The following is a 57,540-nucleotide window of genomic DNA, read 5'->3' on the forward strand; positions in this document are numbered from 1 at the left end:
GAGCCGGTTCGAGCTCAAAGATCGGTGTCAGCGGATACGGACTGGCCTCAACCAATGGAGTGAGCGGAGCGGTTTCAGGAAGCACCATTACCACCCAGTTGCGCGGTGTTACCGGCCAGACCCAGACCGTCGGGGATGTCAAGATGACCCTCAACTTCTCGAACACGACAGAGTCCGGTGCCCATGCAGGATCGTTCACGATTACCGCACAGACCATCTAACACCTATGACCGTAAACGCTCCGGATCCATTATGAGAATCGGGGCAGTAAAAAGGGGAGGCTAATGAAGTATCAGCCTTCCCTTTTTTGATTTGGACAAAAGTTCAGGAGAGCATTTGCTTAAGCAGTCAATACGCTCAGAACTCCTCGATGTAGAGCTCCCCCGGATCATTCGGATGGTGCCGCCTGTAACCGTAGCCCTCCAGCCACTCTGAAACGTGAGCAACCATATCCGGCTTGCCGCTGACAAAAAAGTGTGTGCGGTCAGGATCGGGAGAGATGTTGTATTCGTTCTGCAGAATATCCTGTTTCAGCAACTCCTCAATCCATAACCGGTAACCATCCCAGCGCTCATCGGCATCGGTGAGTGTAGGCACATAAAAAAAGTTGGCGAAGCTCTTTTCAAGGAAGGTCAGCTCACTGTAGTAGCCCAGATCCCACCGGTGCGCCGCGCCCTGAATCACCACCATCTTGCTCTCGGGCCTTTCGATAATATGTGAACGTAGAAAGCTGATGTAGGGGGCAATGCCGGTTCCTGTCGCCACCATAACAATGTCGCTGCCGTCCGGGGTTTCGTCGAGACGGAATATTCCGGTTATGGCTGTACCGACAAAAACCCGATCCCCTGTGTTGAGATTAAACAACCTTGAGGTCAACTGGCCGGACTTGACCTGTGATATATAAAACTCAAGCTGGCTGGTCTCGGTTTTGGCAGAAGCAATGGAGTAAGGCCTCTTGATAAGTTTCTCTGCATCCGCAGGCACCACCTCTGGCTCCGAATTGGAAGAGCGCTTCTCGAAGCCGTAAAGACCGAGCAGCATATTCTGACCGGCTTCAAACTCCTTTCGCGGCTCATCGGTATCAACCCGAAGAATCATAAGGTCCGGAGTAACCATAATTTTACCCGTAACCGTCGCATTGTATTCTGAACGTTCCATGTACTCACCATCCTGATACTGATTGCAATAACTTCATTTCACACCTTCAATAAATAACATACAAGAGATAGCAACAGTTCACCCCGTTTCGCATCATATTGTTATGGGCATCACGATTAATCTGTTCCGCGATTCGATCAATTCGTCGGACGGTGCTCCAAATCCCATCCCGGCGCCGACTTCATCGTGGGCTACCAATATTGCCCCTACAGGGCTTGACCTTCACTCAATAATGATATCATACCGGTCGAGCAGACCGATAACCTGGGGGAGGAGAAAGCGGGCTTTCTTCAGACGGTTGGTCTCGGGATCAATGGAGTAGTTAAAGGCCGAACGGAGGTCGGCATGCTCAAGATTGCTCTTAAGAAAGGTCGTGCGTAAAAGATCACACGCTTCAAAAATTGCTCCGGTGAGATCGGCTTCGGTGAAATCGGCTTCCTGAAGATCACAGTTTTTGAAACGGGTATTCTTCAGCTTTAACTGGCTGAAGAGTGCCAGTTTCAGCATGCACTCCTCAAAATCAAGCTGCAACAGAAACCCCTTGCACTCCGTGAACTGCACACCGAGCAGCTTGCAGCCCCTGAACTGCACATCCTGCAGCAGGCTGCTGCGCACTGTTGCCAGACTCAGATCACAGTTTTCAAACAGGCAGTTCCTGAAGGTAATTCCCGAAAGATCACCCCTGTTTCCGTAACACTTGATGAAGCGGCACTCTTCATATACCCCTTTCAGGAGCGGGTTTTCTGTGAGGGAGACTCGCTCAAAAACTCTGTTTTCAATCAGCTCTGTATGCATGGTGGATCTCTCCCTGTTATCCGCTATCGCCATCCGCCGCCGAGCGCACGGTAGAGCTCTGACATGGCGGTAAGATGCTGACGCCTTACAGAGGCAAGGTCAAGCTCCGCCTGAAGGGCGCTGGTCTGGGCAACCATAACTTCAAGATAGCTTGCCATTCCGCTCCGAAAAAGCATCCCTGCATTGGAAACCGCTTTATGCAGCGTTGCAACTCTCTCTGTAGCCATGCTCTCCTGTAGTTTCACCTTGTCGAGCTGAACCAGCGCATCCGAGACCTCTCCGACAGCCTTGAGCAGTGAAAGCTTGAACTCAAGCTCCGCCTGCTCCCGTTTTATTCTTGTCTGCTGATAGCGTGCCTTCAATTGACCGCGCTGGAAAATCGGTTGCAACACGGCTCCCTGCACAACGCCGAAAATGGAACCCGGAACGGTAAACCACTGGCTTCTTTTGAACGCTTCAAGGCCACCGGTAGCGGTAAGCGTCAGCGAAGGGTAGAGCGAAGCTTCGGCCTCACCCATATCAGCATGGGCGGCCCTGACCGCCAGTTCAGCAGCACGAACATCCGGACGGTTCTGCAGAAGGGAGGAGGGGATTCCGGAGGGCAGCTCGTCAGCCACTTTGAGGGTAAAAAGCGCCTGATCACGCTGAATGGCTCCGGGCATCCGGCCGCAGAGGATGCTGAGCGCATTCTCCTGCGCACTGATTTTCTGCTCAATCTGGGGAAGTGATCCCGCTATCGACTGCCGTAACGCCTCCTGCTGCTGAACGGCAAGGGCCGTAACCTGACCGGCATCATACTGAAGCCCGATCATTTTCAGCGTGGTGTCGGCAATGGCAAGGTTTTTTCTGGAACTTTCAAGCTGCCGGTCAAGCATCAGCAGATTGTAATAACCTGAAGCAACGTCAGCCACCAATCGGGTACGAACGGCTTTTGCCGCCTCCCCTGTCTTCAGGTAACTGGCAAGGGCTGAGCTCTTTCTGCTGCGGATTTTTCCCCAGATATCAACCTCCCATGATGAGGTGCCGTAAGCACTGTAGTCATCAAGATTTGTCTTTACACCGTTATCGGACGGATGCGTTCTGGTATTCTGGACACCGAGGTTCAGTGTCGGCAGAATGCCGAGACGTGCCGAACTGAGGGTTTGACGGGCATAGTCAATATTTTTGAGCGCCACCTGCAGGTCAATATTGTTCACCATTGCGCTGTCAATGAGCAGACAAAGCGTTTTATCAGCAAAGAAACTCCGGTAGGGCAAGAGGGCGATAACCGAATCGGAGGCACTGCCCCCTGAACGCTCACCACTGCGATAAGCCCGGGGCATAGCCACTTCCGGCTTCCGGTAGCTTCCGGTAGTACTGCATGCCGTGATCCCGAAAGCGAGCAGCATCAGGATGCCTCTCCGTAAAATCCGTTCAACCTCTTTTCTCATAGAGAACCTGTTAATGATGCTATCATTATGCGCCTTCACAACTGCACCGAGCCCTTTTTCTCCTCTCGCTCAACCTCGTCAAGCAGCTCCCCCGCCTCCACAATGGCTGCCGCAGGGCCGGTAATCCGCTCCTGAAGGTGCTGGAAGGTGACAAAAAGGACCGGTACAACAAGAATACCGAGTACCATACCCACAAACATACCGCCGATAGCCGCCGCGCCGATGGAGTGGTTTCCCTGGGCCGCAGGGCCGGTCACAAAGAGCAGCGGGAGAAGTCCGGCCACAAAGGCAAGTGAAGTCATAAGAATCGGCCGCAGCCTCGCTTTGGCACCCTCAATTGCCGCAGCGGAGAGTGAACTGCCGGCAACCCTGCGCTGCAGGGCGAACTCGACAATCAGAATGGCGTTCTTGGCCAGAAGACCGATCAGCATGATAACCGCCACCTGCACATAGATATTGTTCTCAACCCCGGCAAGCTTGATGCCGATAAATACCCCGAGCAGACCGGTCGGAATGGAGAACATCACCGCAAGAGGCAAAAGATAGCTCTCGTAGAGCGCGGCAAGAAGAAAGTAGACAAAAACGACGGAGAGCAAAAAGATAAAGAGCAGCCCGCCGGTTGATTCAAGCTCCTCACGGCTCTGTCCCTTCCAGTCATAGGTGTAACCTGCCGGAAGAGCGGTTTTGGAGAGCTCTTCAACGGCCTTGATGGCCTGGCCGGTACTGAAACCCGGCTTGACCATGGCGTTGACCGAAACTGCATTGAACATATTGAAGTGGTCAACCGATTCGGTGCCGTAGACCCGTTTCAGGGTGATGAGTGACGAGACCGGTACCATACTGCCGCCGGAGCTCTTGACAAAAATGCCGTTCAGGGAGGCCGGTTCGGAGCGCTCCCCCGGTTCGGCCTGCATGATCACCCGGTAGTACTTGCTGAACCGGTTGAAATCCGATGCCTGTGAGCTGCCAAAATAAACCTGCATGACGGAGAGAAGCTCCTTGACATTGACCCCGAGCTGGGCAGCCTTGACGTTATCCACCACAAGCTCAAACTGGGGGTTGGTTGCCTTGAAGGTGGTGAAGGCCGCGGCAATTTCAGGCCGTTTCATCAGCTCTCCGATAAAGCCCTGCGCCACACTGCCGAGTTTATCCAGCCCGCCGCCGCGACGATCCTGCACAACAAACTCAAGACCGCTGACGGTACTGAAACCCGGAACGGTTGGCTGGGCAAGCGCAAAGAAGGAGCCCTCCCTTCCGGAAAGTTTTTTTGATATGGTGGCCAGGATTTTTTTGATGTTTCCATCCGGCCCGCGCTCCCCCGGCTCCTTGAGCTGCACAAAAAGCAGACCCGACGAGGGGGATGAACTTCTGGAAAGGATATTGATACCGGCCACCGATATCGCCTTTTCTATCGCAGGAATGGTAGCGAGGGTTGCCGATGCCCTGTCCATGACCGCCTGGGTTCGGGCAAATGATGCTCCGGGAGGAAGGGTGACGGAGACAATCACAAAACCGTTATCCTCATCCGGAATGAATCCCGTCGGCGTCACCCTGAACATCACGAAAGAGAGCAGGACCAGCAGACCGAGAAAACCGAAGGTGAATCGCTTGTTTCGGATCAGATAGACCAGTGCACCGAGATATTTGCGCTTCAGCACGTCAAATGCGGTGTTGAACGCGGTAAAAAAACGATGACCGTATGCACCGAATTTTTTCAGTTTTCCATGCCTCCCTTCTCCTTTCGCATCATGGAGATTGGTGAGAAACAGAGCGCAGAGAGCCGGGCTCAGGGTAAGGGCGTTGACCGCAGAAATCAGAATGGCAATGGCAAGCGTAAAGGCAAACTGGCGGTAGAAGACACCGGTCGAACCCTGCAGAAAGCCTACCGGCAGAAAGACCGAAGCCATCACCAGCGTAATGGTGACAATAGCAGTGGTAATTTCGCGCATGGCTGAAACCGTGGCAACCTTGGCCGGATAGTTCTTCTGCTCCATTTTGGCATGGACCGCCTCAACCACTACAATGGCATCATCAACCACAATACCGATAGCCAGTACAAGCCCGAACAGGGTCAGCACGTTGATGGAAAAACCGAAAAGGTTCATAAAGAAAAAGGTGCCGACAATGGCGACCGGAACGGCAATGGCAGGAATAATGGTGGATCGGAGATCCTGCAGAAAGAGAAAGACCACAAAAAAGACCAGCAGAAAGGCTTCAACAAGCGTATGCTCAACCTGTACAATCGACTCGTCAACCACCTTTTTGGAGCTGAAGGGAATCGAATAGCTGATGCCGGCAGGCAGAGCGCCTGCGGCCTTTTCAAGCACCTTGCGAAGCCCGGTCTCAACCTTGTTGGCGTTTGAACCCGGAGCCTGATAGACCGCCATCACCACACCCGGTTGGCCGTTGGCCTTGGTATTAACCGTATAGCGGTAGGCGCCGAACTCGATACGGGCGATATCACCGAGTTTGAGCAGCGATCCGTCGGGATTGGCGCGGATCACCATATCCTCATAATCGCCGGGATAGGCATTCTTCCCCTTGTACTTCATCACATACTGCATCGCCTCACTGCTGTTCTCGCCGAAGGAGCCCGGAGCCGCCTCAAGGTTCTGGCTCTGGATTGCGGCTGCGACCTCCTGCGGCGTCACCTTGTATGCTGCCATCTGCTGCGGGCGCAGCCAGATACGCATGGCATAATCCATGTTGCCGTAAACAGACACCTGCCCTACACCGGGCACGCGGGCCAGATCATCGACAATGTTGATCTTGGCATAGTTCTGCAGGAAGATCTGGTCATAGGCCTTTGAACTGCTTGAAAGCGTGATCAGCATGATCTGGCTGTTCTGACGCTTGACGGTCGATACGCCGATCTGGTTGACCTCTGCCGGGAGGCGGCTGGCCGCCTGGGCAACCCGGTTCTGAACATTGACCGCAGCCTGGTCGGGATTGGTGCCCTGCTTGAAAAAAACCGAAATGGAGAGCGATCCGTCATTGGCGGAGGTTGAGGTCATGTAGGTCATGTTTTCAACCCCGTTGATCGCCTCTTCAAGCGGCGGCGCAACCGAACGACCGACGGTTTCAGCACTTGCTCCGGGATAACTCGCACTCACCGAAACACTCGGAGGAGCGATATCGGGAAAGCGGGTAATGGAGAGCTGGTTGATGCCGACAAGGCCGAGAATAACCAGAATGATGGATATGACGGTAGCAAGAACCGGCCTTGATATAAAACGTTCAAACATGAATAGTCTCTGGTTAGCGCCTTCAATCCGTTACGGAACTCATTTTTCCTCTCTTCACTGTTTTGCTGCCGCTGCCGCCGGAGCTGCGCTGAGCGGCTTTATCACCGTGCCATCCGGAAGTTTTTCAGTACCGGCAGTTACAATGCTATCTCCCGCTTTCAGACCGGAACCGACGATATAGTTGTTGCCGCTCTTGCCTGTAACAGTAATCGACTGCTTTTTAACCCGGTTACCGCTGCCGACGAGAAAGACAAAAACCTTGTCCTGCAACTCAACCGTGGCCGCCTGCGGCACGAGCAGCACATTGCGATAGATCGACTCCAGAACAACCTTGCCGGTGTTTCCCGAGCGCAGCAGCCCGTCCGGATTCGGAAATACCGTCCGTATCCTGACCGAACCGGTTGCCTGGTCAAACTCGCCGCTGATGGTATCGACCGTTCCCTTTGAGCCGAAAAACGTGCCGTCCGCCATGACCAGAGAGACCGGCGCCACCTGGCGGAGCTTCTCCTGTATGGTGCTGCCCGGATAGCGGTTGCGGAACTGCATAAAATCAATTTCACTCATGCTGAAATAGGCATAAATCTCGCTGACGTCACTGAGCTGCGTCAGGGACTGGCTCTGATTTTTGGTAACCAGACTGCCCAGCCTGAAAGGAATTCTGCCAATGTAACCGCTTACCGGTGCTTTTACGGTGGAGTAATCCACATTGACCAGTGCAGAGCGGGCCGCAGCTCTTGCCTGCTCGACAGAGGCCTGGGCGGCCTGACGGTTTGCCCTGGCGGTTTTAAGCTGAATGTCCGAGACCACACTGTTCTTTACCAGCGGCACCAGTTTCTCCTCGTTGAGTTTTGCAACCACGAGTGAAGCTTCAGCGGCATGCTGGGATGCCAGTGCACTGTTGTACTGCTCACGATAGAGGCGGTCATCAATTTTAAAGAGAGGCTGACCCGCCTTCACCCATGCACCTTCATCAACATAGATCCTGCTGAGCGTGCCGTCAACCTGGGGACGGATCTCCACATTGACCTTTCCCTCAAGCAGGGAGGAGTATGAGGTGGTCACCGCGGCATCTCCGGGCGTAACCCTCATCACCGGAAGAGCCGGAGTTCCCTTCTGCTCGCCATCTTTGCCACCTTTTGACGGGCCGCATCCGGCAACGAGTAGCGGTATGGAGAAGGCGATAACGACCTGAAACCGGAAAAACCGCTGCATCACCCTGTTCTTCATAATATCCTGTTGTTAATCCACTGAAACATTAAAAAATCCTCTTGTATGCACCGCCACTCCCGGCCTGCCGGGCAAAGATGCAACAATTTACAAGGATACCACTTACCCGCAAAAATTCAACATCATTTGCTGCAATGAGCAAGAACGATAGAGAATATTTTACAAATTATGCCGCTCTCTCACGTTTCACGCCAGGATATTCAGAGCTTCAGCGCGTTTGTCTCCCGTTCAAGCTCAAGCAGATGCCTTTTGAGCGCTACCCCTCCTCGATATCCGCTGAGAGCGCCGTTACTGCCGATGACCCGGTGACAGGGAATAAAAACCGGCAGAGGATTGCGATGATTGGCCATCCCGACTGCGCGGACAGCACGCGCATTTCCTGCGGCAATGGCGACCGCTCTGTAGGTGGAGGTCGTGCCGTATGCAAGAGCACTGAGCTCCCGCCAGACACGCTGCATAAATGGCGTGCCCGACGGGGCAAGGGGAAGTGAGAAGTGGCAGAGAGAGCCCTGAAGGTAGGCGTTCAGCTGCCGGAAGGCCTCCACGGTCAGCTCCGTTTCACCGATTTCAGCATCTTCGGGAAGAGTATCCGCAGGAAAAAAAAGATTGGTGATAGCACCTTCACGCTCCGCAACGCCGATTCGGCCGATCGTGGTATTCTGAAAAGAGAGAATCATGGTACTAAAACCTTTTCTGCAAGTTATGATAAAGAATACCAACAACAGCAGAGTGCAAAAAAACTCCTGATGAACCGCTCTATTACTCCTGAACCGGCTGAACGGGGTTTCTTGCAGATTTTCCGACCGTATAACTTCCGGGATACTGGAAAATCCGCAAATCAAAGTAGGAGAGAACGGCAATGATATGATCAAGGATATCCGCCTGTACCTGCTCAAATGCCGCCCACTCCTTTTCACAGCTGAAAACAAGGATCTCGATCGGCAAGCCATTCGAGGTCGGTTCCAGATACCGGATAATCAGGCTCATCGACGCATTGACCTTCGGATGATGGTGCAGATAGGCCGACAGATAGGCCCGGAAAATTCCGATATTGGTCAGTCGCCGTTCATTGACCTCGAAACGGTCATCGATCTCATCACGGCGGTTGTATTTGTCGATTTCCGCTGTTTTTTTATCGAGATACTCCCTGAGCAGCTGAATATGCTGCAGCCGGACAAGCATGGCATCATCACAGAAGCGGATACTGGTCATATCGATATTGAGTGATCGTTTGATACGCCTTCCTCCCGACTCATTCATCCCCCGCCAGTTTCTGAACCCTTCCGAAATCAGGGCATAGGCCGGTATGGTGCTGATGGTTTTATCCCAGTTCTGAACCGATACCGTAACCAGCGAGATATCGGTTACTTCACCATCGGCCTCGTATTTCGGCATATCAATCCAGTCGCCGACCCGTACCAGATTGTTGCTTGAAAGCTGAATACCGGCAACAAAGCCGAGAATCGAGTTCTTGAAAATCAGCAGCAGTACAGCCGTGAAAGCACCAAGACCGCCGAGAAACACAAGCGGCGATTTGCCCATAAGTTTGGATACCACAACAACGAGGGCAATTGAAACCGCAAGCGTCTTGGTAACCTGGACAAAACTTTTAACCGGGACTCTCGACTCCTTAGAGAACTCGGAAAAAAATTCCAGCAAGGCATCAAGCAGAGAAAAAATCACCACCACTACCACCACAATCATGGAAAGCACCGCAAAATCCCTGACCAGCAGAAGCGTTGCAGGATAATAGACGAGAACCGGCGCCGATAAAAGATGAATGAGAACCGGCGGAATCAGGCGGAAGAGACCGGTAAACACGTTGTGCTTGAGCAGCAGGTCATCAAGTCGTGTACTGGTTCTTGCTGCAAGGTGTGTGATCACCCGAAGCAGAATACGGCTGATCAAAACAAAGACAACAATAATAACAGCAAGCGCCAGAACGCCGGCGATAATGGTTGCAACAAGAACAGTGAGATCGGGAGCTATACCATAGTTACGTAACAATCGGATCAAAGAGGTCATAAGAGAGCAAATCAGTTCATAACAGCAAGCAAAAAAAAAGGAACAACACCTTTATATAACAGCAAAAGCATCTGCATAATTGCATGGTCCGATACGGCTCTATACCCGGAGATCCACCCGGACAGGATCAGCACGCCGGAGGGAAGAAGAAAACCGGGATCATCTCGTATATTTCAGAGTGTTGTATGGCGATATCAGAACCGTGAAGGTTACCCTCGCTGTAGCACCTTATTCCACCTGGAAAACATAAACCCGGATGAAGAGTAAAGCGTTTTTTGCACTCCTCATACTAACGGTTCAGCTTGTATTCACTACTGAGCCCGCAGCTGCTCCTTCAGGAAGCAATGCAGGCGACATAATCGCTTTTGTGCGAAAGGGAAACATCTGGATCGCCCGCCTCGACGGGTCCGGTCAGCGCCAGCTGACAACTTCCGGCCAGGACACCCATCCTGCTCTCTCCCCGAACGGAAACGAAGTTGCCTTTTGCCGCCGAACCGAAAAGGCGATCTACCCGGATACCGGGTTCGGACAGCTCTTCATGGTTGAATGTTCCGGAGGAAAACCCCGGAGGGTGCGCTTTGAAGGCGTTCTTGCCGCCGAAGATCCCGCCTTCTCTCCGGACGGAAAGAGCCTCCTCTTCGTCGGACTCTCCGAACTTCGCAGAGCAGGAAAAAAGGATGAGCTTCAGGCTTTCGCCACCATGTCGATCACTATTGGAGAGATCCTGACTGGCAAATGCAGGCCGGTAGTGCAGAGAAAAAATGCCATGCTCGATGCGGGCTATATCTACTCCAACCCGGCCTTTTCGCCCGACGGAAAGTCGATACTCTGGCAGGAGAGCGGCAGTGATGTTTCGGGCGGTTTTGCAATCATTGATCTGAACGGAAAACCGCTCTTCAGCTATCCCCTGAAGGGGTCGGATTTTACGCCATACTGGCGTCCGGCTCTCTCCCCTGAAGGCCACAGAATACTCTGCTACTCGCCTGCAACGACAGAGAAGGCTGAAGACACGATCTATCTGATCAACCGGAGAACGCAGCGAAAGATTCTGGTGACCAGCGGCACCAATCCGGTCTTTATCCGGAACGGCAGGGCGATTCTTTTTGAACGGGGGGAAAACCGGTGGAGCAGCAATGCCTCTTCAAATCTCTGGATACTCGATATAGAGCCGGGTGCTGCACCGAAACAGATCATGACCGACGGCTCCGAACCGGCAGCCGCGCTGCCGGGCAATGAGCGTTTACAGCGAGTCTCAAAAGAGTGGAATTTTTCACCATAAAAAACTACGGCACCTCTATAAATTGTAATGAGCGGTTTGAGTACGAGGCGGACGGAGCGCAGAAACCGGAACGTACAAGGAGTACCTGAGGATTTCGAGCACCGCCCAACGAAGTAATCGAATCGCGGAATAGATTTATAGCGGTGCCGCCGGATAATCGGTATACCCCTTCTCCCCCGGCGTATAGAAGGTATCCATGTCGGGAGTGTTCAGAGGTGCTCCGGTTTTCCATCGTTTGACCAGATCGGGATTGGCAATAAACGCCCGACCGAAGGCAACAAGATCACATCTGCCCCTCTCCAGATCGCTTTCCGCCAGGGTTGCATCGTACCCGCCGGAGAGAATCAATGCACCCCTGAACTCCCTGCGGAAAGTCGCCTTGATGCTCTCCGGCACCACGGGCGCACCCATGGAGGAGTGATCAACAATATGCAGGTAGGCCGGAGCTGACCGGTTGAGCTCTGTGGCAAGCCATGCATACTCCTCCTCCATGTTGTCATAAAGAGGCATATCATTGAAGACGCCGAACGGCGAGAGCCGTATACCGACACGCTCCCTGCCGATAGCTTCACTCACCGCAGCAGTGACCTCAAAGAGAAAACGGGCACGGTTTTCAAGCGAACCGCCATACCGGTCGGTGCGACGGTTGGAATTCGGACGGATGAACTGTTCGAGCAGATAACCGTTTGCTGCATGAAGCTCAACACCGTCAAATCCTGCCGACACTGCATTCTCCGCCGCACGGGCATACTCTGCGACAGCATCGGTGATATCCTTCCCGCTCATCGCTTCAGGTATCGGGAAAGGCTTAAGCCCGTCAGCATCCGTATACATCTCTCCGGAAGCGGCCACAGCAGAAGGTGCAATCACGCGGGCTCCTGCGGGCAGGTTGAGCTGATGGGCAATACGGCCACAATGCATGAGCTGCAGAAACATTTTTGCTCCCCCCTCATGCACCGCTTCAGTAACGGCTTTCCATCCCTCTACCTGGGACGGGGAGAATATTCCGGGTATGCGGGGATAGCCAAGACCATTCGGTGATGAGGATGTTCCTTCGGTGATGATCAGCCCCGCCGAACTGCGTTGAGCGTAGTACTCCGCCATGAGCGCGGTGGGGATATTTCCGGTTGCGCGGCTGCGGGTCATTGGCGCCATGACCATACGGTTCTGCAGCATGATGGGGCCAAGAGAGGCCGGAGAGAAGAGTAGAGACATGGTAAACTCCCGGAGGAAAAAGGGTTCAAGTACAAGTCACAACCAACAGCGCTATAAGGGTGTTGATCTTCCCATTAACACCTGTATCAACTTTATGGTTCATGAAGGTCATCAGGAAATTCTCTTCAGAAAATCTCTTACCGCGATCAGAAAGGCTTCAGGCTGCTCTTCGTGGGGAAGATGACCGCAATCTGGAACCACCACCAGCTCAGCCTCTGCAAGCTCACCGGCAAGCCGGATGCTCTCCTCTTTTTTAACCATGACATCGTACTCTCCCGTAATCACCAAAGAGGGTTTCCTCATGGTCTTGATTTGTTCATCAAGCTTGAGATGGTGTGTCTCAAGAAATACCTCAAAAAACGCCCTCGCCCAATCACCCTGCATCTGGTCCTGGCGAAATGCAGTGAGCACATCGCCTGCAAGACGCTCCTTGTTGTACCACATGGCGCGAATCACCTTGTTGTAAAGCCGGGTAATGAGCAACTTCATCAAGCCGGAAAAGAGCGGAGTCATGGCTTTCATCAGCGGCTTCATGAGCGCGGGCACCTCGCTCGTCGCATAGCCGCTGTAAATCATGGCATCCACCAGTACCACCCCCTCAACCTGCTCCGGGTAGCGAAGCGCCGTGAGCAGCGCAAGCGTACCGCCTGTCGAGTTCCCGACCAGCACCGCTCTGCTGAAACCAAGCTGCCGGATCATCGTTATCACAAGATCACTCTGCGCCTCGGGAGAGTAACTGACCCCCTTCGCTTTTGATGCATGCGGACGTGAGGTGTAACCGAAAGCAGGCCGGTCAAAGGCTATGACCGAAGAGGTTTTCGCCAGCTCATCAAAAACAAGCCGCCAGGAGCGCATGCTTAAAAAACTGCCGTGAAGAAGTACCAGAAGCGGCTCTCCCCTGCCCGCCAGCCGGTAATGAACATTGAAGCCGTTCACAGCAACAGATTGAGTGTCAGAAAAATCCGGAGAGTGGTTGGTCGCAGGTATAGTCATAGTGTAATGAGTGACGTTCTGTTTCCCCTGTTCTGTTTGCTGCGCCCGTAAAGGGCTTACAATCAGGCATGTTAAAGCTAAACGTTATTACTGTAGAGCGCAAGTATACTCTAAAGAGAGATCAAATTATTTGCTGTTCACTCCGTTTGAAAGCTGCTCAGGCACCGGCAGCCAATAGTTCATCAACGGCACCATAGCCCTCGCCCGGTTCAGCTGGAGACACAAAAAGATTGTGAATAAAGTGGTAGTGAAAAAGGTTACCGTATCAAAAAGCAGCACCTCAGGAGGCGGCAACAGAGAGGTGAGACTATTTTGTTTGAACCTCCTCTTTTTTTCCCCCGGACTGTTTCCTAACAAGAGATACATATACACTTTATAGTTATTTTCAGCTGATTGGTGTGAGTCATAAACATAAAAAGTGTTATTTTTTTATACGTTGAACCTTTTATTCAGGGAACAAACTCAAATCGGTAGTAAACATGATAAAACTCTCTGATGTTACCGGGAAAATTGCACTCTATATTGACCCGAACACAGGTCAAAAACATCTGCGAGCCACCTGCATGCATACATCCGGATCATTGTTCCATGAGTTTTCTGCCAGCGAGGATGTAGAGGAGCCAACCTATCTTTCCATGCAGATAGACCATAATCGCCATATTCACCTCAAACCGGAATTCCTCCAGTATCTCAATCACAGTTGCGACCCCAATGTTTACGTTGATGTGAAGCGTCATGAGTTTATCTGCCTTCGTGATATCGAAGAGAATGAAGAGATCACCTTCTTTTACCCTTCGACTGAATGGGCTATGGAACAGGTTTTTGATTGCAGGTGCCGAAGTGCCAACTGTCTGGGCGAAATTAAAGGGGCGATGCATCTGGACAGGGAGCTCTTGGCCCGCTACAAATTTACGCCCCATATTCTCGAAAAACTTCACGGTCAAGCAGAGGAACAACTGCCGGTTAACGAACCTGACACAAATTGAGATCCTGCTATGAAACTCTGTGTACTCTACTCCTCCTACGAGCAATCCGACTCACCGACCAAAGATTATGACCCGATGCGGGGTATAAAATTCTGGTTGGAAGGTCATGACGTTGAAATGGCCGACATTCATAAAGCCACAGCCGTTCAACAGGTACGGTCACTCACCCAGCAGAATTTCGATCTCTTCATCAATCTGTGCGACGGCTCTTTTGATTCCGACTGTGCCGGTATAGAGGTGGTGCAGACGCTTGAATACTTCAATGCTCCCTTCACCGGGGCCTCCTCCGATTTTTACGACCCGACCCGTGAAGATATGAAGCGTGTAGCCCGCTCTTTCGGGATCGACACACCGCTTCATCGCTTTGTCGCAACAGAGGCGGATATTGAGGAGGCAGCTCTCAATCTGCGATTCCCGCTCATTGTCAAACACCCGAACAGCTATGCAAGTATCGGCATGACAAAAACTTCCCGTGTAGAAACGCCGGAGGCGTTCAAGGGGGAAGCTGAGCGAATGGTCAGGGAGTTTGGTGAGGCTTTGGTTGAAGAGTTTGTTGAAGGCAGAGAGTTTACGGTGCTGGTGGCAGAGAATGCTGCCGACCCTTCCAACCCTGTTGTTTTTCCGGCTGTAGAGTTTGTTTTTCCGGCAGGTGAGTCGTTCAAGCACTTTGACCTTAAATGGTCCGACTACGAGGACATGAACTGCATTCCGGTCGATAACCCTGAACTGGACAATCGTCTCAGAACCATATCCGCTCAGCTCTTCACCGGTTTGAATGGCTCCGGTTATGGCCGGTGCGACATTCGAATGGACGGCGATGGCCGGCTCTTCATGCTCGAAATCAATCCCAACTGCGGGGTTTTCTACAGCCCCGATGATGCGGGAAGTGCTGATTTCATCCTGCTCAACTATCCTGATGGCCATCAGGAATTTCTACGCCTGCTGCAGGAGGCTGCCACGAAACGCTGCCGGGAGAGCGTGAAAAACTGGAAGATAAAATTTGACCCGAAAGCGGCCTACGGCATGTATGCCTCGCGGGATATCGAGCCGGGTGAGCTGATTGAGGCCTTTGAAGAAAAAGAGCATGTACTGGTATCATTGAGCTATGCCGAAAAACACTGGGACAGCCGGAATCTGCGCTGGCTCCGTCAGTATGCCTACCCGATCACCGATGAGATCTGGGTAATGTGGAGCAAAAACCCCCGTGACTGGAAGCCCATCAACCACTCCTGCAATCCCAATGCCTGGCTGGAAAACATGAATCTGGTTGCCCGTCGTTCTATCGCTGCCGGAGAGGAGATTACAATGGACTATGCAACCTTCTGCCACGCCACAATGGAGGAGTTTTCCTGCGAATGCGGAGAGCCTGAGTGCCGTCACCTCATTACCGGTAATGACGCCACACTCCCCTTTATGCAGTGCTACCGGGGGCATGTTTCAGATTATGTCAAAACAAGGATTGCCGCACTCACCCCGCAACCGGTATAGTACTGTGAGAGCCAAAATAATCCTTTCTCATGGACCATGATGAGGGCACCTCTATTACTTGTCATGAGCGGTTTGAGTGCGAGCACCGCCCAACGATGCAATCGAATCGCGGAATAAATTAATAGTGGTGCCCATGAGTAATTTCAAGTTTGCAGTTGCCCTCTGGCAATACATTCGGCCCTATCGCTGGCGCGTGCTCTTCATCCTGCTCGGATTGACGGTCGAGTTCTCCTACGAGGCAGGATTACGCTACAGCCTCAAGTTCCTGGTTGACGATGTCATCCTGAAAAACAAGCCGGATATTTTTTTTCTGCTCTTCGCTCTCTTTGCTGCGGGTGGTGTGGTCTACACCTTTTTTGCGGTCATTTGTGACTACTTCTGGGCAAAATACGGCTCCAGAATTTTCAGCGACCTTTGCCATGATCTCTTTCGCCATCTGCAACTGCTGCCGATGGAATACAACGAGCGTCAAAGCACCGGAGATTTGATGTCGAGATTCTCACTTGATGCCGCAACCATCGATAACGCCCTGGTAATCGTCCTGCCTGCTGCATTCCTCAGTATAGGGGAGTTGCTGGTCTCCTCGGCCCTGCTCCTGCAGCTCAGCCCGCTCCTCTTTTCCGGCGTACTGGTCGGGATGGTTATCTGCCTCTCTTCTCCAAACACGGTGGCCAAACAAACCAACAGCAGCAACTATGAATTGAGCCGCTATAACGGGCAGTTGGGGATGTTCCTGCAGGAACATCTGAGTGCCTTTACCATGATCCATGCCTACGGACTGGAAAATCACGTCACCGGGCAATACCGTCAAAAGCTGAAGCAGTTCGTTACCGTTGCAAGCCGGGCCAATTTTTTCTCCTACATCTCGCAGCGGATGCCCAATCTGGCCTTTCTGATCCTGAATATCGTAGTCCTCTTTGCTGCAGGGCTGCTTGTGATGCAGGGTCGGATGTCCGTCGGATCGCTGGTCTCCTACCAGATCATCTTTGTGAGCATGAGTGCCGCAATCAACCACATGACCTGGATAATCCCGAACCTCCTGTCGGCCAAGGCCTCCATGCAGCGGTTGCAGGAGGTGCTTGAAGTGCCTCTTCCCCCGGAGGAGGAGCACTACGACAATGAATCGGTTCACTTTACGGGGGAAGTTGAATATCGCCATGTCGGTTTTTCCTACAACAACGGCCAGCCGGTTTTGAATGACCTCAGCTTCCGGATTGAGCCGAAAAGCTTCACCGTATTCGTCGGGCCAAGCGGATCAGGCAAAACCACACTCATCAATCTGCTGCTCCGTTTTTATGAACCCACGACCGGGCTTATCCTGATAAATGAGATAGAGAGCAGCATGATCAATCCCCGGCTGCTGCGCAGTTTCATTGGCGTTGTTGCCCAGGAGGTCAGCCTCTTCAATCTCTCCATTGCAGAAAACATCCGCATGGGCAACCTGGATGCCGATCAGGAAGCCATCGAAAAGGCGGCAAAGCAGGCAGAGATACATGAATTTATCATCTCACTGCCCGAGCAATACGAAACACTCTGCGGAGAAGCCGGCGGGCTGCTCTCGGGCGGGCAGCGCCAGCGTATCGCACTGGCTCGTGCTCTGGTGCGTGAACCGCTTTTACTGCTGCTTGATGAAGCCACCTCGGCGCTCGATCCACTCACCGAGCAGGATATCCTGAAAACCATCCTGAAACTCCGGAGCCAGTGCACCATAGTAGCAATTACCCATAAACTTAATCTGGCTGTTGAGGCGGATATGACCTTTGTTATGGACAAAGGCTCTATCGTTGAACAGGGCACCCATAATGAGCTGTTAAACAATAACGGCTTGTATGTGCGCTTCTGGAATCACACCGAAGAACTTGAAGAAACCGTGTTGACAAACTCTATCTGATGATCAATCTAACCGAACAATAATGAAAGTTTTTGGTATTGGTGTAGGCAAGGGCAAGGGATTCCTCGGAGTCTATTCGGTCAATTACTACAAGGAGGGTGAAATCGTGATGGATCTCAGCCTTGGTGACGAAAGTCCGGTCCGGGATCTCAGGACAATTGAGCTGGCTACACGCCATATTGATCACCCGTTCGGCCGCTATGTCAACCATCATTGTGATCCCAACTGCTACATCGACAAAAAAAGGGAGCTGATGATTGCCCTCAGGGATATCAACATCGGTGACGAAATCACCTTCGACTACTCGCAGAATGAAACCGCCATTGCTGCGCCATTTGAATGCAGTTGCGGAGCAGCGAACTGCAAGGGATCAATCTGATATGGCAAGCCGGTTATCATGATACGGACGAAGGCTTCAACTCTTCATGTTGTTGTCAGCGTCCGGTCTTTTGGGCGCGGAGCTTTACGCCCCCTGAGCGGCGCCGAGAGAAAACTTCTGCTGCAGGAGCAGCGCAATCTCCTCCTGAGTGACCTCCCTTTCCTGCGACCTCCCTTCGGAAACCGATTTATAGCTGCTACCGTTGAGAACCTCCTTGCCGGAGGGAGTCTGCAGAACAACCATCAACGAGCGAACGAAAATCGAATCCGGATGCGTTGAATTCAGATAGTTGGCCGGCTCAAAATCAACCCACTCCTGCCGGGAGAGATTGAACTCATAGAGATTCTTCCAGGAATCATCGGTAATGGACTGCAAGAGATAGTTTCCGTCCGGATTCAGGAAGAGCCCGAAGGTATCAAAACCCTGCCTGATATCCCGGTTGATCCAGCCGAGGTTGATCGGTTCGCGTATGCCGTAACTGCCGAACCCGAGATCACAGAGCCACTGCTCCCCCTCTATGGTGGCTACAATCGCCATATGCGTCTTCGGACGACGCACAGGATAGGTCATCGGACGCGCAGCCACAAACTGATAGGGAACTCCGAGCGAACCCAGAGCCATGGCAAAAAGGCCGTTCACCTCGTAGCAGTACCCTCCACGTCTTCTCTCCACGATTTTTTTGTAAATCTCTTCCGGCACGAGAGAGACGACCTTCCCCTCCTGAACATCCAGGTTTTCAAACGGCACCGAAAAAAGCTGGCAGAGCATCATGCGTTTCAAAGTCGCAAAATCTGCTGCAGCAACACCTTCAAAGCCGATTCTGGCAAGGTATGACTGGAAATTGAAGTTCTCTGCTTTCATATCTTGCCGCATCCGTCTATCCTGTTACTCAAGCACATACCGGTTTTTGATATTCGCATTATATCCCCGTTCCTGAGGGTGTTACGCTTCGTCGATCTGGCGGAGGATTTCACGCAGCGAACCGGCCGCACGCATCTTTTCGCTCTCATTGCCGGAATTGTAAAAACTGATAATCGCCCTGCCGCCGATACCGATCGGAGGATACTCCTTCCCGGCAAGCATCGGCATCAGCTCAAGGAACTTCAACGCACTCTCTTTATCCATCCCGTTTATCCTGCTCACAACCTCTTCCACTATCCCGGAAGCAGCCGCCTCGTCCAGCCCTGCAACATAGGCTGCACTCTGCACGGCGCCGTACTGGAACCCCAGAACAGCAAAAATAATATCCCTGTTCGTGCTGCTCTCCAACCCTGCCGGGCACTGCCCGATCGCCTCCCCGAGAAACTGCAAGGCCATTTTCCTTACCGCTTCGGGCTTCTCCCCATGTTCTTTATACATAACTACAGATTGCCTGTTTGCCTGATTTTTACTTACAGAAAATGAGCGCCAAGTTACCATACATCAAGGAAAATACACAATAACAGGAAGTGAGCCGTTGAATAACTGAAAAGTTAACGTAGTCGAGCGTATCGCGGATTGCAACGAATGGAATTATTGAAATTTGCTCATGCCTTTTACCGGCAATTGCCGTTATTTAAGAGCACACTCACAGCTCCGGATTTAAACCAATCGGCTGAAAATTTAGTAAATGAAAACCGACCCCATCTACATCTTCCGCAAAACCTGGGCCACCTACCAGAAGGTCATCAGCAACAATCTCATGTTTCACAAAGAGATCCTGACTGCTGTCAGAGAACTGCTCGAAACCCGACCTGGACCACTCAATGTCCTTGACCTGGGATGCGGAGATGCCACCCATATCGGAAAGATGCTGAACCCCGGTCAGGTGGCGGAGTACTGCGGATGCGATCTCTCTCCGTACGCTCTCGATGTTGCCCGGAAAAACCTGGAGCCGTTCGGAACCAGTGTAAAGCTGCTCTGCAGGGACATGGTCGCCGTGCTGAGGGAGGCTCCCGCAAACCATTTCGACGTAGTGTACTCCGGGTATGCCCTGCACCACCTCTCCCTTGAGGAAAAACAGACTTTTTTCACAGAGAGTCGACGTACCCTTCGTAAAAATGGTCAGATAATTTTGGTGGATGTCATGCGCGAAGAGGAACAACTCCTTCCGGCATATCACGATAGTTACAACGGAGCGGTGGCAACGCATTGGGAGGCCCTGACCCCTGATGAACAGGATCAGGTACAGGAACACATCAGGAACTGCGATTTCCCCGAAACCCCGACCGACCTCCAGAAGCTTGCCGGTAACGCCGGTCTGACGAGCAGCCGGAGGCTGGAAAAACAGACCTGGCACGAAGCATGGTGCTATCAGGCATAAAAGGGGGCGCTTCAGCCACTCAAGCGCTCACTGCTCTTTCCGCTGAATAGAGATAGTTCACTTACAAAACGACATTCCCTTATCGTTATCTGAATGTTATGATTGGATTTTATACTCTTAACCGAGGGAAGTTCTTTGCAGCTGTTATGATGTCCTGGAATTAGTCCCACTTTTCTCGGCATTTCAGTACGCTTACTGAACCTGAATTGGGAGCAATATGAGGATATAGACAAACTTCTACTCTTATTAAACAACGTCCCATAAGGGGCGCAGCCCCCTCAGAACTGTAAAGTCGTGAACGACTTCATCCCGGCACAATACGCCCTTTTTGATTGAACGTCATTGGCTTTGTTTTACCTGCCTTATGCTCGGCAAGAGCCTCGCCCGCAAGTTTATCGAGTAAATCCTGAGATTCGTCAGTGTCCAGAAGTGCATCCCATTGAGCATTATCAGCATCTATCGTTGATACTCCTTCTTCACTGACAAGCTCATCACTTAAAATCTGAGCTTCCAGAAAACGGGCAAAATCTACCAGTTGCTCTACCCGGTTGGAAGGCAAGGAGCGGACAATTTTAATCAGAGCTTTTTCGTTCTCTTTGTCTGTATGGGTGACCGTATGCATAATCTCTCCTGAATACTGATATCAGATTCGGTAATGCCAATTGCGTTATTGCTGCCTGCTCACTCACATCACAAAACAGATGCTGAACGATGCAGTACAAAAAAGCTATTAAAGAGAATAGAAAACTATAACAATATCGTCAAATCCAGTGCATTCATGCAGGATAACGCTGAATCGAGACCCTTCCGGTTATCATCCTGCACTCGCCACTTGACAGAGTTATTTCAGAGTTATTTCACTTACAACACAACAGCCAAAAGCAGCTAAACTGTTGATATTATTGGTTTTAATAAAATCAGCCAAGGAAGTTAGTTGAAGCTGTTTTGTACGTCCCGGAAGTCGGGAGTTCGCAAAAGAATCTGGATTAGGCAGGGAAAGCCTCTACAAAGCCTTACGGATCGGCGCTCACCCTCGTTTTGAAACCATCAAGGCTGTCCTGCATGCCCTTGGCGTTAAACTGACTGTTGTTTCTGAGCACAGCGTGTGATATGTCTGATTCTGCAATGGAGAGGCCACTCCCCGGAATCCGTTCATAACCCTGCTATTTCAGCTCACCCTCACATATTATGCTGACTGAATCTGTATTGTGAGCAATGTAAGAATATACACGAACTTCTTCTCTTATTACACAACGTCCCCAAGTGCCCCCCAAAGCGACAGGCAACTATAGTCGACTGTGCCACTTCATTGGATCCTGAGATGTATGAAAAATGCTGTACACTGAGATGGATTGAGTGGACTGCTCATAAAAAACAGCATACGGAAACCGCCTGACTAATGCCCGATGGTAATGTTCATGAACTACCGGATAGAGTTCAGGGCTGCGGCAAATTGTCTGAATACATGCATCAAGACAACCAAGAAACTCTTCCCTTAAACCATCACGACGATCTTCATACCACCAGTAAGCATCACTAATATCCTGCTGCGCTTCCGGTAATATTATCAGATCAGGAAGCATGACCGCTGCGGACATTTTGCTTGACCTCGGCCCATGTGAGCCCTGAAGCAGGGTTTTTCATAAGGTTACTCTTGCGACGAGCCAACTCCTTCTTTTGCCATTCATGTACGGGTACATCTTCCGGCTTAGCCGCCAGATCATCCCAGAGATCTTCAACCAATTGTAGTTTCTCTGGTGGGCTAAGGTCAAATACGGAAACAGTATGGGTTTTCATGACTATCTGTATTTGAAATTGAAAATGTCCGTTCTTAAATGTTTTTTCTGAATGGACTCTCTTGCTACGTACTGTCCGCTTACATCACAAAACAGATGCTGAACGATGCAGTACAAAAAAGCTATTAAAGAGAATACAAAACTATAACAATATCGTCAAATCCAGTGCATTCATGCAGGATAACGCTGAATCGAGACCCTTCCGGTTATCATCCTGCACTCGCCACTTGACAGAGTTATTTCAGAGTTATTTCACTTACAACACAACAGCCAAAAGCAGCTAAACTGTTGATATTATTGGTTTTAATAAAATCAGCCAAGGAAGTTAGTTGAAGCTGTTTTGTACGTCCCGGAAGTCGGGAGTTCGCAAAAGAATCTGGATTAGGCAGGGAAAGCCTCTACAAAGCCTTACGGATCGGCGCTCACCCTCGTTTTGAAACCATCAAGGCTGTCCTGCATGCCCTTGGCGTTAAACTGACTGTTGTTTCTGAGCACAGCGTGTGATATGTCTGATTCTGCAATGGAGAGGCCACTCCCCGGAATCCGTTCATAACCCTGCTATTTCAGCTCCCCCTCACATATTATGCTGACTTAATCTGTATTGTGAGCAATGTAAGAATATACACGAACTTCTTCTCTTATTAAACAACGTCCCCAAGTCCCACCACTCGTTTTGAAACCATCAAGGCTGTCCTTCATGCCCTTGGCGTTAAACTGACTGTTGTTTCTGAGCACAGCGTGTGATATGTCTGATTCTGCAATGGAGAGGCCACTCCCCGGAATCCGTTCATAACCCTGCTATTTCAGCTCCTCACCTATTATGCTGACTGAATCTGTATTGTGAGCAATGTAAGAATATACACGAACTTCTTCTCTTATTAAACAACGTCCCTAAGTCTCCCTCTGATAAACCAAAAGCACCGTACTATGTTGAGCCTGGTTTATGCCTGTGGTTTAAGACGAGGCGAGTTATTGGATTTGAAACCCGAAAATATTGATTCACAACGACATCTGTTGATTATATTGAATGCCAAAGGCAGGAAGGACAGGGTAGTTCCTATTTCGGACAAAGTAATTACCATGCTCCGCGAATACTACAAAGCCTACAAACCAAAAGTATGGTTATTTGAAGGCCAGGAACCCGGTAAGCAGTATAGTGAAAAAAGTATTCAAAGTGTATTGAAACAAGCGATTGAAAAGGCGAAAATATCAAAGCCGGTAACTTTGCATTGGTTGCGACACTCTTACGCTACACACCTTTTGGAATAAGGAACAGACCTCCGGTATATTCAGGAACTGCTGGGGCATAAGAGCTCAAAAACAACCGAGATTTACACACACGTTACCGAAACAAGTCTGCAAAAGATTAAATCACCTTTTGATGATTTGTAACAACAATGATTATTTTTGCAAAAAATATACCTGATGACAGTCAGGCCTATACGACTGGATTGGCTCTGTAAGGATGATTTCGTTAGGGGTATATACAAGTTAGTGGCTAGGCTAAAACAACACAGACTAACAATAAAATAAATGGAACAAATATTGACAATTTTAGGAACTATCGCTTCACTTGGAGGTATACCTCTATCTATTTATCTATATCTAAAATCTAAGGAAGCAAAGTTTGACAAAATCAAAAAGGAAATTGTAAGGACACTTTCTTATCAGATTGGAGAGGAAAGAGAAATCACTGCATTTGAAATCCAAACAGTAATCAACTCAAAACTTCGAGAAAATCGATTTAAGACGAACTCTGTAAACATTGATGAAATTGTAGAAGATTTGGTTTCGGAGACAATTTCAAGTCCAATGATTGACAGGAATAGGAAAAAAATAATTCTTGACAATCTTAAAAATATATATGTCAAAGGTGAAATTCTGGAAAAACTTGACAGTATTAAATTTACAGGTGAAGAGAAAGTTACTTGGGAAAATCTAGAACCCAAAATTAAAGACTTAGTTGCAAGTAGAAAAGGACTTGATGATAAAATAAGAAGTATAGAAGAAAATAGAGAAAAATCGTATGAGCGTATTTCAACTTGGTTTGCGACTATTTCGGCTGGGTTAACAATAATAGCTGGCGTTGCTGCTATCGTAGGACAAGAATCATTTCAAAAATTATTTGAACAACTAAACCAAAACAAAGAAACAACCCAAATCGTATTCGCTCTAATGACAGGAATAATTACTAGTATTCTTTCTGGGTTGCTGACTACTTTATTAAAACGAAAACAAAATGCTGATAAGTCAAAAAATAAATCAGAAAAATAGCCCAGCCACTAACAGCACCTACCCAAAAGTGGCGGTTCAGTGGTTAAATCAAGCCTTGTGCTTCTATCAAAGTTTGTGCTTGGTTGACAGTGAAGTGCTTCGAAATCGCCACCTTCGGGTAGCTGCGAGACGTTACCATCCATATTATGAAAGAACTCCAAACACCTACAAATGAGCTTGTTGACGAATATATCGACAAATTCAATAACGATGCACGATACTATCTGGCTGACCAAGCAATCATTAATCTATTTCAGAAATTCCCGGAGAATAGAAAACTTGAAGACATTCTGCTGAAAATCAGTGTCATAAACGACTTATATAGCACGAATATTTTCGGAACTTTTATTATGGCGAGACACATTCTGAGTTTACAGATCGACAATGCACTCTTGACAGCCGACCCGAAAATAGTAAACATGATTGCGACTGGACATGGAATTTCAAAACCTAAAGGAAATGGTGACAGAAACTTTTATTCATTCGCAACAAAATATTGCAATTGGCATAACAAAGACAATTATCCAATTTATGACAGTTTTGTTCACAAAATTCTTATCGCCTTCCGAGACAAAGATAGTTTTTCAGAATTTGAAGAATCGGACTTGAGAGACTTTCCTAAATTCAAACTAATAATTACAGACTTCAAAAATAAATATTCACTTTCAAGTCATACACTGAAAGAAATTGATAAATTCCTATGGATGTATGGACAGACAATATTCCCAAACAATTACGGAAAGAAAGAAATACGGATGGTAACAAACGCTATAGCAAATGCGGGTTTGCGTGCTCGTTGAAACATTTGAATTCTTTACATACATTTGTGCTGGCAGACAGTTGAACAACAATTTATTCCCGCACTTGCCATAGCGTCAACCGTTATGTGCAAGCCTAAAACCGAGAAATCGATATGAAAGAATTAGAAAATATTAGTTCAGGAGCAAAATTTGTTAGAGCAGATTTGCATATTCATTCGTTTGGAGATGAAGGTTCTTATGACGTATTTGATACGACCATGACACCTGAAAACATTGTCGCCACTGCTTTGAGTAAGGGTTTATCAATGATTGCTATCACGGATCACAATGAAACTCTAAACGTTAAAAGAGCGATTAAATATTCTGAAGGCAAACCAATAATCGTTATACCAGGGATAGAAGTTAGTACAACACAAGGCCATCTTTTAGTTTATTTTGAAACATTAAACGATTTACAAAACTTTCGAGGGAAACTAAATATTTCGGTAAACAAGGATGTATGTAGTCAAGGAATAGTTGATTGTTTGAATCTTGCTGCATTGCATAATGGATTTGGCATTTTAGCTCATATTGAACTGTCATCTGGTTTTGAAAAGACTATTGGAAGGTTTGGACCACCAATAGAAGAAATAATGAAACACCAAACATTATTAGGTCTTGAAATCAGCAACAAAACTTCTATTAATTTTTATACAGATGATGATGATAATGCTGAAAGAAAAAGACTTTTTCATTTAAGGGTTAAAGCATTAAATCTTCCAAAAGATTACGACATTCCTAAACTTATGTCGTCAGATTCCCATACTCTATCTAGCTTAGGCACGAATGCTGATGGAGAAAATAAACTTACAAGAATTAAGGTTGAGACATTAACTTTCCATTCGCTAAGAATTGCGCTATTTTCAAGTAATTCAAGAATTAGGATAGAAAATTTTATTCCAGAGAGAACTCCTAAGTTTTTAGGAATGAAATTGGAAGGAGGTCTTCTTGACAAACAATTAATTCGGTTCAGCGACAACCTTACTTGTATCATTGGAGGTCGTGGAACAGGCAAATCAACGCTTTTAGAAGCTTTAAGAGAAACCTCTGGCAATAATTCACTTTCTAAGGTTGTTGATTCAGATGTGTGGCCAGAAAAAATTACCCTATATTATGAAGACGAGGCAGGTCAAATTCATACGCTTACAAGAGAAAAAAATTCTGAAGTCATTAATCCCACTGACCCTATTAATGGTTTATTAAGAGTGCCAATCGAAAGTTATGGACAAGGAGAAACCGCTGAAACTATCCAGCATAGCGACAACAATCCGCAAGTATTGCTAAATTTTCTTGATTCTTTTATCGATATTAAATCTTTAATATCAGAGGAAAGCGAAGTAAGGGAACTTATCTTTCAAAATCAAAGTGAAATTAACAAGCTAAGATTAGAAGTTTCTAATATTCCAGAAACTGAAAGACAAAAGAAAGTTCTTGAGGCAAAACAAGAGCAACTTAAAAAAGATAAGGCTGGTGAATTAGTAAAATATCAAATGGCTTTATTAAAAGAGAGAGAAATAAGAAAGAATATAGTTAACGATTTAAATGAATTAATCAAAAGGTATGGCACTATTTTATCCGACAATTCAGTTTTTCAAAATTTTAAAAAACTTACAGATTCTGAAATTATTGTTGGGAAAGAATACTTTGCAAAAGTCAAACAATTAGTAGCGGAATTCTCTAAGATTGTTTCATCAAAATCAACAGAACTTAACGATTCACTGAAGATAAAAGTTGAAGAATTAAAAACAGAAATCTCGAATTGGTCAGAAAAGGAGAAATCTATACAAGATAAAATAGACGAGAAAAAGCTTGACTTAGAATCAAAGGGTATTCCTTTTGATTTAGGGAAAATTAATCAGATTGCACAAGAACTTCTTTATTATCAAGACAGACTTCGCAAACTTCAACTAAGCAATGCAGATTTACAACAACTTTTACTAAGCAGAAACGAACTATTAGGTAGACGTAAAGATTTGAAAAACAAAATATACTTTACGAGAAAGCATTTTGGCGACACCGTAAACTTAAATCTTAAAAATACAGTTGATGGTTTTTTTGTCAGTTTAAAATATAGTCAAGGAACATATTCCCCTCAATTTGCAGAACACATAAAATATATAATGGATTGGCGAACTGCAAAGGTTATAAAGTCAGATTATATTGAACGGAGTTTTTCCCCAATTAAATTAGCTCAATTTATAAGAAATCGTAATCTTGACCCATTAAAAAGTATAATTGATGCAGATTCTATTCGAGTTCTTAATGATGCAGATATTTCAAGTATTTATGTTAAATTGAGTCAGAATAACTGTTTTGAAGATTTGGAATCAATAAAATTTGAAGACAGGCCGTCAATTACTGTAACCAAAATTGTTAAGGACGAATTTACTGGTAATGAAAAGATCTTTACTAAAAGTTTATCACAATTATCCCTTGGTCAACAACAATCTATTTTGCTGGCAATTCTTTTGCAGTCAAAAAGTAAATATCCCCTTATAATTGACCAGCCAGAAGACAATTTAGACAGTGAATTCATTTATAAGACAATTGTTGCCAACCTCAGAAAAATAAAAGAGAACAGACAAGTTATAATTGTCACTCATAATCCAAACATTGCAGTTTTAGGTGATGCTGAATTAATTACGCCTTTGAAGAGTACAAGTATTAAATCAATTATTTACGATAGAGGTTCAATAGACAAAAGTGAAACGCGTAAATTATGCTGTGACATATTGGAAGGTGGTGTTCAAGCATTTAAAAAAAGATTAGATATTTATGGAATCAAATAGAAAGAGAAGGTCAGCACATAACAAACGCTATAGCAAATGCGGGTACCCGTGTTCGTTGAAACATTTGAAATCTTTATATACATTTGTGCTGGCTGACAGTTGAGCAACAATTTATTCCCGCACTTGCCATAGCGTCGGCCGTAACCGGCAAGGCTGAAAAATAGTGAAAAGGGCAACTTCGGGGACACCCGCGACAAACTCTACAAAATGTGGGCAGAGGGCGGGACGGTATTGATAACGATCAGTTACATCAAGCAGAGAAACGCTTGAACAGAGATGCCTCCTTTCAGTTCGGCATGACACCTTGAAGAGAGTGGACGAAGAAAAAAAGTGCTGAGTAGCGAGTGGCGGGTGCTGAGTTGAAGAGAAAAGGAAAAGGCAGATTATTAACAAGAAATGGGCGAAATGACACGAAAAAAATAAGAAGGATGTGGACAGAATGGACAAGATCAAATGAAGGCGTGAGGTGTTGGCTTCTGGTTTGCTGCCAACATTTCGCCCCCCTGAAGCTTTAATATTGAATCCGGGGGGCGAGTAGATTCAGGCCAGTTCGGTGCTCCAGGTGATTTTGCAGCCGGAGCCGCGGAGCATGGCAGCGACGCTGCAGTACTTCTCCATGGAGAGTCCTGCGGCTTTTTCGAGGTCGGCAAGGGTGCCGTCAGGGCTCTTCATGCGGTACCTGATGTGGATCGAAGTGAACACCTTCGGATGCTCCTCTGCCCTTTCAGCCTCAAGGTCGGCCTGAAGCAGGGTCAGCTCCTTTCTCATCTTTTTGATGATGGCGATAACATCCATCATGGAGCAGGCGCCAAGCGCTTCAAGCACCGTATCCATTGGCGTGGCATATTTGGCGGGGCCTGAAAAATCCATGGTGGCGTCAAAACGGGTCTTCTGGCCCTTCTCGTTGACGCCTACGAGGGGTAACTGGCCTTTGAAGGTAACGGTTGTGTGCATAAGTTAAAATCTGTTTAGTGTTTCAATTAGTGCGTTTGGCGGTACTCGAAATCCTCATGTACCGGGTGTACATTCCGGTTCCTCTGTTCCCTCCGCCTTCTCCTTGAACCCCTCACGACGATTTTGAGAAGTACAGGAAATAAAATAATACTTCTATCCGCTCAAATCCCCTGACTGCCGTTGGGGGCTACCAATATCTCGCTCCTGTAGAACTTGATAGATAATGCTGCAACGTGCAACTTTGTTGAAACTTATAGAAGAGAGGGCAAGTTACCTTCAATACAAATTGTAGATCGAAAAGAGTACATTACTGCATGTGCAGAATGGTACAGATCAAGAGAAGGAACAAGAATAACTGCTGCCCATGAATGATCTTTTAGAAAAACCGAGAAGAGTCTACGTTTCACGAAAAATAGAGTTCAATGCTGCGCATCGGCTTTTCAATCCTGACTTTACAGATGAAGAGAACGGTGAAATTTACGGAAAATGCAGCAATAAAAACGGGCACGGCCACAACTATCTGCTTGAAATCACCCTTTACGGCGTGGTTGACCCGAATACCGGCTTCCTCTTTGACCTCAAGGAGCTGAAGGGTATTCTTGAGGAGGAGATCATTGAGCGGTTCGATCACCGCAACCTCAACCTTGATGTGCCGGAGCTGAGGGAGTGCGTGCCGACAACCGAAGTGCTTGCGGTGCTGATATGGGATATACTCGAACAACGACTGCGTAACATCAATAACCGGGAGATTTCTCTCCACGAAGTAACAATATATGAAACAGGAAAAAATTCCGTCCGCTATCTCGGAGAGTAACCCGCTCCCTACAGGACGCGGAAGCTGCTGCGATGATGATGAATGTTATAGAGATACACCCGAGACCGAACCGCATGTTCTCGGAGGCCTCACCGAAGCGGTGACCGCCATGCTTGAGGGGATCGGCGAAGACCCCCATCGCGAAGGGCTGCTGAAAACTCCCGAGCGGGTTGCCCGCTCCATGCGCTTTCTGACAAGGGGATACAGCCAGAATCCGGAGGAGCTGCTAAAAAATGCAGTCTTTACCGAGTCATACGACGAGATGGTGCTGGTGAAGAATATCGACATCTTCTCCATGTGCGAACACCACATGCTCCCCTTTTTCGGCAAGGCGCATATCGCCTACATTCCCGACGGAAAGATTGTCGGACTCTCCAAACTTGCCCGTGTGGCTGAGGTCTTTGCCCGCCGCCTTCAGGTTCAGGAGCGCCTTACCCAGCAGATACGCGATGCCATACAGAGTGTGCTCAACCCGAAAGGGGTCGGAGTGGTTATTGAGGCACGCCACATGTGCATGGTTATGCGAGGTGTGGAAAAGCTTAACTCCGTGACCACAACATCGGCCATGTCGGGACAGTTTATTACTTCACAGCCGACAAGGAGTGAGTTCCTGCGTTTGATAAAACCTTAAGATTAGTGCTGAGTTTGGCAATGGGATCTCTCTCTAACGTTCGAGATGACAATCCTTGCAAAAGAATTGCTAATACTCTGTCATTTCGAACCCGAGGCACTCGGGAGAGAAATCTCTCTTATGTTGATGGCGCTATCTGCGAAGATCTCTCTCTGGCGTTCGAGATGACACAACAAATTCGTTCGGGATTAAACGTTCGAACTATTCTTCTGCTGAAAGCCAGTTGTCGATAATGGCTCGCCCCTTCTCTACGGCTTCGGGGAGAAGCCCTGCTACTTCGTTGCTCAGATTGAGCGAGAGCGAGAGCTCTCTCGGGGGAATGCCGATCAGCACCAGCTCCTTCGGCATTCTGCCGCGCAGTTTGGCTACACCGATCAACTCGCTGAAGCCCATCTGGTGGGAGCTCATCTTGCGGTGGATGAAGGCGGGAAGCTCTTCGTTTTGATAAACGTAGACGCCTCGGTCATACTCCAGGGGGATAAGAGCGTCAAAGACCATCAGAGCATCGCATGACTCGATAAAGTCAAGCAGATAGACCCCCTGGGTGCCTCCGTCAATAAAGTTGACCGATTCGGGATAGGATGATGATTCACGGAACGCGTTGACCGCCGCCACACCGAACCCCTCGTCGCCATGGAGGGTGTTGCCGAGGCCGATTATGTTGATCTTGCTGTGTTTCAATTGAACTATAATTTATTAACCCCCTCCCCCAACTGCCGTTGGGGGCTACCAATGTCACGCTCCTCTGGAGCTGAAGAAAAAATCAGAGGGTTCACATTACCCTGACCATCCAAACCTGTTGGGGGCTACCAATGTCACGCTCCTCTGGAGCTAAAAAAAGCCCCCGACGAATCGGGGGCAAAAGAGCGATGGAAACAACGTTAACTCGGTTCCTCTTCTACCTTATGCTTGAAGCCTGTTATGATCGATGAGGTGACGCTGGTGCGGTCAACCACATCGTGACGAATCACCGCATAGATGTGCATGATGAAGTAGACCGGGAAGATCCAGGCCATCACATGATGCGCAAAGTGCAGCGAGTAGCTTCCGCCGAAAAGCGGAATCATCCAGCCGAACATGGTGGAGTTAAACCCGCCGGGGTTGTTCTCTCCATACATCGCCAGCCCGGTGAAGATCATGAAGCTGGAGCCGCAGAAAATAAAGATAAAGTGCGCCAGTGCGGCAACCGGGTTGTGCCCCACATAGTTCGGCTCGTCGCTCCTCAGAAAGAGATAGGACTCAACCTGCTCCCGGAAGGGTTTTCCCCACCATGATGGTGACCAGGGCTGGAATCCGCCGAATCGTGCATATTTGTCGTTTCCGAACAGCGCCCAGTAAAGACGGAAGAGGAAGTTGGCGACAAAGATAAACGCTGCAACAAAGTGCATGTAGCGCCACCACGCCATCCCCTTGTACCAGACCGCCTCACCGAGAGGCGGATTGATCAGCGGAGCTGCAATATAGAGGCCGGTTATCATCAGAATCACAATCGAGAGTGCATTGATCCAGTGATAGAGCCTTACCGGCAACCTCCAGACGTAGATCTCTTCAATTATTCTACCCATGAGAAGCTCCTTTTAGACGATTTTAACCGAGGTTATCTCATTGCCGTTCATGTCGAACAAGTGTGAGGCACAGGCCAGACACGGATCGAATGAGTGGACGGTTCTGAGGATCTCAAGCGGCTGATCGGGATTTGCGACAGGCGTACCCTTCAGTGCCGACTCATAGGCGCCGATATTGCCGTTTGCATCACGAGGCGAAGCGTTCCAGGTCGAAGGCACAACAATCTGGTACTCCTTGATCTTCTGATTCTCAATATGTATCCAGTGACCAAGTGAACCGCGTGGAGCTTCGGTGTAGCCGAATCCCTTGCACTCTTTCGGCCAGCTCTCAGGCTCCCACCGTTCGCTGTTGAAGGTGCGGTAGTCGCCGGTTTTGATATTGGCAACAAGCTGATCGTAGTAGTGGCGCATGAAGCCTGCGGTCTGCTTGCACTCAATGCCTCTGGCTGCGGTGCGACCGAGGGTCGAGAAGAGTGCCTCAGGGCCGACTTCAAGCTTGGAGAGCACAAGACCGACTGTATCCTTGATCATCGGGTCACCCTTGGCGTATGCAATGAGCACACGGGCCAGCGGGCCGACCTCCATGGGGTTGTTCTTCCAGCGTGGCGTTTTCAGCCAGCTGTACTTCTTGTCGGTATCGAGATACTGGAACGGAGGTTTCGGGCCGGTATAGTTGGGCGTGGTCTCGCCCTTCCACGGGTGAAGCCCCTTGCCGTCACCACCCTTGTAAGTATACCAGCTATGGCTCACCTCTTCGGTTACCTGTGCGGCATCTCTCGGATCGACATCATGGATGGTGGTGAGATCCTTATTAAGAATGGCTCCTCTCGGCCAGAGCAGGGTCTTGAAGTCGGCAAGCGTGGTCTCGGGGAAATCGCCGTAGCTGAGATAGTTGCCGAGTCCGCCGCCGTGCAGCCACCCTTTGTAGTATCCGGCAATGGCAATCAGGTCGGGAATGTAGACCTGGTCAATGAAGGTCTGGGTGTCGTCGATAATCTTCTTGATCATCGAAAGGCGCTCGATGTTGATAGCCGTATCGCTGTTCGGATCAATAGCGCAGGCCATACCGCCAACAAGATAGTTCGGATGGGGGTTCTTGCCGCCGAAAATGGTGTGAATTTTGATAATCTCCTTCTGGAAATCAAGCGCCTCAAGGTAGTGCGCAACTGCAATAAGGTTAACTTCCGGCGGAAGCTTGTAGCCGGGGTGACCCCAGTAGCCGTTGGCAAAAATACCGAGCTGGCCGCTGTCCACAAAACCGATAAGGCGCTGCTGGAGATCCTTGAAGTAGCCGGGTGAGGATTTCGGCCAGGCCGAGATGCTCTGGGCAATAACGGAGGCCTGTTTGGGATCGGCTTTCAGCGCGCTTACCACATCTACCCAGTCAAGGGCGTGAAGATGGTAGAAGTGTACCAGATGATCCTGCGTCACCTGGGTTGCATTCATCAGGTTGCGGATGATGCGGGCATTGGCAGGAATATCGATGCCAAGCGCATCCTCGACGCAACGAACCGAAGCGAGAGCATGAACGGTGGTACAGACACCGCAGATACGCTCGGTAAATGCCCAGGCATCCCTCGGGTCGCGTCCCTTCAGAATTACCTCGATACCGCGCCACATCGTGCCGCTGCTGTAGGCATCTTCAATAACATTACTCTCGTTCAGCTTTGCCTCTATTCTGAGATGTCCCTCAATACGGGGAATCGGGTCAACAACTATTTTTTTTGCCATTATTCTCTACTCCTGATTAAGCTTTGTCTTTTTCTGAGCTGTCTGCTTTTGCCTTTTTGACTGCGGTTACGGCAGCATGAGCGGCTGCGCCTGCGGCGGCTGCACCGACTGCAACAATACCGATCTTGTCAGCGTTGCTGTCGCTTCCGAGGAACGAAACTTCAGCCTTCCGGGTGTAGAATGGTCCCTTGTCCCAGAAATTGGGCTCGGAGCAACCGATACAGGGGTGGCCGGAGCCGATCGGGAAGCTTGTACCTCCGTTCCACTGAATCTTGGAGCAGGAGTTGTAGGTTGTCGGTCCCTTGCATCCCATTTTGTAGAGACACCACCCCTTTCGGGTGGAGTCATCGTCAAAGCTTCTGACAAACATTCCGGCATCAAAAAATGCACGACGGTAGCACTTGTCGTGAATGCGGGTGTTGTAGAATGCTTTTGGACGTCCAAGCCGGTCAAGTTCAGGCAGGGTTCCGAAGGTATGGAAATGGGTGATAACACCGGTCATCACCTCCGAAATCGGAGGACATCCGGAAACCTTGACAATCGGCTTGTCCTTGACAATCTCTGAAACCGGAGCAGCGCCTGTCGGATTCGGGTGGGCGTTCTGCACGCATCCGAATGAGGCGCAGTTGCCCCAGGCAATAATTGCGGCGGCATCAGCGGCAGTCTCTTTCAGGGTATTGAGGAAGGAGTCGCCTCCGACCATGCAGTAGACACCGTCATCCTTTGTGGAGGCATTGCCTTCAACAGCCAGAATGTACTTGCCCTTGTAATCCTTCATGATCTTGCGGCGTACATCCTCCAGCTGCGTGCCTGCGGCTGCGCTGAGCGCATCATCGTAGTCAAGGGAGATCATGTTGAAGAGCAGGTCTTCGATTGTGGGGTGGGAGGAGCGGATAAAGGATTCGGTACAGCAGGTACATTCAAGTCCGTGAAGCCAGATAACCGGAGTTCTCGGCTTTTTCTCCATGGCCTCGACAACGCTCGGTACCATTGATGGTGAGAGGCCCAAATAGACCGAAGTCATGGTACAAAATTTCAGAAAGTCCCTGCGACTCACTCCCCTGGCCTGGAATATCTCGGCAAAGGTCTGGTTGCTTTGCATGTTTACCTCCGTATTAAGTAAAAAAGCGATTTATCGGAAAGTCATATTGTAATACCATTTAAGAGCAAGAACAGTTGAAACGGGCCTCCATTGCGGAGGATCAAAAGCACATTTTTTAAATTAACATTCACCCGCCGATTTACCATAAAAAAACCCCGTTTTCCTTGGAGAAAAACGGGGTTACGTGAATTCAATGCAGGGTAACCATCTTACTGCAGGGTTAAACCGAACATGGCTGAAGAGTATCTGGCAAAATCCGAGAGCGGAGTGAAAAAGAGTCCGAACCAGAGTGTCAGGATCATCAGGAAGGACATCAGTATGTTTGCGATAAGTCCCGGGTTGAAACTCTTCTCTTCCGGCTGTTCGGAGTCACGAAGATACATGTTGAGGGGTATCAGCATGTAGTAATAGAGCGAAATAACGCTGGTCAGCACACCGATGAGCGCAAGCCAGATATAGAGTGAACCCTTGGCAAGCAGTGCCGAGAAGATCATCAGCTTTCCGATGAATCCGATGGTCGGAGGCAGACCGACAAGGGAGATCAAAAATACGGTGAGAGCTGCACCGGCAATCGGCATCCGTCTGCCGAGCCCGCGGTAATCCTCAAGATTCTCGCTGCCGGTTTTGTTGGCAATAAGGGTGACCACATAGAAGGCACCGAAATTCATCAGGAAGTAGGAGGTCAGATAGAAGAGCGTTGCCTGTGTACCGAGCGCATCACGAAGCAGCACGCCGAGCAGAAGGTAGCCTGCATGGGCGATCGAAGAGTAGGCAAGCAGCCTCTTGACGTTCTTCTGCCAGAGTGCCACCACGTTACCATAGACCATCGAGGCAATGGAGAGCACAATAAGCAGGGCGTGCCAGTCAATACCCATAACATCTTCCGCCGGAAGAGCGGCACGGGGGACGGCAATGTAGAAGAATCGCATCAGCAGCGCGAAACCGGCCGCCTTTGAAGCAACCGAGAGATAGGCGGTAATCGGTGTAGGAGCACCTTCATAGACATCAGGACTCCAAAAATGGAAAGGCACAGCGCCGATCTTGTAGCCGAATCCGGCAAGAATCAGCAGCGTGGCAAGAATCATGATCAGCGGATCGTACCCATGTGCGGCAAGGGCGGCACTGATCTTTATAAGATTGGTCTGGGCGGTAAGACCGTAAATAAGTGAAAAACCGTAGATCATCAGGCCGGAGGAGACCGCACCGTAAACCAGATATTTCAGGGCAGCTTCCGATGAGCGGCGGTTGCGCTTGAAATAGCCGGTCAGGATATAGGCTGAAAAACTGACCAGCTCCATGGAGAGGAAGATCATCAAAAGATCGCCCGAAGAGGCCATCATGATCATGCCGATCACCATCGAGATGATCAGGGCATAATACTCACCCATGCTCTTGACCTCACGGTTGAACTGCTCATCGGCCATCGTAATGATAACGGCTATGATACCGGAGACAACAAAGAAGTATTTGAAAAAGAGTGCGTAGCGGTCAATGACATACATCCCGAAGAAGATCTCTCCGGATGGCAGAGCATGCTGCTGGAAGATAAAGTAGATGCTGCCAAGAAGCCCCAGAAGGGTTGTAATGGAGAGCACATTGTTTTTCCTCCCTTTCGTGACCAGATCGACAAGGATCACGGCCATAAAGAGCACGGACAGATAGATTTCAGGTATAAAAAACCCTGTATTTGCCTTGAGAACAGCTATGATACTCTGGATTTCAGCACCTGATGGCAGCTCGAACATAATTCTCTACGTTTATTCTTTTACCTCGTGCAAAAGCGGTTAATTCAAAGATGTCAGCACAACTGGAGAGAGCACCTGCACAAGCTTGTTGATGCTTGATGTCAGCATGCCGATCACAGGCATCGGATAGATACCGAGTGCAATGGTGATCACGGCAAGGGGAACAAGCATAACCAGCTCGCGTGCATCAAGATCGAGCTTTCCTTTCCAGTCGTGGAAGTGGATGTGCTCATGACCCTCTGCATCAACCTCAAGATCGTAGGCTGCATCCGGTTTTCTCTTGCCGAGGAACATTCTCTGCAGCGACCAGAGGAGATAGGCTGCACCGAAGACGATACCGAGCACAGAGACAATGGCAATCGGACGGGTAGTTACCGAACTGAATGCACCGACAAAAACAAATGCCTCGGAGATGAAGCCGCTCAGGCCGGGCAAACCGAGTGAGGCGAACCAGGCAATGGTCACAACTGCGGCATAGCGCGGCATGTAGGAGGAAAGACCTCCGAACTTGTCAATCTGACGGGTATGCGCACGGTCATAGATCACACCGACCAGAAGGAAGAGCATGGCGGTGATGGTGCCGTGGTTGAACATCTGGTAGAGTGCACCGAGCATTCCCTCGCTGTTGCCTGCGGCAAGACCGAGGAGCACGTAGCCCATGTGACTGATGGAGGAGTAGGCAACCATCTTTTTAAGATCCTGCTGGGCAAGGGCACAGAATGCACCATAGATAATATTGATGGCACCGAAAATGCCGATCACATACATGGATGCCTGGAACACTTCAGGGAAGAGCGGGAAGTTGATACGCATCATGCCGTAGGTTCCAAGCTTCAGCAGCACACCGGCAAGAATAACCGAAATAGGGGTCGGTGCTTCAACGTGAGCATCAGGAAGCCAGGTATGGAACGGGAACATAGGAACCTTGATGGCAAAGCCGATGAAGAGCACGATAAAGGCAATCAGACGCCATCCGTGGTTTTCAGGAGCGAATATGGCGCCCGCAACATTGAAGTTCGACTGGGTAGCCATGGCAACAAGAGAGAAGGTGTGGTTGCCGGTAACCGGATCGGTAACACTGAAGTAGAGTCCGATCATGACAAGCAGCATGAAGACGGAACCAAACAGGGTGTAGAGGAAGAACTTGATGGCCGCATATTCACGGTTCGGTCCGCCCCAGATGCCGATCAGGAAGTACATCGGAAGAAGCATCAGCTCCCAGAAGACATAGAAGAGGAAGAAATCAAGTGCGACAAAACAGCCCATCATGGCCGTGGCCAGAAGGTTGTAGAGGATAAAGTACCCCTTCACCTGCTTCTGGATGGTCCAGCTTGAGAGCACGCCGATGGCGGAGACCAGTGCGGTCAGAATAACCATGGTCACCGAGATGCCGTCAACACCGAGGAAGTAGTCGATGTTCAGCGAGCCCAGGGCGCCGAGGTTGATATTGATCCAGGAGAGCTTCTCCACAAACTGGAAGGATCCGAAGGCGCTGCCGCCCGGTCCAGCCGTGATTCCCGGAATCGAGGGGTCATATCCTCTCCAGATCAGAAACGCCAGCACGCCCTGGCCGATAGCCGCAAGCAGTGAAACAATTCTGATTATCTGCTTTTGCGAGGAAGGCACGGCAAGAATGATCAGACCGGCGATGATAGGCAGAAATACAATTAAACTCAGCATGTTCCGTTTCTGTAAGTTTTCAGATTAAAAATAGATCCCTCTTAGTAGATCAGTCGTGTAAAGTAATAGATAAAGTAACCAAAGACTGCAACAAGGAGCATGACCACATAGGTCTGAACCTTTCCGGTCTGGAGTTTTCTCAGAACCGCACCGGTGGTGTTGACAGAGAAAGCGGTAAAGTTTACGAGGCCGTCAACCACATATTTGTCAAATCCGGCGTTGGCGAATGCGAACTTCCTGACCAGGGTGGCAACGCCGTTGACCATGCCGTCAACCACATTGGTGTCGAACCAGGAGAGGATTTTCGAAAGAACAACCGAGCCCTTGATGAAGGTGGCCTGGTAGATCTCGTCCCAGTACCACTTGTTGAGCGAAAAGAGATAGAGCGGCCGGATGGCAACTGCGGTCTTTGCCGGATCGATAATACCGAAAACGTAGACAACAAAGGCAAGACCGATACCGAGCACAACCATGACGCTCGAAATATAGATGGCCGTGTAGTGCGCTGCATGACCTGCGTGAACAATTTCTGCCTGACGCGGATCGGAGTAGGCGTGCCCTCCCTTTGCTTCGCCGTGTCCGCCAGCGGCGGCTGCGCCGTGTGAAGCTGAGGCAGGAGCTGCACCATGTTCAGCAGGTGCAACGGCTCCTTCCGTCGTGTGCGTTTCCGGAAGAGCACCGACTGCTGCAAGCTGAGGCAGAACCGAACCGGCTGGGAGTGAACCGATCTGCGGATTGGCGGCCCCGACCACTGTGGCCGGAGTAGGTATCATCTTCATGAACCACCCTTTTGCACCGTCAAGCGGATCGGGCGAGTAGACAAAGAAGACCGAAAGTGCTGCAAGAATAACGAGCGGGGCTCTCATGTTCCATGAAACCTCATGCACTCCGTGTTCGGCATGATGATCATCACCATGAGCCGCGTGACTGTCGTGGGCGTGGTGATCGCCGTGGTGAGGATCTGCCGGTTTAAGGTGCGTACGGCTTTCACCGAAGAAGACAAGCCAGATCTGCCGTCCCATGTAGAAGGCGGTCAGCATGGCGGAGAAGAATCCGAGTACGGGAATAAGATAGTAGATACCGCCTCCCTCAACGTTGGCAAATCCTATCGCTCCGGCAAGAATGGCATCCTTGCTTAAAAAGCCGCTGGTCAGCGGAAGACCGGCCAGAGCAAGCGTGGCAAGGGTGAAGGTTGCGAATGTCCAGGGCATATGCTTGCGAAGTCCGCCCATCCAGCGCATATCCTGCTCATGGTGCATGGCGTGGATAATGGCACCGGAACCGAGAAAGAGACAGGCTTTGAAAAACGCGTGCGTAACCAGGTGAAAGAGCGCTGCCGAGTAGGCTCCGACACCGAGGCCGAGAACCATGTAGCCAAGCTGCGAAACGGTCGAGTAGGCCAGAACCCGTTTGATATCGTTCTGGGTAATGGCTATGGTCGCTGCCATGAATGCGGTAAATGCACCGATAAAGGCAATCACATGGAGTGCATCGGGTGTCAGCATCACAAAGATACGGGCAACAAAGTATACACCTGCTGCAACCATAGTCGCTGCATGGATCAGGGCGGAAACCGGTGTCGGGCCCTCCATGGCGTCAGGCAGCCAGATGTGGAGCGGGAACTGTGCCGATTTGCCGACGCAGCCCATAAAGAGCAGAATCCCGGCGGCGGTCAGCCATGCGTTTGAGAGGGCGAACTTCCCTGCTGCAAGGTTGGCATAGACCTCGGAGAAACTGAAGGTGTGGAACTGTGAATAGAGAATCAGAATACCGAGCCACATGCCGATATCACCGACACGGTTGGCAAGAAATGCTTTTTTCTGTGCATCGGCGGCACTGTCCTTTTCAAAGAAGAAGCCAATCAACAGGTATGAGGAGAGTCCGACAAGCTCCCAGAAAATATAGATAGAGAAGAGGTTGTCCGAGAGAACAATACCGAGCATCGAGAAGGTGAAAATACCGAGATAGGCAAAATAGCGTCCGTAGTTCTTGTCTCCGGCCATATATCCGGTAGAGTAGAGATGCACCAGAAGGCTGATCAGGGTCACCATCGCCAGCATGATGGCCGTCAGGTTATCAATGACAATGCCCATTTTAACCTGAAGCGGGCCGACGCCGGGTACATTGCCCAGATCAATCCAGGTAAAGTCCCATGCAACCCGGAAAGCGGGATCGTAGCTCTGCACAATAACCGTCCAGAAAATATAGGCTGATAGTGCGAATGCTGTTCCAAGTATGCCGACACCTATAAAATCACCCCGTCTTGGAAGGCGGCGGTTGAAAAAGATAAGCGTGACAAACGAGAGCAGCGGCAGTAGCAGTACGACTATTGATAACTGAATTAAACTGTGCATGTTCTTTTGTTTTTACAAGAAAAAATTAAAACTGATTGTGCTTTTACCCTTTTTACTCTTTCAATGAATCTATGGAAGAGACATCGACACTCTTGAAAATCTTGAAAATATTGATAACGATTGCAAGAGCAATGGCCGCTTCGGCTGCAGCAAGAACAATGACAAAAAGACTGAACATGACACCCTGCATGCTGCCGTTGTACTTCGAGAATGCCAGAAAGTTGATGTTGGCGGCATTCAGGATAAGCTCGACACCCATCAGGATAACGATGGCGTTTTTACGGGTCATGACGGCAAAGAGCCCCAGACAGAGCAGAATGGCCGAAATGGTCAGGTAGTGGTTGAGCCCTATGGTTGCGAGTTGTTCCATTGTTGTAGTAAACTTGTTATTCGTGATTGGCCGGCTTGTCGAAACGGGCAAGAAAAGCTGCACCGATAAGGGCTGCAAGCAGGAGAATCGAGGCCATTTCAAAAGGAAGAACGTAGCGCGACATGGTTTCAAAACCGATCCGCTCAACAATACTGCCCTGGAGCATGGTCTCCGAAGGCATCCAGCTGTGCGTGGTATAGAAGGTATAGAGCAGGGCTCCGATCATGCAGAGAAGCAGCAGCGTGCCCGGTATGATATGCAGCACATCGCTTTTCGGTTTGGCATTCATGATACTGTTGGTAAACATCACACCAAAGAGCAGAAGCACAAGAATTCCGCCGACATAGACCACAACCTGCGTTACAGCGATGAAGTCGGCACTCAGAAATACATAGAGAGCCGCAGCGCCGAAAAAAGTGAAGAGCAGGGCAAATGCGGAGTAGATCACATTGCGGGTAAAGACGACAAACGCGGCGGAAAGCACCGTGATGGCGGCAAAAATATAGAATATGACCGTATAGGGTGTCAGGTTACTCATAGTTATTCAGCGCATTAATTGTTTCCTCTTATTCTCCGCCACTCTTTTCCTGCTGTGCTGCCTCAGCTGCCTTCTTCTCTTTCTCTGCCAGTGCCTTTGCCTGAAGTTCAGCATTCTTGCGTTTCTTGGCCTCAGCCTCCTGATTCGTCAGATTACCGAAATGGTAGAGCAGGTTCTGGCGGTCAAACTGTGAAAAGTCGCTGACCGGTGTGTGCACCAGGCAGTCGGTCGGACATACATTGGTACAGAGGCCGCAGGTCATGCATTTGGCTGTATCAATATCAAATACGGGAACCCAGAACTTTTTCTGCTGTCCGTCAGAGGTCTTTCCGCAAACCGCAAGGTCATCGGGCGCCACCTTGATGGTCTCGATGGTAATACAGCTTATCGGGCAGGCTCTTTCGCACTGGCCGCAACCGATGCAGTCCTCAATATTGTTGTAGAGGCGGTACCGCCCGTTCAAAGGGGTAGGAATGACCTCTCTTGGATACTGCAGGGTACAGAGTCCGTCAACCTGACGAAAATAGTCAACATCGTCAACACCGGCATCACCCTTGCGCTTTGTAGCATTGAAAAAATGCTTGAGGGTGATTCCCAATCCGGTGGCAATCGTGACTGCTCCGGTTTTTATATTGCTGAAATACTCACTCATAATCTAATGGACATTTCTTTCCTGCATTGACTGTTGAACACGCTTACGGTACATAGATTTCCCAGATCGCCGTCAGCACAAAGCTGACAAAGGCAAACGGGGTCAGAACTTTCCAGCAGAGGTACATAAGCTGGTCAACCCTCAGGCGGGGAAGCGTCCAGCGCAGCCACATCTGCACAAAAATAAAGAAGAACCCTTTCATGACCATCCAGAAGACACCCCAGACCGGGCCGTTGGTCATATCATTCAGAGCAAAGGATCCGATATTGGGAAGCGGTGAGTTCCATCCTCCGAGAAAGACGATGGAGATGATGGCTGAAACCATAAACATGCTGCCGTACTCTGCAAGAAAGATGACGGCGAACTTCATGCCGGAGTATTCGGTAAAGTAACCGGCCACCAGCTCGGATTCCGCTTCGGGAATATCAAACGGGGCGCGGTTGACCTCTGCAAGCGAGGCGATAAAGTAGATCAGGAACGGAAGCCAGGCAATCGGCGACTGAAAGAGGAAAAAGTTGGCAAATCCCCATGAACCGGATTGCATAAGATTGATCTGCTGCATATCAAGCGTACCGGCCATCATGGCGCCGCAGAGCAGGGCGATAGCCGCCGGAATCTCATAACTGACGATCTGGGCAACACTGCGGACTGCACCGTAAAGCGACCACTTGTTATTCGAACCCCATCCGGCAGCAAGAATACCGACCACCTCGATGGAGACAATGCCGATGGCAAAAAAGAGACCGACATTCAGGCTTGCACCGATAAAGGCGGGGCTGAACGGGAGCACGGCATAGGCAAGGAAGGAACCGACAAAGAGGATGCCGGGTCCAATAACAAAGAGAAACTTGTCGGCTGAAGAGGGAACAATGTCCTCTTTCTGCAGAAGCTTCAGGATATCGGCAAGGGTCTGCAGGATGCCCCACTTTCCAACCTCCATAGGACCGAGACGATCCTGCATGAAGGCAGAGATTTTCCGTTCGCCGTATACACCGTAGGTTAGTGCATAGACAGCAATAAAAACAAGCGGGATGGCTGCAAGAATAACCATACCGAGAGGCAGACCCATCGGAGCAAAACCGGTAAGCGCTTCCGACCAGGCATTAAGACTGTTACCCATAAGAAAAGGCATGCTAAATTGCGATAAAGCGGTTACACTCATCTGTCAACCTCCCCGAGCACGATATCGATGCTGCCGATAATGGCAACAAGATCAGGTATCAACTGACCTTTGGAAAGATCCTTCATGGCTGAAAGATTGACAAAGCAGGATGAACGGGCTTTGCAGCGGAGCGGTTTGGTTGATTTCCCATCGCTCTGGATGTAAAATCCAAGCTCGCCGCGAGGGTTCTCCGCCCTGCCGTAAACCTCTCCGGCTTTTGGACGAATGCGTTTCGGTACCGCCGCTTTCGGATCAAACCCTTCAGCGGATGGCATTTTGGAGATACACTGCTCAATAATGTTCAGGCTCTCCTCAATTTCAAGGGCACGGACAAGGTGACGTGAAAGACAGTCACCGATCTCCGAGTGGCGTCCGTCAGGCACACAGACCTTGAAATCAAGCTCGGGATAGACCGAGTAGGGGTCGTTTCTTCTCAGATCCCACTTGACGCCGGAGCCGCGGAGCATCGGACCGCTCCAGCCGTAGTTGATGGCTACGTCGGCAGGCATGATGCCGATACCGATGGTACGCTTGATAAAGATTTCGTTTTCCGTGAGCAGGCGGTAAAGCTCTTTGGCCTGCGGACGGAAGTAATCAACAAACTCCTTGACCCGCTTGGTGAAATCGGCCGGGATATCCTGCGAGAGGCCGCCGATCCATATATAGTTATAGAGCATTCGTGCGCCGGATGCCCATTCAAGCAGGGAGAGGATATGTTCACGGTCACGGAAACAGAAGAGAAACGGGGTGAAGGCACCGAGATCGATGCCGTAGGTACCGATAGCCACAAGGTGTGATGCTATGCGGTTCAGCTCGGCCACAATAACGCGGATAAACTCGACACGCCTCGGGATTTCGATATCGAGCAGCTTCTCGACCGTGATGGCATAGGCGAACTCGCTGTTCATGCCGGAGAGGTAGTCCATCCTGTCGGTGTAGGGAACAATCGCCGGATAGTCAACATTCTCGCAATACTTCTCAAAACAGCGGTGCAGATAGCCGAGATAGGGCTCTGCTTCGGTGATCACCTCACCATCGGTAAGACACTCCAGCTTGAGAACACCGTGGGTTGACGGATGCTGGGGGCCCATGGCCAGAACCATCTGGTCGGTTGCAAGGTCCTTTTCAATGACAACGACATTGTCCTCTTTTCGGGTAACCCTGACCGAACCCAGTCCAGCTATATCTAATTCCTGCATACGTGAGCTGCTTTTTACTGTTATAATCTTTTTTTAGTAGGGTACCTTTATTCCGTGGTAGCTCTCCTGTACCTTGTAATCCTTGCGAAGCGGGAACCCTTCCCAGTCATCCGGGCAGAGAATCCTTCTGAAATCGGGATGGCCGGTAAAGTTGATACCGAACATGTCATAAGCCTCCCGTTCATGCCAGTTTGCTGTGTGCCATACGCACGAAACGGTCGGGATAGCTCCCCCGCTGCGCGGGCAGCTGACCTTTACGGCAAGCCGGTGACCGAAAACGCCAAGCGACTCAAGGTTGCAGACAATGCCGAGCTTCTCTTCAGGAAAATAATCAACACCCGAGAGGCAGGCCATGTAATTGAATTTCAGCTTTGCATGATCACGCATGAAGAGCGCAATATCCTGCCAGAGCGAAGCATCAAGCACTTCAAAAAACGGCATGGTCGCGTTACCGTCAAACTCTGATACGGCACTGCCGAACTGCTCCCGAATAATCGCGTATGCTGCAGCACTCTCTTCAACCGACTGCGAAATAACTGTTCCTTCTGCCATCTGACTTCAAGCCTTGTTTTTAGTTATGCTCCGACTGCCTTGCGCTCCTCAGCAATAAGAGCCTGGGGATCAACACTCTTCTCTGCCAGTTTTTTCAGAGCATCAGCTCTTGAGAGCCCGATCTGCTCCATGCGGATAAGCTCCTGAATCTTCATGAGACCGCCGATAAGCGCTTCAGGCCGCGGAGGGCAACCCGGTACATAGACATCAACAGGAATAACCCGGTCCACACCCTTGAGCACATGGTATCCATGCTCCCAGTAGGGTCCGCCGCAGTTGGAACAGCTCCCCATGGAGAGCACATAACGGGGTTCAGGCATCTGCTCGTAGAGACGCACAACCCGTTCGGCCATCTTCATGGTAACGGTACCGGCAACAATCATAAGGTCGGACTGACGGGGGGAGGAACGGGGGAAAATACCGAAACGCTCGAGGTCATAGTTGGATGCGTTGGTAGCCATCATCTCGATAGCACAACAGGCAAGACCGAAACCCATCGGCCAGATTGATGACAGACGAGCCCAGTTCAGGACGTTGTCAACCGATGTCACCAGCACGTTATGCTTTGTTATTCCGGCATCAAGTAAACCCATAACCTAAAGTAAATATGGTGAATAGTAGTTAATTCCCGAGTGTGGAGGTTTTTCGTACCGGCATTTCAGGCATCTTCGGAATGTTCGGAGTTGGCCTGACCCAGTCGAGATCACCTTTTACCCATGCATAAACAAGGCCGAGCACAAGAATGCCGGCAAACAGAAGCGCCTCAACAAGAGCGAACTCTCCAAGTTGCTTGAAAACCGTAGCCCAGGGGAAAAGAAAAACAACCTCAACGTCAAAAATGATAAAGATAAGGGCGACGACATAAAAGCGGATGTTGAACTTGACCCAGGCACTGCCGACAGCCTCTTCGCCGCACTCGTAGGTTGAGTTCTTGGCCGGATTGGGTCTCTGGGGGCGCAGCATACGGGCGGTAAGAAAACCACCGGCTACAAAAACAATTCCAAGGGCAAGGAAAACAAAGACATTGCCAAAATTACTCAGCGTCTGGTCCATGGAGAACTATTTGATTTTAATCCCGGGCTGTCTGGAAACAATTGGAGATCCTGTAGCGATAACGTTCAACCAGGAGCGCAAATATAAAAAAAATTTCTTTCCGACACAGAAAAAAAAACCGGCGTTCTCATCCAATGCCGGTCTCTGTGCGAAAATCACAATTGTGAAGGGTAAAACTAACATTATTTCACTATTCACAAAACTCTTTTAGTCTGTTACTGACTGCCGCTCTTGATTTTATCGCCCAAACGAATAAAAAGCCTTAATAAAACAAGAGTAACAAGGATGGCGATGAACAGAATAATGGAGTGGGCTGCAATCCATGATCCGGTAAAAGCACTCAGTGCCGTGCCGAATGTCGCGGTAATCAGCAGCCAGATGATCGGAAGCCACGCCACACCGACAACCGCCGTGAGGGTGGGTTTCATAAACCGCTTGCGCGTCTCTTTATCAGGGAAAAATTTCATATTTGATTAAAAATAGAGGCTTCCTATCTGTTCCGCCATTTCGGCGTCAAGTGTTTTCAGAATTTCATACTCCTTTTTCAGCCCGGCCATATCACCTCTCGACAGATAGTACATGGCAATCTTGTAGTGTGATTCAACACTCTCAGGCTCAAGCCGGAGGGCCGACTCAAAGGCCTCTTTTGCCTTCTCATACTCCCCGAGATCAAGCCAGGTATCGCCTATTACGCCATAGACTCCTGCATATCCGGGATCAATATCGAGGGCTTTCTGCAGGGTCTTCAGGGCTTCCTCCTCCTTGCCGAGCGTTAACTGCACAAAACCAAGGTGCTTGTATGCCTCAAGAAAGCCGGGGTCAACGGCAATGGTTTTCAGCAGATCACAACCCGCTTTCCGGAAATTGCTCATGGAGAGATTGGTCACCGCCCTGGCGTAGAGTGCTTGTGCATCACGCCGGTTCAGCTCAAGAACCCGGTTGAGCAGGAGAAGCGCATCACTGTTGCGCTGCTCGTGCATGCAGTCGAGTGCCTGCTCATAGAGCGTGCGCGTATCAAGGGAGTCCGTTTCCCGCTCTCTCTGTTCTTTGCCATCCATATTATTCAATGTAGCTGAATTTTTTCGGTTTCGGCTCAATACGCCCGGCAGGTGTTTCCATCGCATCTTGCAGATTGTCCAGCCATTGCAGCTCTGCGAGGACCTTTTCGCCGAGCCAGCGGCCAAAATCGGGATCGTCGTTTATGCAACGAACATACTGGGCAACCGGAAAACCGGCCTTGTCGAGGCGTTTTTTTGCATCGTACTCGGTTTCGCTGTTGTCGGCAAAAAAACCGTAGGGAAACATGACCACTCCTTCGTAGCCCTCCTCCCGGTAATCCTCCAATGCTTTTTCAATGGTCTCGGCAGTCCACTCCCCTCCGTTGGAGTGGTTAATGCACCCCTGGCGAACATCAGTAAAAATATTCCGGGGATCCGCCATAATCTTCTGCTTCATCACCTCGAAGAATGCGATGGTCTCTTCAAGACCGGTAAAGACCTTCGGGGGATTGCCATGCCGGTCCCTGACCAGAGTACCATGAATGACAAGGACAAGACCGATCTTTCCGCCCCCTTTCAGGCTCCGGATCTTTTGGGAGAGCTGTAAAAAGAGGTAGTCAATATAGATCCGGTGCAGAGCGTCATCACTCCAGAGCTTGCTCATCACCTTTACCAGGGCAAAACTCCCCTCACCGCAGACATCCATAACCATCTGGCAGGCCACACCGCAGGAGAATGCGGACTCAACAGGAATCATCGGTACCACAACTATGCCGTCGTACTCTTTTCGCATCACGGCAAGCATATCGTCAAGGTAGGGTGGAACAAAGTAGTAGGCATCAAATACCCTGACATCAGCTTTTGCCAGAAATCCGCTGCCACATCTGCCGAGAGCCGCCTCAAGTGTTTTAGCCTGAGCCCGGTTGATGGCAATAAGCTTTGAACGGTAACGATTGAGCTTCCAGTTGATATAGTGCTTGGTCGAACGGTAATCAGCAATAAAATAGATCAGGGCAGCCGGCACCTTGACAATCTGGCGGGTAACGACCAGAAGAATCCGTCTCGAACTGGGCCAAAGATTCCTGATCGTCAGCTTGTCAACCTCTCCGTATGTTGTAACAACAACGGCATATCTCTTGCGCTTCACAACCCCGTCCACCATTTTAGCTCGGTAAAGATCACGGAAAAGCCGACAATACCGCCAATAAGGGTCTGCATGAAATTATGTGCTTTCAAATGGATTCTGGACCACATGAGAAGGGGTACAAGCAGGAGAAGCCATAAAGAGACAGCGCCGAACTGCAAAAAAAGCAGCGCAACCGAGGAGGTAAAGGTGAAGAGGTGAATACTGATTTTCCACTGAAGGGTTACCAGCAGAATAAAAACCATATTGACCGCATTGAAGAGAAGAATGCCTGAAAGCAGAGCCGGAGCATCAAGATGCTTCATAAACTCGTAACCGAGGGCGTTGATGGCCACCAGTACCAGGAGCGGCAGAAAGCGCTGCTCGCGGAAGGTGATATTGTAATCGGAGACCTTCCCTATTTTTTTAAGACCGAAGATCAGAAGCATGGGAACAATCGTGCTCGAAAGAAAAAGCACCATCAGGTAGGAGATGTTGTGCGGGTCGGCACGGTATCCCAGCAGCACAATCGTTGTATAGACTGCCGGAGCAACCACAACCGGATTGATCACCCATGAAATAAAGTTTGCAAAACGTTTTAGATCAAACTGCATGGGCACATGACGAAATAATCGGGAATAAATAATTTTCTTGCGGCACACCCTGAAAAGTATGTCGAAAGATAGTTTTTATTAAAATAAAATCCACGTATATTCGTAGTCTCACGTTGCGAGAGTGGTGAAATTGGTATACACGCTAGTCTTAGGAACTAGTGCCGTGAGGCGTAAGGGTTCGAGTCCCTTCTCTCGCACAAACATGAGAAGATGCCAAAGTGGCGGAACTGGTAGACGCGCTGGACTCAAAATCCAGTGGGTGCAAACTCGTGTGGGTTCGAGTCCCACCTTTGGTACCAACAACAACAAAAGGGTCGCCATTAGCTGACAGCGGCGACCTCAAGCATTTTACCGGGACACTCTCTTCATGGATAGAATGTATTCGCCGTGGCGTGAAGTATACATGCAGTCATTCAAGGATGACAAGCCTGCCGGTGCGAACGGAAAATCAGTGTTCGCTGATATTCCTCCCGAGGAGGATGAGAAGCGTTTTGTGCTCTACCGGGCAAAAAAGTGCTTCATCATCATGAACCTCTACCCATACAACTGCGGACACCTCATGGTGATCCCCTACCTCCAGACTCCTGATTTCACCGACCTTGATCACGAAACAAAACTTGAGGTCATGGAGTTGACCGACCTGTGTATCCAGGCGCTCAAACTCACGCTCAGACCGCAGGGATTCAATTTCGGAGCGAATCTCGGCAGGGTCGCAGGAGGAAGCGTTGACACCCACATTCACTTCCATATCGTACCCCGCTGGGAGGGTGACACCAATTTCATGCCGGTGCTTGCTGATGCAAAAGTGCTCAGCAATGACCTCCGCTCCACCTACAGCAAGCTGAAAGAGGCTATCGCAGAGCTTACAAAGCCAAAGGCATAGCAGCCTTCCGGCCGATGGAACAGACCCCCTGCCCCCTCTCCGGCACGACAGCATTTACCCCTTTTCTGCAGGTTCCCGACCGCTTTGATCCTTCCGGTAAAGTTCTCTGGCAGCTGGTTCGATCTACAGCTTCCGGACTTGTCATGCTCAATCCCCGACCGGAGAGCACCGAAATGGCGGTTCACTACCATCGCGGCAGCTACGATCCACACTTGCAGGCCGGAACAGGAAGCTCACCCGCACAAAGAGCCTATCTTGCCGCAAGAAAGCTCTTGACGGGTTACAGGGCATCTTTTGTGCTGAAAGGGGCGCCTGCTCCCCCGCAAGGACTCTCGATTCTTGAAATAGGGTGCTCCACAGGAGAGCTGCTCAGGCATCTGCACCGGATAAAGGGGATCCCGAAAGAGCAGCTTTATGGCGTCGAACCGGAGAGCAATGCCGCTGAATACGCAAGGAACAGCTTCGGATTGCATATCGCTCAATCAATTGAGGATATACGGCTCAAAAACCGGCTGTTTGACCGTATTGTGCTCTGGCATACGCTGGAACATATTCACGATCTCCATGAAACCGTAGCGTTTGCTGGAGAGCGGCTGCAGGAAGACGGGATGCTTGTGCTTGCGCTTCCGAACCCGGAAAGCCATGATGCCCGCCACTACAAGGAGAACTGGATCGCCTGGGACGCGCCGCGCCATCTCTACCACTTCGTGCCGAAAACAGTTGAAAAGCTGCTCGAACAGCATCATCTGGAGCTTGTCACCTGCCAGCCATACCTGCCCGACTCGCTCTACAACTCGATCAACAGCGAAAAGCTTCGCTGTACAAGAGAGAAGCACCGCTTTACGCTACCGAAGATGGGAGCCGCACTGCTGCAGGCCGCGGCTGCCGTTGCCACAGGAATGCTGCAACCGCTGAAGGCTTCGAGTATTGTCTATTTTGTGAGGAAAAAGAGAAAGACATGAAGGACAGCAGGATCAACAGGGACGAATAAAGAATGAAGAGCTCTCCCCTCCTGAGAATAGACAACAGCAGGGGGCGTGGTCTCAGCTTTTTGTAACCTGGGCTTTTGAGCGGCCGAGGGCTTTGTCGAGGCGGACGCTGGTAACGAGGTAGTCGTAGACTGCCTGCAGGTAGTTGGTTTTAGCCTTGTTGAGCTGCAATTCGGCGTCGGTCAGTTCGAGACGTGAGCCTATTCCCTCCCGGAACCGGAGCTGCGATATTCTGTAGCTGCGCTCGGCAACCGTGATGGTTTTTGACTGCACCTCGATTCTCTTCTGCGACTCGCGGAAACTGGAGAGCATGATCTCAATCTCCGCGCGGATATTGGCCTTGAGATCCTCATAGCGTGTTCTGGACTGCAACTGCTCAATCTTTGCCTGCTCCACCTGGGAGCTTATCCTGAAACCGGTAAAAATCGGCATTGAGAGCTGAAGGCCTACCGCTGAAGAGACCGGCCAGCGTGACTGTGAAGTTTTTACTCCATCATTGAAGGCGGTCTGTGACTCAAGCTTTCCGAACGCCGAGAGCACGGGAAATCGTTCAGCACGGGCGGAGGAGAGTTTTTCCCCCTGGGCCTGCACCTGAAGCTCAAGCTGACGCAGATCCGGGCGCCCGAGAAGCGCTTCCTCATAAGCCGCAACAATTTCAGTTGGATAGGAGTCCGAAGAGAGTTCAAGCTTGCCTGCCAGCCTGAGTTCCGTATCGGGTGTAACACCCATCGCATTCTTGAGCTTTGTCATCGTAATACCGACACGGCTTTCAGCCTGAAGAAGCTCGGGGCGGAGGTTTTCAACCGAGAGAAATGCCTTGAGCGTATCGATATCGGCGGCAACACCCTGGCGGAACATCGCCCGGGTATCCCTGCGTGACTCCTCCCAGCGCGCAACACTCTGCTCAATCAGTTTTAACTGGTCCCTTGAGATGAGCGCATCGAAATAGGCCATCTTGATGTCGGTGATAACAGCCGCTTCGGTATTCCGATAGGCCTCTTCACTCATTTTGCGCACCGTACCGGCGGCCCGTATACCGGCAAAAGCTGAACCGTTGAAGATCGGCTGTCGGAGATTGAGCGTTGCACTTGCCGAATTGTCGGCACTTATCTCGATCGCGGTAAAGGAGGAGCCGTTGCCGCCGTTAAAAATATTCGGAAAAAAAAGTATCGAGGGCTTCACCGACCGGGTATAGATGAAGTCCGTGGAGACCTGGGGCAGTACCCTTGACCATGTTTCGCGGATCTTCTGGTGCGCCATATCCCGGTCGAGGCGGGCCAGCTCAAGTGCACGGCTTTTTTCAAGGCCGATACGTACCGCATCATCAAGCGAGAGAGGGGCACTCTCCGGAGCCGGAGCGGCATAAAGAGCGGGCGATGCCGAGAGGACAAAAAGTGAAAAGAGAAAAAATATGGCCGGTCTCAACCTGTTCATAAAAGGGTCTGTCTTGATGAAAGAAATCCTGGGGCTGCCATTCGGGCAGCACGTTATTCAATATACAAAGAGCCTGGTATTTCGTAAAAATCATAACCGGTAGCGCTCGACCCAGAGTCCGGAGAGACGCTCCTTCAGATACTTCTCTCTCCCCTCATCTCCGGGCCGGTAGTAAGGCTTCGGATCCATACCATCCGGAAAATAGTCCTGCCGGACAAAATGGCCCGGATAGCTGTGGGGATAGTTATAGCCCGCGCCATATCCCTCCTGTTTCATCAGTTTTGTCGGAGCATTGCGCAGGTGAAGCGGAACCGCCAAATCCTGCATCGAGCCCGACTCCCTGAGCGCCTCATTGATTGCCTGATAACTCGCGTTGGATTTTGCGGCCGAGGCCAGATAGGTAACCCCCTGCGCCAGATTGATGCGCGCTTCGGGCATACCGATAAGTTCAACGGCATGAAAGACCGAAATCGCAAGCGTAATGGCATAGGGATCGGCATTGCCGATATCTTCGCTGGCAAAAATCACCATCCTGCGGGCAATGAATTTGGGGTCTTCGCCCCCTTCGATCATCCTTGCCAGCCAGAAGAGCGCGGCATCGGGATCTGAACCGCGCATCGACTTTATAAAGGCGGAGATGACGTCATAATGGTTCTCGCCTCCCTTGTCATATACCGGTGCCCGGTGCTGCAGCGCCCGTTCGAGCAGCTCCCGGTCGAGCACAATCTCCGTTTGATCCTGCGGGAGCAGAGAGAGCGCCGTTTCAACGGCGTTCAACGCCTTGCGCGCATCACCTCCGGCAAACTGCAACAGAAAATCGGGATCGGCAATCTCAATCTGAAGCTCACCGAAAAGCCGGTCCTCTTTGAGCGCCCGCCGGATGACCGCCAAAATCTCCTCACTCTGGAGGGGCTTGAGAATATAGACCTGCATCCTGCTCAGAAGGGCGGCATTGACTTCAAAAGAGGGGTTCTCGGTTGTAGCGCCGATAAGAACGATGAGTCCCTGCTCAATGGCGTGCAGCAGCGTATCCTGCTGCCCCTTGTTGAAGCGGTGAATTTCGTCGATAAAGAGGATGGTGCGCAGACCGGAAGCTCTTGACTTTTGTGCATTGTCAAGCGCCTTGCGCACATCCTTCACCCCCGAATCAATCGCTGAAAGCTGTTCAAAACGGTAGTTGAGTGAAGCTGCGCAGATTTCGGCAAGGGTGGTTTTACCCGATCCCGGCGGCCCCCAGAAGATCATTGAGGGAAGCTGACCGCTTGAAATAAAGCGGCGAAGCGGGCCAGACGGGCCGACAAGATGCTCCTGCCCTGCCATATCGTCAAGCGACCGGGGGCGAACCCGCTCGGCAAGGGGCTGAAAGTAGTTCCCGCTTTCGGGAGCCGGGGAAAAACCGAAGAGATCCGGCGGCATGTTGGGAGTGTCACTCATTCAGAATCCCTGATCAAGCAGCCATGCCTCATTGATCGTTGATGCCTCCGGGGCTGAAGATGAACGCATGCCAATCTGTCGGGCAACATATTTTCCGAGAATATCAAACTCAAGGTTAACCCTGCTTCCGGCTTTAAGATCATTGATAGTCGTATGGGCAAAGGTATAGGGAATGACAGCGGCGGCAAAGCGGAGCCGGTCAAGCTTGGCAACCGTCAGACTGATGCCGTCAATCGTGATCGAACCGGCAGAGACTATAAAGGGGGTAAAGGTTTCAGGAAAGCTGATCCAGAGCTCCCGGCTTGAGCCAAGCTCGCGTATCTCATGAACAGATGCCGCACAATCAACATGACCGAGTACAAAATGGCCGCCCAGTCGATCCAGTGGACGAACCGCCCGCTCAAGATTGACCAGTGAACCGTTACCGAGCTCTCCGAGCGTCGTCTTGCTGAGGGTCTCTTCAACCGTATCGACCTCAAACCACCCCTCACCAAGAGCAACAACCGTCTGGCAGGCACCGTTTATGCTGACACTCTCGTCAATCGAAAGATTGCTGAATTCGGCAGGATTCGTGTAGTGAACCCGGAGCCGCAGCCCCCCCTTTTGCCGTACCACTCCCCTCACCCGGCCGACATCCTTGATAATTCCGGTAAACATGGCTAATACCTTTCCCTTTCAGTAGTGCAACAGAATCATAACCCTTTTTCTTTCAATATATCACCTTAGCGATAGACAACAAACCCTGCTGCCGGAACTCTGATCTGCAGAGCCGAACCATGAACAGCGATGAGCGGGGCCGATTCACCGCACTGCCTGGCATCGGTGGAGTAGAGGCAGCTCATCGTGCCCGGTGAGCTGTTTATGCGGTTGTCCACCACAACCCACAGCTGAATATCATGCTCGGTGTCGGTGTTAATCGCACAGAGAAATTCCGATCCCGCGTAAATCCTCGACCATGCAACCACCCAGTGCAACTCGCCATTTACCGGCTGGGGATAGTAAAAATCCCCTTCACGTCCGCTTTCCGATACCTGCCGCAGATACTGCCGGCCCCGGCGAAGGGCTATATGCTCACGGCGCAAACGGGTCACATCCTGCACAAAGCGGTATGCCTCATGCTGTTCATTGAAGAAGTGCTTTCCGCTGCTCTGAAAAGAGCCGAAACCGCCGCCGAACATACACTCCCGAAGGAATACATCACTGTAGGAATCATCACCGGTGCGGCGGTCTGCGCCGTTGAACGCCTGTTCTGTACCGTAATAGATACAGGGGATGCCTGCAGAGAGCAGGTTCAACCCGAGCGCAGCGGGAAGCAGCCGGGCACTCCGCACGGCATCACCGCAAAACCGGAACTTGTGACGAACACCTACCTGGTCATGATCGTCGAGCATGGTAACAATATGCTTGGCATACCATTGATGACTTCGCCTGTTATCAAGAATACTGTTGCGGAAAAGATCGAAATAACCCTCCTGGGCTTCCGTATCGGGGTTTCCGGGGCTTCGCCACCCTTTGACAAGAAATTCGAGTTTGTCGGGTATATCATCGATACCGAGCGCGGCATCGAGGCCGGTCGTATCAAGAATTGTGGCAGCGTATGCACGCCCTCCGGTTATTTCGCCGATAATCGTAAAGTTCTCCTTCCCTATCGACTCGGCAAATTCATGGATGGCTGTCGCAAAAAAGCGCACGGCTCCCGGCTCCATATGTTTGACGGTATCAAGACGGTAGCCGTCTATATCGGCAAAGGCAATCCAGAAGCGGTAGACGTCAGTCAGATGACGAAGCGCCTCTGACACCCTGAACGCTCTGATACGCCTTTCAATATCCTGAACGGAATCCGGATCCCTGAGCGCCTCACCGAGACAGATATCCTTGAGCGTACAGAAGTCACCATCAAGAAACTCCGGAAACGAATCCCACTCCTGTATCTCTCCCCGGCAGGTCCAGGTATCAGGTGACTGGAGCTCTTCAGGCCAGACCGCCCCATCCGGCCATGCGCCGCTCTGAAACGGCAGAGGAGCCGCATCAAAGGGGATGCCTCCCTCTTCACCGCTCGACAACCGGTATCCGCTCACCGGCCAGGACGTACCTCCGTGATAGAAATAGCGCTGATTACCTTCGTAGGCAAACACATCTCCGGCATGGTTGATGATGATATCAAGGATCACCCTGATACCGAGATCGTGCGCAGCCCTGACAAACTCCCGCAACTCCTCTCTCGTTCCGAAGTGAGGATCGACATCAAGAAAATTCTGGATACCGTAACCATGATAATCGTTGCTCCCGGTGACCTGCCTGAAAACAGGACTGACCCATATAGCGCTTATTCCGAGCCTTTGGAGATAACCAAGCTTCGCTTTCATGCCGGCAAGAGTACCTCCGCACCACCGTTTTCCGGCCTCAAACCAGCTCTCGGGGGAGGCAGTCGCTTCATCAGTCAGAGTATTGAAAAGCGGTGTCGTACGCTCTCCCGGGAGGGCAGTAACCGGAACCCCCTCACTGTTGCAAAAGCCGTCATACTCTTTTCCGTCCGAAAACCGGTCAAGAAAAAGAAAATAGAGCACTTCATCCTCCCACGAAGCCGGTGAAGGATAAAAGTGCCGGTTTTCGACCAGTGCCTGAAAATCAATATCAGCAAGCCGGCGTTCAACGGCTGAATACGCAGGATCCTTTCTCTTCGAAACCATGAGCATAATGGTTTATATGAGTGAATCAAGATAACGTTCGATAGCGCACAACTGAAATCCTCAAGGGCAATTGCCTCTCCGGACAACAAAAAAGCCGGCATCACTGCCGGCTTGAAGATTTCGATTCCGACTGGTCGGGAGCGGCACTGTCATCAAAACACACAGCAGATTATTTGCATAATCAGGCAAGCGCCTTGAGCGCTGCACTGTAATCCGGCTCCTGTGTAATTTCAGGCACCTGTTCGGTATAGACAACCCTGCCGTCAGCATCAACAATCACAATAGCTCGTGAAAGAAGCCCCTTGAGCGGACCGGACGTAATGGTGACGCCATAATCACGACCGAATTCGGGAGAACGGAATACCGAAAGCGAAACAACATCTTTCAGCCCTTCAACTTCACAGAACCGCTTGTGCGCAAAGGGCAGATCGGCAGAGATACAGAGCACGACGGTGTTGTCAAATTGCGCGGCCTCCTGGTTAAAGCGCCTTACCGAAGAGGCACAGACCGGGGTATCAAGGCTTGGAAAGATATTGAGAACCAGTCTCTGGCTTGCAAAATCAGCAGGTCCGGCCTCTGAAAGATCGGTTTTCACCAGACAGAAAAAGGGGGCGTCAGACCCGATTACGGGAAGTGTACCGATTGTCTCGGCAGCGTTGCCCTTCAAGGTAATGTGTGCCATAAAACAGCGTTTAAAAATTAAAAAAAGTATCCGGCAAAAAACGGTGTCATCGGCGCTAAAGCCTGGACGACAGCTATACAACCACAAAGAAGATGAATGCGTTCAAAAAAATTTCACCAAAAATCTTCTCTTTCACTTAATTCCAGAAGCCTCCACCCCGTGAAAAGCTGTATCGCCCGGCACCGAAAAAGAAGATCGCAAGAGAGCCGAAAAGATAGAATGCCTGCACTTCAAGGGCGTATGCACCATGATCGCCAAGAGAATAAAGCTGGCCGGTATGAACCAGATAGACTGCCATCACCATAACAAATGCCTCAATAAGAGCCGCCGGACGGGTAAAGATTCCAAGTACGATAAAGAGCGGCGCAAGAAGCTCTCCGAGCAGAATACCGTGTGAAAGATAGCCCGGCAAATGAGCCTTGAGCAGCATCTGCTCTACAAAGCCGTAGCCATGCTGAAGCTTGTTAACCCCGTGAAAGAGCATCAGCCCTCCTACCGAAAGCCGAATCAACAGCTTTC

At 50.1% G+C, this 57,540-nt stretch carries 53 protein-coding genes, 2 tRNA genes and 4 pseudogenes (1 of these 59 only partly in view); 19 read left to right on the top strand and 40 right to left on the bottom strand.

Features of this window, described 5'->3' with window-relative positions:
- Positions 1-221 (top strand): annotated as a pseudogene (locus G9409_RS10710) (hypothetical protein); the annotation flags it as partial.
- Positions 222-357: 136 nt separating this feature from the next.
- On the opposite strand, the gene G9409_RS10715 reads toward G9409_RS10710, so the two are convergent.
- The 7 genes from G9409_RS10715 to G9409_RS10745 all read right to left on the bottom strand — a co-directional run bounded on the left by G9409_RS10715 (position 358) and on the right by G9409_RS10745 (position 9,880).
- On the bottom strand, positions 358-1,158 hold the full coding sequence (locus tag G9409_RS10715; RefSeq protein ID WP_166808757.1) for a ferredoxin--NADP reductase: 801 nt from the start codon (positions 1,156-1,158) through the stop codon (positions 358-360).
- 222 nt (positions 1,159-1,380) lie between these two features.
- Positions 1,381-1,953, bottom strand: coding sequence for a pentapeptide repeat-containing protein (locus G9409_RS10720; protein ID WP_166808758.1), 573 nt, complete (start codon positions 1,951-1,953; stop codon positions 1,381-1,383).
- Between the two features lie 23 nt (positions 1,954-1,976).
- Positions 1,977-3,383, bottom strand: coding sequence for an efflux transporter outer membrane subunit (locus tag G9409_RS10725; RefSeq protein WP_166808759.1), 1,407 nt, complete (start codon positions 3,381-3,383; stop codon positions 1,977-1,979).
- Between the two features lie 35 nt (positions 3,384-3,418).
- The gene (locus G9409_RS10730) at positions 3,419-6,628 is read right to left on the bottom strand and encodes an efflux RND transporter permease subunit (protein ID WP_166808760.1); all 3,210 of its coding nucleotides are present in this window, start codon (positions 6,626-6,628) and stop codon (positions 3,419-3,421) included.
- Positions 6,629-6,682: 54 nt separating this feature from the next.
- Positions 6,683-7,855 (bottom strand): efflux RND transporter periplasmic adaptor subunit, encoded by a 1,173-nt coding sequence (locus G9409_RS10735; protein WP_166808761.1) that lies wholly within the window; start codon positions 7,853-7,855, stop codon positions 6,683-6,685.
- Positions 7,856-8,055: 200 nt separating this feature from the next.
- A complete protein-coding gene (locus G9409_RS10740; RefSeq protein WP_166808762.1) occupies positions 8,056-8,532 on the bottom strand; it encodes a methylated-DNA--[protein]-cysteine S-methyltransferase in 477 nt (158 codons plus the stop codon).
- A gap of 82 nt (positions 8,533-8,614) precedes the next feature.
- Complete coding sequence (locus G9409_RS10745) at positions 8,615-9,880, bottom strand: mechanosensitive ion channel family protein (protein ID WP_166808763.1); 1,266 nt, start codon at positions 9,878-9,880, stop codon at positions 8,615-8,617.
- 256 nt (positions 9,881-10,136) lie between these two features.
- Here G9409_RS10745 and G9409_RS10750 point away from each other — a divergent pair, with 256 nt between their 5' ends.
- Positions 10,137-11,159, top strand: coding sequence for a TolB family protein (locus G9409_RS10750; protein ID WP_166808764.1), 1,023 nt, complete (start codon positions 10,137-10,139; stop codon positions 11,157-11,159).
- Positions 11,160-11,294: 135 nt separating this feature from the next.
- Here the strand turns inward: G9409_RS10750 and G9409_RS10755 are convergent, their stop codons facing one another.
- Complete coding sequence (locus G9409_RS10755) at positions 11,295-12,374, bottom strand: alkene reductase (protein ID WP_166808765.1); 1,080 nt, start codon at positions 12,372-12,374, stop codon at positions 11,295-11,297.
- A gap of 111 nt (positions 12,375-12,485) precedes the next feature.
- The gene (locus tag G9409_RS10760; RefSeq protein WP_166808766.1) at positions 12,486-13,367 is read right to left on the bottom strand and encodes an alpha/beta fold hydrolase; all 882 of its coding nucleotides are present in this window, start codon (positions 13,365-13,367) and stop codon (positions 12,486-12,488) included.
- A 479-nt stretch (positions 13,368-13,846) separates the two neighbouring features.
- Between G9409_RS10760 and G9409_RS10765 the strand changes: the two genes are divergently transcribed.
- From G9409_RS10765 to G9409_RS10780, 4 genes are all read left to right on the top strand, one after another.
- Positions 13,847-14,353 carry an SET domain-containing protein-lysine N-methyltransferase gene (locus G9409_RS10765; protein WP_166808767.1) on the top strand — a complete coding sequence of 169 codons (507 nt, stop codon included), beginning with the start codon at positions 13,847-13,849 and terminating at the stop codon, positions 14,351-14,353.
- A 9-nt stretch (positions 14,354-14,362) separates the two neighbouring features.
- On the top strand, positions 14,363-15,841 hold the full coding sequence (locus G9409_RS10770) for an SET domain-containing protein-lysine N-methyltransferase (protein WP_166808768.1): 1,479 nt from the start codon (positions 14,363-14,365) through the stop codon (positions 15,839-15,841).
- A 133-nt stretch (positions 15,842-15,974) separates the two neighbouring features.
- The gene (locus tag G9409_RS10775) at positions 15,975-17,732 is read left to right on the top strand and encodes an ABC transporter ATP-binding protein (RefSeq protein ID WP_166808769.1); all 1,758 of its coding nucleotides are present in this window, start codon (positions 15,975-15,977) and stop codon (positions 17,730-17,732) included.
- A 22-nt stretch (positions 17,733-17,754) separates the two neighbouring features.
- Positions 17,755-18,111, top strand: a complete 357-nt coding sequence (locus G9409_RS10780; RefSeq protein WP_166808770.1) for an SET domain-containing protein-lysine N-methyltransferase — start codon at positions 17,755-17,757, stop codon at positions 18,109-18,111.
- An 84-nt stretch (positions 18,112-18,195) separates the two neighbouring features.
- Here G9409_RS10780 and G9409_RS10785 read toward each other — a convergent pair whose 3' ends face one another.
- Together G9409_RS10785 and G9409_RS10790 are read right to left on the bottom strand one after the other, a co-directional pair.
- Entirely contained in the window at positions 18,196-18,972 is a 777-nt protein-coding gene (locus tag G9409_RS10785; RefSeq protein ID WP_166808771.1) for an arylamine N-acetyltransferase family protein, read from the bottom strand.
- An 81-nt stretch (positions 18,973-19,053) separates the two neighbouring features.
- Complete coding sequence (locus tag G9409_RS10790; RefSeq protein WP_166808772.1) at positions 19,054-19,470, bottom strand: hypothetical protein; 417 nt, start codon at positions 19,468-19,470, stop codon at positions 19,054-19,056.
- A gap of 250 nt (positions 19,471-19,720) precedes the next feature.
- Between G9409_RS10790 and G9409_RS10795 the strand changes: the two genes are divergently transcribed.
- A complete protein-coding gene (locus G9409_RS10795; protein WP_166808773.1) occupies positions 19,721-20,413 on the top strand; it encodes a class I SAM-dependent methyltransferase in 693 nt (230 codons plus the stop codon).
- Between the two features lie 304 nt (positions 20,414-20,717).
- Here G9409_RS10795 and G9409_RS10800 read toward each other — a convergent pair whose 3' ends face one another.
- Positions 20,718-21,035, bottom strand: coding sequence for a hypothetical protein (locus G9409_RS10800; RefSeq protein WP_166808774.1), 318 nt, complete (start codon positions 21,033-21,035; stop codon positions 20,718-20,720).
- A 334-nt stretch (positions 21,036-21,369) separates the two neighbouring features.
- Between G9409_RS10800 and G9409_RS10805 the strand changes: the two are divergent.
- Positions 21,370-21,522: pseudogene (locus tag G9409_RS10805) on the top strand (addiction module antidote protein); the annotation flags it as partial.
- 177 nt (positions 21,523-21,699) lie between these two features.
- Here G9409_RS10805 and G9409_RS12225 read toward each other — a convergent pair.
- Together G9409_RS12225 and G9409_RS10815 are read right to left on the bottom strand one after the other, a co-directional pair.
- Positions 21,700-22,011: a type II toxin-antitoxin system RelE/ParE family toxin gene (locus tag G9409_RS12225; RefSeq protein ID WP_407926798.1), complete on the bottom strand. Its 312-nt coding sequence runs from the start codon at positions 22,009-22,011 to the stop codon at positions 21,700-21,702.
- Complete coding sequence (locus G9409_RS10815) at positions 21,986-22,210, bottom strand: addiction module protein (RefSeq protein ID WP_040433424.1); 225 nt, start codon at positions 22,208-22,210, stop codon at positions 21,986-21,988. Before G9409_RS10815 ends, G9409_RS12225 begins: the two co-directional genes overlap by 26 nt.
- A 350-nt stretch (positions 22,211-22,560) precedes the next feature.
- Between G9409_RS10815 and G9409_RS10820 the strand changes: the two are divergent.
- The 5 genes and pseudogenes from G9409_RS10820 to G9409_RS10840 form a co-directional block, all read left to right on the top strand.
- Positions 22,561-22,713 (top strand): annotated as a pseudogene (locus G9409_RS10820) (addiction module antidote protein); the annotation flags it as partial.
- A gap of 423 nt (positions 22,714-23,136) precedes the next feature.
- Positions 23,137-23,601: pseudogene (locus tag G9409_RS10825) on the top strand (tyrosine-type recombinase/integrase).
- A gap of 141 nt (positions 23,602-23,742) precedes the next feature.
- Entirely contained in the window at positions 23,743-24,483 is a 741-nt protein-coding gene (locus G9409_RS10830) for a hypothetical protein (protein ID WP_166808776.1), read from the top strand.
- A 146-nt stretch (positions 24,484-24,629) separates the two neighbouring features.
- Positions 24,630-25,283: a hypothetical protein gene (locus tag G9409_RS10835; RefSeq protein WP_166808777.1), complete on the top strand. Its 654-nt coding sequence runs from the start codon at positions 24,630-24,632 to the stop codon at positions 25,281-25,283.
- Between the two features lie 113 nt (positions 25,284-25,396).
- Entirely contained in the window at positions 25,397-28,072 is a 2,676-nt protein-coding gene (locus tag G9409_RS10840; RefSeq protein WP_208019721.1) for a TrlF family AAA-like ATPase, read from the top strand.
- 540 nt (positions 28,073-28,612) lie between these two features.
- On the opposite strand, the gene G9409_RS10845 is transcribed toward G9409_RS10840, so the two are convergent.
- Positions 28,613-29,026 (bottom strand): OsmC family protein, encoded by a 414-nt coding sequence (locus G9409_RS10845; protein ID WP_166808778.1) that lies wholly within the window; start codon positions 29,024-29,026, stop codon positions 28,613-28,615.
- Between the two features lie 364 nt (positions 29,027-29,390).
- Here G9409_RS10845 and G9409_RS10850 point away from each other — a divergent pair, with 364 nt between their 5' ends.
- Together G9409_RS10850 and folE are read left to right on the top strand one after the other, a co-directional pair.
- Positions 29,391-29,840, top strand: a complete 450-nt coding sequence (locus G9409_RS10850; RefSeq protein ID WP_166808779.1) for a 6-carboxytetrahydropterin synthase — start codon at positions 29,391-29,393, stop codon at positions 29,838-29,840.
- Positions 29,800-30,471 carry a GTP cyclohydrolase I FolE gene (gene folE, locus G9409_RS10855; protein ID WP_166808780.1) on the top strand — a complete coding sequence of 224 codons (672 nt, stop codon included), beginning with the start codon at positions 29,800-29,802 and terminating at the stop codon, positions 30,469-30,471. The genes G9409_RS10850 and folE overlap by 41 nt, the downstream gene beginning before the upstream one ends.
- Positions 30,472-30,672: 201 nt before the next feature.
- Here folE and G9409_RS10860 read toward each other — a convergent pair whose 3' ends face one another.
- The 19 genes from G9409_RS10860 to G9409_RS10950 form a co-directional block, all read right to left on the bottom strand.
- Positions 30,673-31,152, bottom strand: coding sequence for a HyaD/HybD family hydrogenase maturation endopeptidase (locus tag G9409_RS10860; RefSeq protein ID WP_166808781.1), 480 nt, complete (start codon positions 31,150-31,152; stop codon positions 30,673-30,675).
- A 200-nt stretch (positions 31,153-31,352) separates the two neighbouring features.
- Positions 31,353-32,036: a Ni/Fe-hydrogenase, b-type cytochrome subunit gene (gene cybH / locus G9409_RS10865; protein ID WP_166808782.1), complete on the bottom strand. Its 684-nt coding sequence runs from the start codon at positions 32,034-32,036 to the stop codon at positions 31,353-31,355.
- 12 nt (positions 32,037-32,048) lie between these two features.
- Positions 32,049-33,767: a nickel-dependent hydrogenase large subunit gene (locus tag G9409_RS10870; protein WP_166808783.1), complete on the bottom strand. Its 1,719-nt coding sequence runs from the start codon at positions 33,765-33,767 to the stop codon at positions 32,049-32,051.
- Positions 33,768-33,783: 16 nt separating this feature from the next.
- Positions 33,784-34,869, bottom strand: a complete 1,086-nt coding sequence (locus G9409_RS10875) for a hydrogenase small subunit (protein WP_166808784.1) — start codon at positions 34,867-34,869, stop codon at positions 33,784-33,786.
- Between the two features lie 209 nt (positions 34,870-35,078).
- Positions 35,079-36,614, bottom strand: coding sequence for an NADH-quinone oxidoreductase subunit N (locus G9409_RS10880; RefSeq protein ID WP_166808785.1), 1,536 nt, complete (start codon positions 36,612-36,614; stop codon positions 35,079-35,081).
- Positions 36,615-36,653: 39 nt separating this feature from the next.
- Positions 36,654-38,294, bottom strand: a complete 1,641-nt coding sequence (locus G9409_RS10885; protein WP_076790633.1) for a complex I subunit 4 family protein — start codon at positions 38,292-38,294, stop codon at positions 36,654-36,656.
- Between the two features lie 41 nt (positions 38,295-38,335).
- The gene (gene nuoL / locus G9409_RS10890) at positions 38,336-40,648 is read right to left on the bottom strand and encodes an NADH-quinone oxidoreductase subunit L (protein WP_166808786.1); all 2,313 of its coding nucleotides are present in this window, start codon (positions 40,646-40,648) and stop codon (positions 38,336-38,338) included.
- A 52-nt stretch (positions 40,649-40,700) separates the two neighbouring features.
- On the bottom strand, positions 40,701-41,018 hold the full coding sequence (gene nuoK, locus G9409_RS10895) for an NADH-quinone oxidoreductase subunit NuoK (protein WP_006366949.1): 318 nt from the start codon (positions 41,016-41,018) through the stop codon (positions 40,701-40,703).
- Positions 41,019-41,034: 16 nt separating this feature from the next.
- Positions 41,035-41,556, bottom strand: coding sequence for an NADH-quinone oxidoreductase subunit J family protein (locus tag G9409_RS10900; protein ID WP_166808787.1), 522 nt, complete (start codon positions 41,554-41,556; stop codon positions 41,035-41,037).
- Between the two features lie 28 nt (positions 41,557-41,584).
- Positions 41,585-42,208, bottom strand: coding sequence for a 4Fe-4S binding protein (locus G9409_RS10905; RefSeq protein WP_166808788.1), 624 nt, complete (start codon positions 42,206-42,208; stop codon positions 41,585-41,587).
- 43 nt (positions 42,209-42,251) lie between these two features.
- Complete coding sequence (gene nuoH / locus G9409_RS10910; protein WP_166808789.1) at positions 42,252-43,370, bottom strand: NADH-quinone oxidoreductase subunit NuoH; 1,119 nt, start codon at positions 43,368-43,370, stop codon at positions 42,252-42,254.
- Positions 43,367-44,569, bottom strand: coding sequence for an NADH-quinone oxidoreductase subunit D (locus tag G9409_RS10915; protein WP_166808790.1), 1,203 nt, complete (start codon positions 44,567-44,569; stop codon positions 43,367-43,369). Before G9409_RS10915 ends, nuoH begins: the two co-directional genes overlap by 4 nt.
- Before the next feature lie 33 nt (positions 44,570-44,602).
- On the bottom strand, positions 44,603-45,121 hold the full coding sequence (locus G9409_RS10920; RefSeq protein ID WP_166808791.1) for an NADH-quinone oxidoreductase subunit C: 519 nt from the start codon (positions 45,119-45,121) through the stop codon (positions 44,603-44,605).
- Between the two features lie 23 nt (positions 45,122-45,144).
- Positions 45,145-45,714 (bottom strand): NADH-quinone oxidoreductase subunit B, encoded by a 570-nt coding sequence (locus G9409_RS10925; protein ID WP_166808792.1) that lies wholly within the window; start codon positions 45,712-45,714, stop codon positions 45,145-45,147.
- Between the two features lie 28 nt (positions 45,715-45,742).
- The gene (locus tag G9409_RS10930; protein ID WP_006366956.1) at positions 45,743-46,174 is read right to left on the bottom strand and encodes an NADH-quinone oxidoreductase subunit A; all 432 of its coding nucleotides are present in this window, start codon (positions 46,172-46,174) and stop codon (positions 45,743-45,745) included.
- 215 nt (positions 46,175-46,389) lie between these two features.
- The gene (locus tag G9409_RS10935; protein WP_235923318.1) at positions 46,390-46,602 is read right to left on the bottom strand and encodes a hypothetical protein; all 213 of its coding nucleotides are present in this window, start codon (positions 46,600-46,602) and stop codon (positions 46,390-46,392) included.
- Between the two features lie 45 nt (positions 46,603-46,647).
- Positions 46,648-47,232, bottom strand: a complete 585-nt coding sequence (locus G9409_RS10940) for a tetratricopeptide repeat protein (protein ID WP_235923323.1) — start codon at positions 47,230-47,232, stop codon at positions 46,648-46,650.
- A 1-nt stretch (position 47,233) separates the two neighbouring features.
- Positions 47,234-48,334 carry a ferrochelatase gene (locus G9409_RS10945; RefSeq protein WP_166808795.1) on the bottom strand — a complete coding sequence of 367 codons (1,101 nt, stop codon included), beginning with the start codon at positions 48,332-48,334 and terminating at the stop codon, positions 47,234-47,236.
- The gene (locus tag G9409_RS10950; RefSeq protein ID WP_166808796.1) at positions 48,316-48,909 is read right to left on the bottom strand and encodes a hypothetical protein; all 594 of its coding nucleotides are present in this window, start codon (positions 48,907-48,909) and stop codon (positions 48,316-48,318) included. Before G9409_RS10950 ends, G9409_RS10945 begins: the two co-directional genes overlap by 19 nt.
- Before the next feature lie 115 nt (positions 48,910-49,024).
- On the opposite strand from G9409_RS10950, the gene G9409_RS10955 reads away from it, so the two are divergent.
- The 4 genes from G9409_RS10955 (at position 49,025) to G9409_RS10970 (ending at position 50,754) form a co-directional block, all read left to right on the top strand.
- Positions 49,025-49,106: transfer RNA gene (locus G9409_RS10955), tRNA-Leu, on the top strand.
- Positions 49,107-49,121: 15 nt separating this feature from the next.
- A tRNA-Leu gene (locus G9409_RS10960) sits at positions 49,122-49,208 on the top strand.
- Positions 49,209-49,276: 68 nt separating this feature from the next.
- Positions 49,277-49,792 (top strand): HIT family protein, encoded by a 516-nt coding sequence (locus G9409_RS10965; RefSeq protein WP_166808797.1) that lies wholly within the window; start codon positions 49,277-49,279, stop codon positions 49,790-49,792.
- Positions 49,793-49,806: 14 nt separating this feature from the next.
- The gene (locus G9409_RS10970) at positions 49,807-50,754 is read left to right on the top strand and encodes a class I SAM-dependent methyltransferase (RefSeq protein WP_166808798.1); all 948 of its coding nucleotides are present in this window, start codon (positions 49,807-49,809) and stop codon (positions 50,752-50,754) included.
- An 81-nt stretch (positions 50,755-50,835) separates the two neighbouring features.
- Here the strand turns inward: G9409_RS10970 and G9409_RS10975 are convergent, their stop codons facing one another.
- The 6 genes from G9409_RS10975 to G9409_RS11000 all read right to left on the bottom strand — a co-directional run.
- Positions 50,836-52,215: a TolC family protein gene (locus G9409_RS10975; protein ID WP_208019722.1), complete on the bottom strand. Its 1,380-nt coding sequence runs from the start codon at positions 52,213-52,215 to the stop codon at positions 50,836-50,838.
- A gap of 90 nt (positions 52,216-52,305) precedes the next feature.
- Entirely contained in the window at positions 52,306-53,649 is a 1,344-nt protein-coding gene (locus G9409_RS10980; protein ID WP_166808799.1) for a replication-associated recombination protein A, read from the bottom strand.
- Positions 53,650-54,306: a riboflavin synthase gene (locus G9409_RS10985; protein ID WP_166808800.1), complete on the bottom strand. Its 657-nt coding sequence runs from the start codon at positions 54,304-54,306 to the stop codon at positions 53,650-53,652.
- A 65-nt stretch (positions 54,307-54,371) separates the two neighbouring features.
- Complete coding sequence (locus G9409_RS10990; RefSeq protein ID WP_166808801.1) at positions 54,372-56,345, bottom strand: alpha-amylase family glycosyl hydrolase; 1,974 nt, start codon at positions 56,343-56,345, stop codon at positions 54,372-54,374.
- A gap of 175 nt (positions 56,346-56,520) precedes the next feature.
- The gene (gene tpx, locus G9409_RS10995) at positions 56,521-57,021 is read right to left on the bottom strand and encodes a thiol peroxidase (protein ID WP_166808802.1); all 501 of its coding nucleotides are present in this window, start codon (positions 57,019-57,021) and stop codon (positions 56,521-56,523) included.
- Between the two features lie 136 nt (positions 57,022-57,157).
- Positions 57,158-57,540 carry the 3' portion of a DoxX family protein gene (locus G9409_RS11000; protein ID WP_166808803.1) on the bottom strand. It continues 34 nt past the right edge of the window, so the window shows 383 of its 417 coding nt (coding positions 35-417); its start codon lies off the right edge, out of view — the gene reads right to left on this strand; the stop codon is at positions 57,158-57,160.

It is taken from the genome of Candidatus Chlorobium masyuteum, assembly GCF_011601315.1.
GTDB lineage: Bacteria > Bacteroidota > Chlorobiia > Chlorobiales > Chlorobiaceae > Chlorobium > Chlorobium masyuteum.

Coding starts and splice junctions, on each gene's coding strand:
- G9409_RS10715 (WP_166808757.1), bottom strand. CDS start 1,158: ATGGAACGTTCAGAATACAATGCGACGGTTACGGGTAAAATTATGGTT.
- G9409_RS10720 (WP_166808758.1), bottom strand. CDS start 1,953: ATGCATACAGAGCTGATTGAAAACAGAGTTTTTGAGCGAGTCTCCCTC.
- G9409_RS10725 (WP_166808759.1), bottom strand. CDS start 3,383: ATGAGAAAAGAGGTTGAACGGATTTTACGGAGAGGCATCCTGATGCTG.
- G9409_RS10730 (WP_166808760.1), bottom strand. CDS start 6,628: ATGTTTGAACGTTTTATATCAAGGCCGGTTCTTGCTACCGTCATATCC.
- G9409_RS10735 (WP_166808761.1), bottom strand. CDS start 7,855: ATGAAGAACAGGGTGATGCAGCGGTTTTTCCGGTTTCAGGTCGTTATC.
- G9409_RS10740 (WP_166808762.1), bottom strand. CDS start 8,532: ATGATTCTCTCTTTTCAGAATACCACGATCGGCCGAATCGGCGTTGCG.
- G9409_RS10745 (WP_166808763.1), bottom strand. CDS start 9,880: ATGACCTCTTTGATCCGATTGTTACGTAACTATGGTATAGCTCCCGAT.
- G9409_RS10750 (WP_166808764.1), top strand. CDS start 10,137: ATGAAGAGTAAAGCGTTTTTTGCACTCCTCATACTAACGGTTCAGCTT.
- G9409_RS10755 (WP_166808765.1), bottom strand. CDS start 12,374: ATGTCTCTACTCTTCTCTCCGGCCTCTCTTGGCCCCATCATGCTGCAG.
- G9409_RS10760 (WP_166808766.1), bottom strand. CDS start 13,367: ATGACTATACCTGCGACCAACCACTCTCCGGATTTTTCTGACACTCAA.
- G9409_RS10765 (WP_166808767.1), top strand. CDS start 13,847: ATGATAAAACTCTCTGATGTTACCGGGAAAATTGCACTCTATATTGAC.
- G9409_RS10770 (WP_166808768.1), top strand. CDS start 14,363: ATGAAACTCTGTGTACTCTACTCCTCCTACGAGCAATCCGACTCACCG.
- G9409_RS10775 (WP_166808769.1), top strand. CDS start 15,975: ATGAGTAATTTCAAGTTTGCAGTTGCCCTCTGGCAATACATTCGGCCC.
- G9409_RS10780 (WP_166808770.1), top strand. CDS start 17,755: ATGAAAGTTTTTGGTATTGGTGTAGGCAAGGGCAAGGGATTCCTCGGA.
- G9409_RS10785 (WP_166808771.1), bottom strand. CDS start 18,972: ATGAAAGCAGAGAACTTCAATTTCCAGTCATACCTTGCCAGAATCGGC.
- G9409_RS10790 (WP_166808772.1), bottom strand. CDS start 19,470: ATGTATAAAGAACATGGGGAGAAGCCCGAAGCGGTAAGGAAAATGGCC.
- G9409_RS10795 (WP_166808773.1), top strand. CDS start 19,721: ATGAAAACCGACCCCATCTACATCTTCCGCAAAACCTGGGCCACCTAC.
- G9409_RS10800 (WP_166808774.1), bottom strand. CDS start 21,035: ATGCATACGGTCACCCATACAGACAAAGAGAACGAAAAAGCTCTGATT.
- G9409_RS12225 (WP_407926798.1), bottom strand. CDS start 22,011: ATGTCCGCAGCGGTCATGCTTCCTGATCTGATAATATTACCGGAAGCG.
- G9409_RS10815 (WP_040433424.1), bottom strand. CDS start 22,210: ATGAAAACCCATACTGTTTCCGTATTTGACCTTAGCCCACCAGAGAAA.
- G9409_RS10830 (WP_166808776.1), top strand. CDS start 23,743: ATGGAACAAATATTGACAATTTTAGGAACTATCGCTTCACTTGGAGGT.
- G9409_RS10835 (WP_166808777.1), top strand. CDS start 24,630: ATGAAAGAACTCCAAACACCTACAAATGAGCTTGTTGACGAATATATC.
- G9409_RS10840 (WP_208019721.1), top strand. CDS start 25,397: ATGAAAGAATTAGAAAATATTAGTTCAGGAGCAAAATTTGTTAGAGCA.
- G9409_RS10845 (WP_166808778.1), bottom strand. CDS start 29,026: ATGCACACAACCGTTACCTTCAAAGGCCAGTTACCCCTCGTAGGCGTC.
- G9409_RS10850 (WP_166808779.1), top strand. CDS start 29,391: ATGAATGATCTTTTAGAAAAACCGAGAAGAGTCTACGTTTCACGAAAA.
- folE (WP_166808780.1), top strand. CDS start 29,800: ATGAAACAGGAAAAAATTCCGTCCGCTATCTCGGAGAGTAACCCGCTC.
- cybH (WP_166808782.1), bottom strand. CDS start 32,036: ATGGGTAGAATAATTGAAGAGATCTACGTCTGGAGGTTGCCGGTAAGG.
- G9409_RS10870 (WP_166808783.1), bottom strand. CDS start 33,767: ATGGCAAAAAAAATAGTTGTTGACCCGATTCCCCGTATTGAGGGACAT.
- G9409_RS10875 (WP_166808784.1), bottom strand. CDS start 34,869: ATGCAAAGCAACCAGACCTTTGCCGAGATATTCCAGGCCAGGGGAGTG.
- G9409_RS10880 (WP_166808785.1), bottom strand. CDS start 36,614: ATGTTCGAGCTGCCATCAGGTGCTGAAATCCAGAGTATCATAGCTGTT.
- G9409_RS10885 (WP_076790633.1), bottom strand. CDS start 38,294: ATGCTGAGTTTAATTGTATTTCTGCCTATCATCGCCGGTCTGATCATT.
- nuoL (WP_166808786.1), bottom strand. CDS start 40,648: ATGCACAGTTTAATTCAGTTATCAATAGTCGTACTGCTACTGCCGCTG.
- nuoK (WP_006366949.1), bottom strand. CDS start 41,018: ATGGAACAACTCGCAACCATAGGGCTCAACCACTACCTGACCATTTCG.
- G9409_RS10900 (WP_166808787.1), bottom strand. CDS start 41,556: ATGAGTAACCTGACACCCTATACGGTCATATTCTATATTTTTGCCGCC.
- G9409_RS10905 (WP_166808788.1), bottom strand. CDS start 42,208: ATGAGTGAGTATTTCAGCAATATAAAAACCGGAGCAGTCACGATTGCC.
- nuoH (WP_166808789.1), bottom strand. CDS start 43,370: ATGAGTGTAACCGCTTTATCGCAATTTAGCATGCCTTTTCTTATGGGT.
- G9409_RS10915 (WP_166808790.1), bottom strand. CDS start 44,569: ATGCAGGAATTAGATATAGCTGGACTGGGTTCGGTCAGGGTTACCCGA.
- G9409_RS10920 (WP_166808791.1), bottom strand. CDS start 45,121: ATGGCAGAAGGAACAGTTATTTCGCAGTCGGTTGAAGAGAGTGCTGCA.
- G9409_RS10925 (WP_166808792.1), bottom strand. CDS start 45,714: ATGGGTTTACTTGATGCCGGAATAACAAAGCATAACGTGCTGGTGACA.
- G9409_RS10930 (WP_006366956.1), bottom strand. CDS start 46,174: ATGGACCAGACGCTGAGTAATTTTGGCAATGTCTTTGTTTTCCTTGCC.
- G9409_RS10935 (WP_235923318.1), bottom strand. CDS start 46,602: ATGAAACCCACCCTCACGGCGGTTGTCGGTGTGGCGTGGCTTCCGATC.
- G9409_RS10940 (WP_235923323.1), bottom strand. CDS start 47,232: ATGGATGGCAAAGAACAGAGAGAGCGGGAAACGGACTCCCTTGATACG.
- G9409_RS10945 (WP_166808795.1), bottom strand. CDS start 48,334: ATGGTGGACGGGGTTGTGAAGCGCAAGAGATATGCCGTTGTTGTTACA.
- G9409_RS10950 (WP_166808796.1), bottom strand. CDS start 48,909: ATGCAGTTTGATCTAAAACGTTTTGCAAACTTTATTTCATGGGTGATC.
- G9409_RS10965 (WP_166808797.1), top strand. CDS start 49,277: ATGGATAGAATGTATTCGCCGTGGCGTGAAGTATACATGCAGTCATTC.
- G9409_RS10970 (WP_166808798.1), top strand. CDS start 49,807: ATGGAACAGACCCCCTGCCCCCTCTCCGGCACGACAGCATTTACCCCT.
- G9409_RS10975 (WP_208019722.1), bottom strand. CDS start 52,215: ATGAACAGGTTGAGACCGGCCATATTTTTTCTCTTTTCACTTTTTGTC.
- G9409_RS10980 (WP_166808799.1), bottom strand. CDS start 53,649: ATGAGTGACACTCCCAACATGCCGCCGGATCTCTTCGGTTTTTCCCCG.
- G9409_RS10985 (WP_166808800.1), bottom strand. CDS start 54,306: ATGTTTACCGGAATTATCAAGGATGTCGGCCGGGTGAGGGGAGTGGTA.
- G9409_RS10990 (WP_166808801.1), bottom strand. CDS start 56,345: ATGCTCATGGTTTCGAAGAGAAAGGATCCTGCGTATTCAGCCGTTGAA.
- tpx (WP_166808802.1), bottom strand. CDS start 57,021: ATGGCACACATTACCTTGAAGGGCAACGCTGCCGAGACAATCGGTACA.